Origin of the sequence: Burkholderia sp. HI4860 (assembly GCF_002223045.2) — a bacterium.
Lineage (GTDB): Bacteria > Pseudomonadota > Gammaproteobacteria > Burkholderiales > Burkholderiaceae > Burkholderia.
Map to the genome: position 1 here is coordinate 3267924 of NZ_NKFO02000003.1, position 56319 is coordinate 3324242.

Annotated in this window: 56 protein-coding genes (2 of these 56 running past the window's edge); 43 read left to right on the plus strand and 13 right to left on the minus strand. The window is 64.9% G+C overall.

The genetic code is table 11. The features are described from left to right. Positions 1 to 404, plus strand: the 3' portion of a protein-coding gene (gene def, locus CFB34_RS30555) for a peptide deformylase (protein WP_039342702.1). The gene continues 130 nt to the left of window position 1, outside the view; the window shows 404 of its 534 coding nt (coding positions 131-534); its start codon lies off the left edge, out of view; the stop codon is at positions 402 to 404. A gap of 89 nt (positions 405 to 493) precedes the next feature. Here def and CFB34_RS30560 read toward each other — a convergent pair whose 3' ends face one another. From CFB34_RS30560 to map, 3 genes are read right to left on the minus strand one after another with little or no spacing between them, the layout of a single operon-like run. Continuing rightward, entirely contained in the window at positions 494 to 2500 is a 2007-nt protein-coding gene (locus tag CFB34_RS30560) for a pseudouridine synthase (RefSeq protein ID WP_089440442.1), read from the minus strand. A 16-nt stretch (positions 2501 to 2516) separates the two neighbouring features. Next, a complete protein-coding gene (locus CFB34_RS30565; protein WP_089440441.1) occupies positions 2517 to 5093 on the minus strand; it encodes a [protein-PII] uridylyltransferase in 2577 nt (858 codons plus the stop codon). Between the two features lie 45 nt (positions 5094 to 5138). After that, positions 5139 to 5954 carry a type I methionyl aminopeptidase gene (gene map / locus CFB34_RS30570; RefSeq protein WP_012328760.1) on the minus strand — a complete coding sequence of 272 codons (816 nt, stop codon included), beginning with the start codon at positions 5952 to 5954 and terminating at the stop codon, positions 5139 to 5141. A gap of 378 nt (positions 5955 to 6332) precedes the next feature. Here map and rpsB point away from each other — a divergent pair, with 378 nt between their 5' ends. The 16 genes from rpsB to CFB34_RS30650 all read left to right on the plus strand — a co-directional run bounded on the left by rpsB (position 6333) and on the right by CFB34_RS30650 (position 21953). Further along, positions 6333 to 7073, plus strand: a complete 741-nt coding sequence (gene rpsB, locus CFB34_RS30575; protein ID WP_006752149.1) for a 30S ribosomal protein S2 — start codon at positions 6333 to 6335, stop codon at positions 7071 to 7073. A 162-nt stretch (positions 7074 to 7235) separates the two neighbouring features. Next, positions 7236 to 8117 (plus strand): translation elongation factor Ts, encoded by an 882-nt coding sequence (gene tsf, locus CFB34_RS30580; protein ID WP_089440440.1) that lies wholly within the window; start codon positions 7236 to 7238, stop codon positions 8115 to 8117. Between the two features lie 163 nt (positions 8118 to 8280). Further along, positions 8281 to 8994 carry a UMP kinase gene (pyrH, locus tag CFB34_RS30585; RefSeq protein ID WP_011352459.1) on the plus strand — a complete coding sequence of 238 codons (714 nt, stop codon included), beginning with the start codon at positions 8281 to 8283 and terminating at the stop codon, positions 8992 to 8994. 91 nt (positions 8995 to 9085) lie between these two features. Beyond that, positions 9086 to 9646, plus strand: a complete 561-nt coding sequence (gene frr, locus CFB34_RS30590; protein ID WP_039342717.1) for a ribosome recycling factor — start codon at positions 9086 to 9088, stop codon at positions 9644 to 9646. A gap of 49 nt (positions 9647 to 9695) precedes the next feature. Beyond that, complete coding sequence (gene uppS / locus CFB34_RS30595) at positions 9696 to 10478, plus strand: polyprenyl diphosphate synthase (RefSeq protein ID WP_006478494.1); 783 nt, start codon at positions 9696 to 9698, stop codon at positions 10476 to 10478. Beyond that, positions 10472 to 11293: a phosphatidate cytidylyltransferase gene (locus CFB34_RS30600; RefSeq protein ID WP_089440439.1), complete on the plus strand. Its 822-nt coding sequence runs from the start codon at positions 10472 to 10474 to the stop codon at positions 11291 to 11293. Before uppS ends, CFB34_RS30600 begins: the two co-directional genes overlap by 7 nt. 15 nt (positions 11294 to 11308) lie before the next feature. After that, positions 11309 to 12505 (plus strand): 1-deoxy-D-xylulose-5-phosphate reductoisomerase, encoded by a 1197-nt coding sequence (locus CFB34_RS30605; protein WP_089440438.1) that lies wholly within the window; start codon positions 11309 to 11311, stop codon positions 12503 to 12505. A gap of 11 nt (positions 12506 to 12516) precedes the next feature. Next, entirely contained in the window at positions 12517 to 13887 is a 1371-nt protein-coding gene (rseP, locus tag CFB34_RS30610) for an RIP metalloprotease RseP (protein ID WP_089440437.1), read from the plus strand. A gap of 61 nt (positions 13888 to 13948) precedes the next feature. Then, positions 13949 to 16258 (plus strand): outer membrane protein assembly factor BamA, encoded by a 2310-nt coding sequence (gene bamA, locus CFB34_RS30615; protein ID WP_089440436.1) that lies wholly within the window; start codon positions 13949 to 13951, stop codon positions 16256 to 16258. 64 nt (positions 16259 to 16322) lie between these two features. After that, positions 16323 to 16820, plus strand: a complete 498-nt coding sequence (locus tag CFB34_RS30620) for an OmpH family outer membrane protein (RefSeq protein WP_011352452.1) — start codon at positions 16323 to 16325, stop codon at positions 16818 to 16820. Between the two features lie 16 nt (positions 16821 to 16836). After that, a complete protein-coding gene (gene lpxD, locus CFB34_RS30625) occupies positions 16837 to 17916 on the plus strand; it encodes a UDP-3-O-(3-hydroxymyristoyl)glucosamine N-acyltransferase (protein ID WP_089440435.1) in 1080 nt (359 codons plus the stop codon). A gap of 129 nt (positions 17917 to 18045) precedes the next feature. Beyond that, complete coding sequence (gene fabZ / locus CFB34_RS30630) at positions 18046 to 18513, plus strand: 3-hydroxyacyl-ACP dehydratase FabZ (protein ID WP_011352450.1); 468 nt, start codon at positions 18046 to 18048, stop codon at positions 18511 to 18513. A gap of 58 nt (positions 18514 to 18571) precedes the next feature. Beyond that, positions 18572 to 19360, plus strand: a complete 789-nt coding sequence (gene lpxA / locus CFB34_RS30635; protein ID WP_089440434.1) for an acyl-ACP--UDP-N-acetylglucosamine O-acyltransferase — start codon at positions 18572 to 18574, stop codon at positions 19358 to 19360. A 3-nt stretch (positions 19361 to 19363) separates the two neighbouring features. Beyond that, a complete protein-coding gene (lpxB, locus tag CFB34_RS30640; protein ID WP_089440433.1) occupies positions 19364 to 20533 on the plus strand; it encodes a lipid-A-disaccharide synthase in 1170 nt (389 codons plus the stop codon). After that, entirely contained in the window at positions 20530 to 21174 is a 645-nt protein-coding gene (gene rnhB, locus CFB34_RS30645) for a ribonuclease HII (protein ID WP_089440432.1), read from the plus strand. The genes lpxB and rnhB overlap by 4 nt, the downstream gene beginning before the upstream one ends. Next, positions 21171 to 21953, plus strand: coding sequence for an RNA methyltransferase (locus tag CFB34_RS30650; RefSeq protein ID WP_089440431.1), 783 nt, complete (start codon positions 21171 to 21173; stop codon positions 21951 to 21953). Before rnhB ends, CFB34_RS30650 begins: the two co-directional genes overlap by 4 nt. A gap of 96 nt (positions 21954 to 22049) precedes the next feature. On the opposite strand, the gene CFB34_RS30655 is transcribed toward CFB34_RS30650, so the two are convergent. After that, positions 22050 to 22865 (minus strand): pyruvate, water dikinase regulatory protein, encoded by an 816-nt coding sequence (locus CFB34_RS30655; protein ID WP_011352445.1) that lies wholly within the window; start codon positions 22863 to 22865, stop codon positions 22050 to 22052. 376 nt (positions 22866 to 23241) lie between these two features. On the opposite strand from CFB34_RS30655, the gene ppsA reads away from it, so the two are divergent. From ppsA to CFB34_RS30670, 3 genes are all read left to right on the plus strand, one after another. Continuing rightward, entirely contained in the window at positions 23242 to 25641 is a 2400-nt protein-coding gene (gene ppsA / locus CFB34_RS30660) for a phosphoenolpyruvate synthase (protein ID WP_089440430.1), read from the plus strand. 252 nt (positions 25642 to 25893) lie between these two features. Next, positions 25894 to 26328, plus strand: a complete 435-nt coding sequence (locus CFB34_RS30665) for an NfeD family protein (protein ID WP_089440429.1) — start codon at positions 25894 to 25896, stop codon at positions 26326 to 26328. Between the two features lie 33 nt (positions 26329 to 26361). Beyond that, positions 26362 to 27297 carry an SPFH domain-containing protein gene (locus CFB34_RS30670; RefSeq protein WP_039342757.1) on the plus strand — a complete coding sequence of 312 codons (936 nt, stop codon included), beginning with the start codon at positions 26362 to 26364 and terminating at the stop codon, positions 27295 to 27297. Between the two features lie 240 nt (positions 27298 to 27537). On the opposite strand, the gene smpB is transcribed toward CFB34_RS30670, so the two are convergent. Next, positions 27538 to 27984 (minus strand): SsrA-binding protein SmpB, encoded by a 447-nt coding sequence (gene smpB, locus CFB34_RS30675; protein WP_089440428.1) that lies wholly within the window; start codon positions 27982 to 27984, stop codon positions 27538 to 27540. Between the two features lie 98 nt (positions 27985 to 28082). On the opposite strand from smpB, the gene CFB34_RS30680 reads away from it, so the two are divergent. Both CFB34_RS30680 and CFB34_RS30685 read left to right on the plus strand, forming a co-directional pair. Continuing rightward, a complete protein-coding gene (locus CFB34_RS30680) occupies positions 28083 to 28520 on the plus strand; it encodes a type II toxin-antitoxin system RatA family toxin (RefSeq protein WP_034188832.1) in 438 nt (145 codons plus the stop codon). 4 nt (positions 28521 to 28524) lie between these two features. Then, positions 28525 to 28848, plus strand: coding sequence for an RnfH family protein (locus tag CFB34_RS30685; RefSeq protein WP_089440427.1), 324 nt, complete (start codon positions 28525 to 28527; stop codon positions 28846 to 28848). A gap of 54 nt (positions 28849 to 28902) precedes the next feature. On the opposite strand, the gene CFB34_RS30690 is transcribed toward CFB34_RS30685, so the two are convergent. The 3 genes from CFB34_RS30690 to CFB34_RS30700 all read right to left on the minus strand — a co-directional run bounded on the left by CFB34_RS30690 (position 28903) and on the right by CFB34_RS30700 (position 31961). Next, entirely contained in the window at positions 28903 to 29886 is a 984-nt protein-coding gene (locus CFB34_RS30690; RefSeq protein WP_089440426.1) for a DMT family transporter, read from the minus strand. Positions 29887 to 30022: 136 nt separating this feature from the next. Continuing rightward, entirely contained in the window at positions 30023 to 30709 is a 687-nt protein-coding gene (locus CFB34_RS30695) for a glutamine cyclotransferase (protein ID WP_089440637.1), read from the minus strand. 31 nt (positions 30710 to 30740) lie between these two features. Next, on the minus strand, positions 30741 to 31961 hold the full coding sequence (locus tag CFB34_RS30700; protein ID WP_089440425.1) for a helix-turn-helix domain-containing protein: 1221 nt from the start codon (positions 31959 to 31961) through the stop codon (positions 30741 to 30743). Between the two features lie 114 nt (positions 31962 to 32075). On the opposite strand from CFB34_RS30700, the gene CFB34_RS30705 reads away from it, so the two are divergent. The 6 genes from CFB34_RS30705 to CFB34_RS30730 all read left to right on the plus strand — a co-directional run bounded on the left by CFB34_RS30705 (position 32076) and on the right by CFB34_RS30730 (position 39268). Next, the gene (locus CFB34_RS30705; RefSeq protein ID WP_089440424.1) at positions 32076 to 32840 is read left to right on the plus strand and encodes a DUF899 domain-containing protein; all 765 of its coding nucleotides are present in this window, start codon (positions 32076 to 32078) and stop codon (positions 32838 to 32840) included. Between the two features lie 28 nt (positions 32841 to 32868). Further along, the gene (locus tag CFB34_RS30710; RefSeq protein WP_089440636.1) at positions 32869 to 33675 is read left to right on the plus strand and encodes a DUF2182 domain-containing protein; all 807 of its coding nucleotides are present in this window, start codon (positions 32869 to 32871) and stop codon (positions 33673 to 33675) included. 277 nt (positions 33676 to 33952) lie between these two features. Next, positions 33953 to 35413 carry an IMP dehydrogenase gene (guaB, locus tag CFB34_RS30715; RefSeq protein ID WP_011352433.1) on the plus strand — a complete coding sequence of 487 codons (1461 nt, stop codon included), beginning with the start codon at positions 33953 to 33955 and terminating at the stop codon, positions 35411 to 35413. Between the two features lie 6 nt (positions 35414 to 35419). Then, positions 35420 to 36025 (plus strand): hypothetical protein, encoded by a 606-nt coding sequence (locus tag CFB34_RS30720; protein WP_089440423.1) that lies wholly within the window; start codon positions 35420 to 35422, stop codon positions 36023 to 36025. A 116-nt stretch (positions 36026 to 36141) separates the two neighbouring features. Beyond that, positions 36142 to 37761, plus strand: a complete 1620-nt coding sequence (guaA, locus tag CFB34_RS30725) for a glutamine-hydrolyzing GMP synthase (RefSeq protein WP_089425673.1) — start codon at positions 36142 to 36144, stop codon at positions 37759 to 37761. Between the two features lie 307 nt (positions 37762 to 38068). Continuing rightward, positions 38069 to 39268, plus strand: coding sequence for a site-specific integrase (locus CFB34_RS30730; protein ID WP_089440422.1), 1200 nt, complete (start codon positions 38069 to 38071; stop codon positions 39266 to 39268). A 34-nt stretch (positions 39269 to 39302) separates the two neighbouring features. Here CFB34_RS30730 and CFB34_RS30735 read toward each other — a convergent pair whose 3' ends face one another. Beyond that, positions 39303 to 40304 carry a helix-turn-helix domain-containing protein gene (locus tag CFB34_RS30735; RefSeq protein WP_089440421.1) on the minus strand — a complete coding sequence of 334 codons (1002 nt, stop codon included), beginning with the start codon at positions 40302 to 40304 and terminating at the stop codon, positions 39303 to 39305. Between the two features lie 81 nt (positions 40305 to 40385). Between CFB34_RS30735 and CFB34_RS30740 the strand changes: the two genes are divergently transcribed. The 12 genes from CFB34_RS30740 to CFB34_RS30795 all read left to right on the plus strand — a co-directional run bounded on the left by CFB34_RS30740 (position 40386) and on the right by CFB34_RS30795 (position 49962). Beyond that, a complete protein-coding gene (locus CFB34_RS30740) occupies positions 40386 to 41378 on the plus strand; it encodes a replication initiator protein A (RefSeq protein WP_089440420.1) in 993 nt (330 codons plus the stop codon). 840 nt (positions 41379 to 42218) lie between these two features. Continuing rightward, a complete protein-coding gene (locus tag CFB34_RS30745) occupies positions 42219 to 42515 on the plus strand; it encodes an AlpA family phage regulatory protein (protein ID WP_154208885.1) in 297 nt (98 codons plus the stop codon). After that, positions 42515 to 42751 carry a hypothetical protein gene (locus CFB34_RS30750; RefSeq protein ID WP_089440419.1) on the plus strand — a complete coding sequence of 79 codons (237 nt, stop codon included), beginning with the start codon at positions 42515 to 42517 and terminating at the stop codon, positions 42749 to 42751. The genes CFB34_RS30745 and CFB34_RS30750 overlap by 1 nt, the downstream gene beginning before the upstream one ends. A gap of 4 nt (positions 42752 to 42755) precedes the next feature. Further along, a complete protein-coding gene (locus tag CFB34_RS30755; protein WP_173004242.1) occupies positions 42756 to 43169 on the plus strand; it encodes a TraK family protein in 414 nt (137 codons plus the stop codon). Continuing rightward, entirely contained in the window at positions 43169 to 43894 is a 726-nt protein-coding gene (locus CFB34_RS30760) for an ArsA-related P-loop ATPase (protein WP_089440418.1), read from the plus strand. Before CFB34_RS30755 ends, CFB34_RS30760 begins: the two co-directional genes overlap by 1 nt. A 338-nt stretch (positions 43895 to 44232) precedes the next feature. Then, the gene (traJ, locus tag CFB34_RS30765) at positions 44233 to 44607 is read left to right on the plus strand and encodes a conjugal transfer transcriptional regulator TraJ (protein WP_017997823.1); all 375 of its coding nucleotides are present in this window, start codon (positions 44233 to 44235) and stop codon (positions 44605 to 44607) included. A gap of 34 nt (positions 44608 to 44641) precedes the next feature. Next, complete coding sequence (traI, locus tag CFB34_RS30770) at positions 44642 to 46456, plus strand: TraI/MobA(P) family conjugative relaxase (protein ID WP_017997822.1); 1815 nt, start codon at positions 44642 to 44644, stop codon at positions 46454 to 46456. Positions 46457 to 46669: 213 nt separating this feature from the next. Continuing rightward, on the plus strand, positions 46670 to 47455 hold the full coding sequence (trbJ, locus tag CFB34_RS30775) for a P-type conjugative transfer protein TrbJ (RefSeq protein ID WP_017997821.1): 786 nt from the start codon (positions 46670 to 46672) through the stop codon (positions 47453 to 47455). A gap of 16 nt (positions 47456 to 47471) precedes the next feature. Further along, on the plus strand, positions 47472 to 47747 hold the full coding sequence (gene trbK, locus CFB34_RS30780; RefSeq protein WP_050714673.1) for an entry exclusion lipoprotein TrbK: 276 nt from the start codon (positions 47472 to 47474) through the stop codon (positions 47745 to 47747). Further along, a complete protein-coding gene (trbL, locus tag CFB34_RS30785; protein WP_089440417.1) occupies positions 47744 to 49405 on the plus strand; it encodes a P-type conjugative transfer protein TrbL in 1662 nt (553 codons plus the stop codon). The genes trbK and trbL overlap by 4 nt, the downstream gene beginning before the upstream one ends. Before the next feature lie 2 nt (positions 49406 to 49407). Beyond that, on the plus strand, positions 49408 to 49665 hold the full coding sequence (locus CFB34_RS30790) for a hypothetical protein (protein WP_089440416.1): 258 nt from the start codon (positions 49408 to 49410) through the stop codon (positions 49663 to 49665). Positions 49666 to 49728: 63 nt separating this feature from the next. Continuing rightward, positions 49729 to 49962, plus strand: coding sequence for a type I toxin-antitoxin system ptaRNA1 family toxin (locus CFB34_RS30795; protein ID WP_089440415.1), 234 nt, complete (start codon positions 49729 to 49731; stop codon positions 49960 to 49962). A gap of 221 nt (positions 49963 to 50183) precedes the next feature. Here CFB34_RS30795 and CFB34_RS30800 read toward each other — a convergent pair whose 3' ends face one another. From CFB34_RS30800 to CFB34_RS30815, 4 genes are all read right to left on the minus strand, one after another. Further along, positions 50184 to 50531: a transcriptional regulator gene (locus CFB34_RS30800; protein ID WP_089440414.1), complete on the minus strand. Its 348-nt coding sequence runs from the start codon at positions 50529 to 50531 to the stop codon at positions 50184 to 50186. Positions 50532 to 50745: 214 nt separating this feature from the next. Then, positions 50746 to 51495, minus strand: coding sequence for an IS21-like element IS408 family helper ATPase IstB (gene istB / locus CFB34_RS30805; RefSeq protein WP_006397350.1), 750 nt, complete (start codon positions 51493 to 51495; stop codon positions 50746 to 50748). Between the two features lie 16 nt (positions 51496 to 51511). Continuing rightward, positions 51512 to 53068: an IS21-like element IS408 family transposase gene (istA, locus tag CFB34_RS30810; protein ID WP_011875599.1), complete on the minus strand. Its 1557-nt coding sequence runs from the start codon at positions 53066 to 53068 to the stop codon at positions 51512 to 51514. Between the two features lie 220 nt (positions 53069 to 53288). Then, entirely contained in the window at positions 53289 to 53585 is a 297-nt protein-coding gene (locus CFB34_RS30815) for an XRE family transcriptional regulator (protein ID WP_143329586.1), read from the minus strand. 471 nt (positions 53586 to 54056) lie between these two features. Between CFB34_RS30815 and phnC the strand changes: the two genes are divergently transcribed. The 3 genes in view from phnC to phnE are tightly spaced (at most 12 nt apart) and all read left to right on the plus strand, a layout consistent with a single transcriptional unit that may run on beyond the window. Next, positions 54057 to 54875, plus strand: a complete 819-nt coding sequence (phnC, locus tag CFB34_RS30820) for a phosphonate ABC transporter ATP-binding protein (protein WP_020200553.1) — start codon at positions 54057 to 54059, stop codon at positions 54873 to 54875. A 2-nt stretch (positions 54876 to 54877) separates the two neighbouring features. Beyond that, positions 54878 to 55738, plus strand: coding sequence for a phosphate/phosphite/phosphonate ABC transporter substrate-binding protein (phnD, locus tag CFB34_RS30825; RefSeq protein ID WP_038442281.1), 861 nt, complete (start codon positions 54878 to 54880; stop codon positions 55736 to 55738). Between the two features lie 12 nt (positions 55739 to 55750). Continuing rightward, positions 55751 to 56319 carry the 5' portion of a phosphonate ABC transporter, permease protein PhnE gene (gene phnE / locus CFB34_RS30830; protein WP_024569577.1) on the plus strand. Its footprint extends 229 nt past the window's final position, so only the first 569 of its 798 coding nucleotides appear in the window; its start codon is at positions 55751 to 55753; its stop codon lies off the right edge, out of view.

Consider the following 56319-nt stretch of genomic DNA (forward strand, 5'->3'; position numbering starts at 1 on the left):
GCGCCGGCCTGGCCGCGCCGCAGATCGGCATCGGGCTGCAGATCATCATCTTCGGCTTCGGCAACAACAACCGCTACCCGGACGCGCCGCCGGTGCCCGAGACCGTGCTGATCAACCCGAAGATCGAGTACCTGCCGCCGGACATGGAAGAGGGCTGGGAAGGCTGCCTGTCGGTGCCGGGCATGCGCGGCGTCGTCAGCCGCTACGCGAAGGTGCGCTACAGCGGCTTCGACCAGTACGGCGAGAAGATCGACCGCGTGGCCGACGGTTTTCACGCACGCGTCGTCCAGCACGAATACGATCACCTGATCGGCAAGCTGTATCCGATGCGGATCACCGACTTCACGCGCTTCGGCTTCACGGAAGTGCTGTTCCCGGGGCTCGATCCGGCTTCCGACGATTGATCGGCCGGCTTTGCCGGCTGCTCGCAGACAAGAAAAAGCCCGCTCGCGCGGGCTTTTTCATTGCGTGGCGCACGTGTAGGCGCCCGCGATCAGAACGTCTCGTCGGCCGACAGATAGCGCCATTGACCTTGCGGCAGCGCGCCGAGCATCACGCGGCCCATCCGGACGCGCTTCAGGCCGATCACGTCGAGGCCCACCAGCTCGCACATGCGACGGATCTGGCGCTTCTTGCCTTCGCGCAGCACGAAGCGCAACTGCTCGCCGTTCTGCCAGCTCACCATCGCGGGCTTCAGCGCGACGCCGTCGAGCTCGAGGCCGTGGCGCAGCTTCGCGAGCGATTCCGCGGGGAAGTGCTGGTCGATGTCGATGAGCCGCTCACCGAAGCGCACGCGCACGAGGTACTCCTTGTCGATGTCCGATTGCTCGCCGATCAGCTGCTTCGCGATCACGCCGTTCTGCGTCAGCACGAGCAGGCCGGTCGAATCGATGTCCAGGCGGCCGGCCGGTGCGAGGGCATGCAAGTGCTGCGGCGAGAAGCGCACCGGCGAATGGTCGCCGCTCCAGCGGTTCGCGCGCGTGATCAGCACGGCAGCGGGCTCGTAGCCGTCTTCCGCCTGGCCCGACACGTAGCCGACCGGCTTGTGCAGCAGGATCGTCACCTGCGCGGCCTGCGCGGCGCTTGCGCGTTCGTCGATCTCGATCTTCTGGTCGGCGCGGACCTTGGTGCCGAGCGTGTCGATGCGTTCGCCGTCGACGAGCACCCAACCCTTTTCGATCCATTCGTCGGCTTCGCGGCGCGAGCACATGCCGAGCTCGGACATCCGTTTCGACAGGCGCATCAGGCCCGATTCGTCACCGTAATCGACGTCGGCGGCGGCGCGCTTGACCGGTTGCGCGGTCTTGACGGCGCCGAAAGAGCGGCGCTCGCCGTCGCGTGCGGGGCGGGCCGGACGGTCGCCGAAGCTGCGCTTTGCGCCTTCGCCGGCAGGCTTGTCGCGATACGACGGGCGCTTGCCGTCGTCGGCGCCTGCGCGGCGCGGGCGGGCATCGTCATCACGGCGCGGCGGGCGATCGGACGACGTGCGACGGTCGCCGAAGCTGCGCTTTGCGCCTTCGCCGGCTGCCTTGTCGCGATAAGGCGCGCGTGTGTTCCCTTCACTGGAACCGGCTCGACGCGGCCGTGAGTCGTCATCACGGCGGGGCGGGCGATCGGACGACGTGCGGCGGTCGCCGAAGCTGCGCTTCGCGCCTTCGCTGGCTGCGTTGTCGCGATACGGTGCGCGCGCGTTGCCTTCACTGGAACCTGCGCGACGCGGACGTGCATCGTCATCGCGGCGGGGCAGGCGATCCGACGACGGGCGACGGTCACCGAAGCTGCGCTTCGCGCCTTCGCTGGCTGCGTTGTCGCGATACGGTGCGCGCGCGTTGCCTTCACTGGAACCTGCGCGACGCGGACGTGCATCGTCATCGCGGCGGGGCGGGCGATCCGACGACGGGCGACGATCGCCGAAGCTGCGCTTCGCGCCTTCACTGCCTGCGTTGTCGCGATACGGCGCGCGTGCGCCGCCTTCGCCACCCGCGCGACGCGGCCGTGCGTCGTCATCGCGGCGCGGGGGACGATCCGACGACGTGCGACGGTCGCCGAAGCTGCGTTTTGCACCTTCACCGCCTGCGCTGTCGCGATACGGCGCGCGTGCGCCGCCTTCGCCACCTGCACGACGCGGCCGCGCGTCGTCATCGCGGCGCGGCGGACGATCGGACGACGTGCGGCGGTCGCCGAAGCTGCGCTTCGCGCCTTCCCCGGCCGCGTTGTCGCGATAAGGGGCGCGCGTGCCGCGTTCCGCACCGCCGTCACGCGGCGCACGCTTGGCCGGTGCGCGATCGGCGCCCGGGCGCTCGGCGCCCGCGGCAGCGCGCGGCTTGAACGTACGTTCGCCGGCGCCGGCCGGGGACGCCTTCTTCGGGCCGGCCGGCTTGTCGCCGGCGGGAGGCGTGGCGGGACGCACCGCCTTGCGGGCGACGAGGCTGCCGGAGCGGACAGGGGCGCGGGTCGGCGACGCCGGCTTCGGATTCTTGACGGTTAATTTGGTGCGCATAAACGCTGGGATTCATTCAGACTGCGATCGCACGCAGCAATTCGGTTTCGAGCTGGATCTGCAGGCGGTTGTCGGACAGGCCGGCACCCGCGAGCAGGAAGATGTCCTCGACGCGTTCGCCGAGCGTATTGATCCGCGCCGCGTGGACGCCGATCCGATGCTCGGCGAGTACGCGCGCGATCGAATAGAGAAGGCCCGGCCGGTCGTTGGCCGACACGGACAGGATGTAGTACTGGCCGCGCTCGTCGGCCCGCAGGTCGACGCGCGGTGTGATCGGAAACGTCCGGGACAGCCTCGACAGGCGGCCCTTGGACGGCTCCGGCAGCGGTGCGGTCTCGGTGAGCCGCGACGCGAGTTGCTGCTCGACGAGATTCGCGATGTCGCGATACCGCACGTCACGTTCGGTCTGCGTGACGATGAAGTTGTCGAGCGCATAGCCGTGCCGCGTCGTGCTGACGCGTGCGTCGAGCACCGACAGCCCGTTGCGGTCGAAATACGCGCAGATGCCCGCGAACAGGTCGGGGCGATCCTTCACGTACACGAGCACCTGCAGTGCATCGCCGATCGGCGACGGCCGCGCGCGGACGATCGCGGTTTCGGCATTCACGTGCCGGTACAGCACGCGTGTCTGCCACGCGATGTCGGCCGCGTCGTGACGCAGGAAGAAGCCCACATCGAGCTGATCCCACAGCGCGCGATGCGCGTCGTCGGGCACGGTCTCGAGGCGCAGCAGCGCGAGCGCCTGCTCCTGCCGCGACTTCAGCTCCGAATGCGCGTCGGGGTTGGCTCCGCCGAGCACCGCGAGCGTGATGCGGTACAGATCCTCGAGCAGCTTGCCCTTCCACGTGTTCCATACCTTCGGGCTCGTGCCGCGGATATCGGCGACGGTCAGCAGGTACAGCGCGGTGAGGTACCGCTCGTTGCCGACGACTTCCGCGAAGCGCTTGATGACTTCCGGATCGCTCGTGTCCTGCTTCTGCGCGACCTGGCTCATCGTCAGGTGATGCTGGACGAGCCACACGATCAGCGCCGCATCGTCGCCGGCGATGCCGTGCTCGCGGCAGAAGCGCCGTGCGTCGGCCATCCCGAGCGTCGAGTGATCGCCGCCGCGGCCCTTCGCGATGTCGTGGAACAGCGCCGCGACATACAGCACCCACGGGCGCTCGAAGTTGCCGATCAGCTGGCTGCAGAACGGATATTCGTGCGCATGCTCGGCCACCGCGAAGCGGCGGATGTTGCGCAACACCATCAGGATGTGCTGGTCGACCGTGTACACGTGGTACAGGTCGTGCTGCATCTGGCCGACGATGCGGCGGAAGTTCAGCAGGTAGCGGCCGAGCACGCTCGTCTGGTTCATCAACCGGAACGCGTGCGTGATCCCTTCGGGTTGCTGAAGGATCCGCATGAACGTGTCGCGGTTCTGCGGATCGCGGCGCCACGTGTTGTTCATGATCTCGCGCGAGTTGTACAGCGCGCGCAACGTGCGGGCCGATAAGCCCTTCACGCCGCGGGTCGTCTCGTACAACAGGAACGCTTCGAGGATCGCGTCGGGGTGGCGTTCGAACACGCCGTCGTCGACGATCTCGAGCATGCCCTGCTTCTCGACGAAGCGGTCGGGCGACAGCACGCGCGTGATGCCGCTCGTCGCGGGGAACAGCTGCGCCTCGATGTTCTGGATCAGGATCGTCGCGAGCTGCGTGACGGCTTTCGCGGCCCAGTAGTAGCGGCGCATCAGCTGTTCGCTCGCGCGCTTGGCCTGCGTCGCCCGATAGCCGAAGCTTTCGGCGGCCTGCGTCTGCAGGTCGAACACGAGCATGTCCTGGCGGCGGCCGGCGATCACGTGCAGCCGCGCGCGCAGCGTTTTCAGGAAACCTTCGTTGCGACGCAGCTCGCGCGCCTCGCGATCGGTGATGAGGCCACGCGTGTCGAGTTCGCGCCAGCTGCTGCCGAAACCGGCCGCGCGCGCGATCCACAGGATCGTCTGCAGGTCGCGCAGCCCGCCGGGGCTTTCCTTCACGTTCGGCTCGAGGCTGTAAGGCGTGTCCTGGAACTTCGCGTGGCGCTGGCGCATCTCGAGCACCTTCGCGGTGAAGAACGCGCGGGCGTCGAGCGCCTCGTGGTAGCGCACCGTGAAGCGTTCGAACAGCGCGGTGCTGCCGACGATGCGGCGCGCTTCCAGCAGCGAGGTCTGCACCGTGACGTCCTGCGACGCCTCCTCGATGCACTGCGCGACCGTGCGCACGCTGCTGCCGATCTCGAGGCCGAGATCCCACGCCATGCCGATGAAGCGCTCGATGCGCGCGTCGAGGGCCGGATCGTGCGCATCGGGCAGCAGCACGAGGATGTCGACGTCGGAATAGGGCGCGAGCTCGCCGCGCCCGTAGCCGCCGACGGCGACGAGCGCGAGCGTCGCGGGCAGCCCGCAGTCGTCCCACACGCGCTTCAGCGCTTCGTCGGTGAGTTTCGACAGCGCGTGCATCAGCGACGCGACGTTCGCCGCGCGGCGAAAGCGCTCGAGCATCTCCGCTTTGGCGGCCTTGAATTCGGCGCGCCGCGACAGCGCTTCGGGCGAGGGGGCTGCGTGAGCGCTCATGGGCGGCCGTTCAGGTGCGGGTGGGGCGGGCTGGCGCGACGGCGCTCAGACGGCGGCGGCCGGCTGCGCGAACACCGGGCGCGCCGGCGTGCCGGCCGACACGGTCAGCACCTCGTAGCCGGTTTCGGTGACGAGCACCGTGTGCTCCCACTGCGCCGACAGGCTGCGGTCGCGCGTCTTGACCGTCCACTGGTCGGGCATCGTGCGAATGTCGCGCTTGCCGGCGTTGATCATCGGCTCGATCGTGAAGATCATCCCGGCCTTCAGTTCGATGCCGGTGCCCGGACGGCCATAGTGGACGACCTGCGGATCTTCGTGGAACACCGTGCCGATGCCGTGGCCGCAGTATTCGCGCACGACGCTGTAGCCCTGCGCTTCCGCGTGCTTCTGGATCGCGTAGCCGATGTCGCCGAGGTGCGCGCCCGGCTTGACCTGGTCGATGCCGAGCCACATGCATTCGTAGGTGGTCTGCACGAGGCGCTTTGCGAGAATCGAACCCTCGCCGACGATGAACATGCGGCTCGTGTCGCCGAAGTAGCCGTTCTTGATCACGGTGATGTCGATGTTCAGCGCATCGCCGTTCTTGATCACCTTCTCGCCGGGAATGCCGTGGCAGATCACGTCGTTGACCGAAATGCAGGTGGCCTTCGGGTACGGCGGGTAGCCGGGAGGCTGGTAGTTCAGCGGCGCCGGGATCGTGCCCTGTTCATTGAGCATGAACTCGTGGCAGAGGCGGTCGAGTTCGGCGGTCGTGACGCCCGCGACGACGTGCGGCGTGATGAAGTCGAGCACTTCGCTCGCGAGACGGCAGGCGACGCGCATCTCGGCGATATCGTGTTCGTTTTTGAGCGTAATAGCCATCGAGGTATGCCTGGAATGCGGTGAATTGACGGATTATCGCACCTTCTGGCAGGCGTCGCAGCCCCTGCCGGCGGTGCGGATGCGGGTTTTCGCGGATTGTCCGGCCGGCTGCCGCGCGGCAAGCGAAAGTGGTGAGCGACTTGAGAGCGGACAAATCGGCGTGCTATACTCTTTGGCTAAGTCGATATCCAATTGCCGAGCTTGCCCCAAGTTGGGGCGGCATGACGGATGGAAGGCTTACGGCACGGGCGTTTGCACGTGTCGAATCGCAAGCCGGCGCAACCAGGGTGCCGGCCGCGCGGCATTTGCGCTCTTCGGGGTGGGATCGCGCGGCGGTACGGCGGCCGGCTTAAGACCCAACCCTCGTGGAGAATTTACATGGCAGTTACGATGCGCCAAATGCTGGAAGCGGGTGTCCACTTCGGTCACCAGACGCGCTTCTGGAACCCGAAGATGGCTCCGTTCATTTTCGGTCACCGCAACAAGATTCACATCATCAACCTCGAAAAGACGCTGCCGATGTTCACGGACGCACAGAAGTACGTGCGCCAGCTGGCAGCGAACCGCGGCACGATCCTGTTCGTCGGCACGAAGCGTCAATCGCGTGACACGATCGCCCAGGAAGCGCAGCGCGCAGGCATGCCGTTCGTCAACGCACGCTGGCTCGGCGGCATGATGACCAACTTCAAGACGCTGAAGGTATCGATCAAGCGCCTGAAGGACATGGAAGCGGCAGTCGAGGCAGGCGAGCTCGAAAAGATGAGCAAGAAGGAAGCGCTGCTGTTCGAACGCGAAATCGCCAAGCTGCAAAAGTCGATCGGCGGCGTGAAGGACATGGGCGGCATTCCGGACGCGATCTTCGTCGTCGACGTCGGCTACCACAAGATTGCTGTCACCGAAGCGAACAAGCTGGGCGTGCCGGTCATCGCCGTGGTCGATACGAACCACTCGCCGGAAGGTGTGGATTACGTGATCCCGGGTAACGACGACTCGAGCAAGGCAGTCGCGCTGTACGCCGAAGGCGTGGCCGATGCGATCCTCGAAGGTCGTGCGAACGCGGTCAACGAAGTGGTCCAGGCCGCACGCGGCGACGACGAGTACGTCGAGGAAAACGCGTAACTGGCCCCGAGCCGGCGCAAAAAGGGGGCTCTCAACAGGCCCCCTTTTTTTAAGCTTGTGCGCCGGACCTGATTGCGCCGAATGGGTGCGGGTCCGGAAACGAATCTCGGCCGTTCGCGTCCAAGCGGGCGGCGTTGTGAATACAGACTCAAGGAGCGAATGATGGCGGCAATTACCGCAAGCATGGTGGCAGAACTGCGCGCAAAGACCGACGCACCGATGATGGAGTGCAAGAAGGCGCTGACGGAAGCCGACGGCGACCTGGCCAAGGCTGAAGAGCTGCTGCGCGTCAAGCTCGGCAACAAGGCGAGCAAGGCGGCATCGCGCGTGACGGCAGAAGGCGTCGTCGCATCGTTCGTCGGCGGCAACGCAGGCTCGCTGGTCGAACTGAACTGCGAAACCGACTTCGTCGCGAAGAACGACGACTTCCTCGCATTCTCGAAGACGGTTGCGGAACTCGTCGCGACGCAAAACCCGGCCGACGTGGCTGCGCTGTCGGCGCTGCCGCTCGACGGCTCGACGGTCGACGCAGTGCGTCTGGCGCTGGTCGGCAAGATCGGCGAGAACGTCTCGATCCGCCGTTTCGTCCGTTTCGAAACCGCGAACAAGATCGCAACGTACCTGCACGGCGCGCGTATCGGCGTGATCGTCGAGTACACGGGCGCGGACGAGCAGGTCGGCAAGGACGTCGCGATGCACATCGCGGCCATGAAGCCGGTCGCGCTGTCGTCGGCTGACGTGCCGGCGGAACTGATCGAGACGGAACGCCGCGTGGCCGAGCAGAAGGCTGCGGAATCGGGCAAGCCGGCTGAAATCGTCGCGAAGATGGTCGACGGCAGCGTCCAGAAGTACCTGAAGGAAGTGTCGCTGCTGAACCAGACGTTCGTGAAGAACGACAAGCAGTCGATCGAGCAGATGCTGAAGGCAGCCAATGCCGCAGTGCAGAAGTTCGCACTGTTCGTCGTCGGCGAAGGCATCGAGAAGCGCCAGGACGACTTCGCCGCCGAAGTGGCCGCGCAAGTCGCAGCAGCAAAGCAGCAGTAAGCCGTAAGCAGTCAGGCAGTATCCGCGGCGGGCGTCCGCTCCGCCGCGGTCGGCGCCGCCGCCGGCCGGCCGGGAAACCCGGTCCGACCGTCGGCGCTTGCCCGAATCAGTATTTCGCCCCTACAGTTCGTGGTTGTCATCCTCTCGTCGCTCGGAAGCCCCTATGTCCAATGCCTATAAACGCGTCCTCCTCAAACTCTCCGGCGAAGCGCTGATGGGCGACGATGCCTTCGGCATCAATCGCGCGACGATCGAACGGATGGTGGCCGATATCGCCGAAGTCGTGCGTCTCGGTACGCAGCTCGCGGTCGTGATCGGTGGCGGTAATATTTTCCGCGGTGTCGCGGGTGGCGCGGCCGGCATGGACCGCGCGACGGCAGACTACATGGGGATGCTCGCGACGATGATGAACGCGCTGGCGCTGCAGGACGCGATGCGCCACGCCGGCATCGAGGCGCGCGTGCAGTCCGCGCTGCGGATGGACCAGGTCGTCGAGCCGTACATCCGGCCCCGCGCGATCCGCCAGCTCGAGGAAGGCCGCGTCGTGATCTTCGCGGCCGGCACGGGCAACCCGTTTTTCACGACGGACACGGCCGCCGCGCTGCGCGGTTCGGAAGTGGGCGCCGAGGTCGTATTGAAGGCGACCAAGGTCGATGGCGTATATTCTGCCGATCCGAAGAAGGATCCGTCGGCCACGCGTTACACGACGATCACTTTCGACGAGGCGATCAGCCGCAACCTGCAGGTGATGGACGCGACGGCCTTTGCGCTGTGCCGCGACCAGAAGCTGCCGATTCGCGTGTTTTCGATCAACAAGCCGGGCGCGCTCAAGCGCATCGTGCTGGGCGAGGACGAAGGTACGCTCGTCCACGTGTAAACTCCCGCGGATGCGGGCCATCGGCCGCGGCGCATCCGCTGCGCCGGGCAGGGCCCGTGTTCTTTGAAGGTTAGAAGGTTCGGAGGTTGAAATGAGTGTCGCTGATACCAAGAAGGGCGTCGAGCAAAAGATGCAGCGCTCGATCGAAGCGTTCAAGAACGATCTGGCAAAGATCCGTACGGGCCGTGCACACACCGGTCTGCTCGATCACGTGCAGGTCGACTACTACGGCTCGATGGTGCCGATCTCGCAGGTCGCCAACCTGACGCTCGTCGATGCGCGCACGATCGGCGTGCAGCCGTGGGAAAAGAACATGGTCGCGAAGGTCGAGAAGGCCATTCGCGAAGCCGACCTGGGCCTGAACCCGGCCACCGCCGGCGACCTGATCCGCGTGCCGATGCCCGCGCTGACGGAAGAGCGCCGCCGCGAGCTGACCAAGGTCGTCAAGAGCGAAGGCGAAACGGCCAAGGTCGCGATCCGCAACCTGCGCCGCGACGCGAACGAAGCGCTCAAGAAGCTCGTGAAGGACAAGGAAATCTCGGAAGACGACGAGCGTCGTGCAAGCGACGACGTGCAGAAGCTGACCGACAAGCACGTTGCCGAAATCGACAAGCTCGTGCAGAGCAAGGAAGCCGAGATCATGACGGTCTGACGACCGTCCTCGCGCGCCGCCTTCTTCCCGCATTACTGTCTCAACGGCCATGACCTATACCAGCTCTACCGTTCGCGTGCCTGACGTCGGCGTCGTGCCGCGTCACATCGCGATCATCATGGACGGCAACGGCCGTTGGGCGACCGAACGCCGCTTGCCGCGCGTCGCGGGGCACACCCGCGGCGTCGATGCCGTGCGGGCGGTGGTCGAAGGCTGCGCGCGCGCCGGCGTCGAATACCTGACGCTGTTCGCGTTCAGTTCGGAGAACTGGCGCCGTCCGAACGACGAAGTGTCGTTCCTGATGCGCCTCTTCATCACCGCGCTCGAGCGCGAGGTCGGCAAGCTTCACGCGAACGGGATCCGCCTGCGTGTCGTCGGCGATCTCGACCGCTTCGAGCCGCGCATCCGCGAGCTGATTCGCCGCGCCGAAACCAAGACGGCGCGCAATACCCGTCTTACGCTCACCATCGCAGCCAACTACGGCGGCCGGTGGGACATCCTGCAGGCGACGAAGAAGCTCGTCGAGCAGGCCGTGCGCGAGGGTCGCGAGGTCGAAGTGACCGAGGACGCGTTCGCGCCGCACCTGGCGATGGCCTATGCGCCGGAGCCCGATCTCTTCATCCGTACCGGTGGCGAGCAGCGCGTCAGCAACTTCCTGCTGTGGCAACTCGCGTACGCCGAATTCTATTTCACCGACAAATACTGGCCGGATTTCGACGGCGCGGCACTGGCCGACGCCATGGCGTCGTATACGGAGCGCGAGCGCCGTTTCGGCCGCACGAGCGCACAGCTCGAACCGCAATCGCAGAACGCCGACTCCCTTTCATGCTGAAAACCCGTGTGATCACGGCGATCGTGATGCTGGCGGTCCTGCTGCCGGTGACGCTGTTCGCGCCGCTCACCGCGTTCGGCGCGCTGATCGGCGTCGTGCTCGTGTTTGCCGCGTGGGAATGGGCGCGCCTGCTCAAGCTCGGCGGCGCCGGCCCGGTCGTCTATGCAGTCGTCGCGGCGCTGGCGCTCGCGGCAACGGCGCCGCTCGGCGTCGATGCGGCTTCGTCCCGTCCCCTTTTCATGGCAGCCGGCGTGTTCTGGCTGCTGGTCGGCCCGTTCACGCTGCGGCGCAAGCCGGCGCTCGCGGGCGGCGTATGGCGGCCGTTCCTGCTCGCGGCCGGCCTCGTGGTCTTCGCGGCCTGCTGGCATGCGCTCGTCGCGGCGCGTGCGCAGGGCGTACCGTTCGTGCTGTCGCTGCTTCTGGTCGTCTGGCTCGCCGATATCGGCGCATACTTCGCGGGCAAGGCGTTCGGAAAGCGTAAACTGGCCATCACGATCAGCCCCGGCAAGAGCTGGGAGGGCGCGATCGGTGGCTGGCTCGCCGTGATGGTCGTCGCCGGCGTCGCGATGGTCGCGCATGCATTCGAGCCGACCCTGTTTTCCGCGTTCGCCGTGCGCTACGGGATGCCCGGCGCATGGGCCGCACTGACGCTGCTGGTCGCATACAGCGTGATCGGCGACCTGTTCGAATCGTTGCTGAAGCGGCAGGCGGGCGTGAAGGATTCGAGCGGACTGCTGCCAGGCCATGGCGGCGTGCTCGACCGTGTCGACGCGCTGCTGCCGGTGCTGCCGCTCGCGATGCTGCTGCTTGGTTAAACCACTCATTCTGTTATGCAAAAACGCCTGACATTGCTCGGTTCCACGGGCTCCATCGGAGACAGCACGCTCGACGTGGTCGCGCGCCATCCCGAGCGCTTCTCGGTCTATGCGCTGACCGCACACCGCAACGGCGACAAGCTGGTCGAGCAATGCCTGCGCTTCGCGCCCGAGGTGGCGGTGGTCGGCGATGCCGAGACGGCCGCGCAGGTCGACGCGAAGCTGCGCGCGGCGGGCAGCAAGACGACCGTGCTGCACGGGCCGCAGGCGCTCGTCGACGTGTCGAAGAGCGACGGCTGCGACACGGTGGTCGCGGCGATCGTCGGTGCGGCCGGCATGGCGCCAAGCCTCGCGGCCGCGCGCGCCGGCAAGCGCATCCTGCTCGCGAACAAGGAAGCGCTGGTGATGTCGGGCGCGATCTTCATGGACGCCGTGCGCGACCATGGCGCGATCCTGCTGCCGGTCGACAGCGAACACAACGCGATCTTCCAGTGCATGCCGCGCGACGCGGCCGAGCACGGCGGGATCTCGAAGATCATCCTGACCGCGTCGGGCGGCCCGTTCCGCACGCGCGAACCGGCCACGCTCGTCGATGTGACGCCGGACGAGGCGTGCAAGCACCCGAACTGGGTGATGGGCCGCAAGATCTCGGTCGATTCCGCGACGATGATGAACAAGGGCCTCGAGGTGATCGAGGCGCACTGGATCTTCGGGCTGCCGGGCGAGCGCATCGACGTGCTGATCCACCCGCAGAGCGTGATCCATTCGCTCGTGTCGTATCGCGACGGCTCGGTGCTCGCGCAGCTCGGCAATCCCGACATGCGCACGCCGATCGCGCATGCGCTCGCGTTCCCCGAGCGTGTCGATGCGGGCGTCGAACAGCTCGATCTCGCGCAAATTGCCCAGCTGTCGTTCGAGAAACCCGATTACGCGCGCTTCCCGTGTCTCGCGCTTGCGCTGAAGGCGCTCGAGGAGGGCGGCATCGCGAGCGCCGCATTGAACGCGGCGAACGAAGTCGCGGTCGAAGCGTTTCTCGAGCGTCGCATCGGCTTCATGGCGATTGCTGCGACGGTCGACGCCGTGCTCAACGCGCTGCCGAACCGTACGCCCGACGGGCTCGAGGATGTCCTGGCGGCGGATGCCGAGGCACGCCGCCTCGCCGCCGAGATCATTGCGAAAGCGCCTGCGCCACGCGTGGAGCGCACTGTCTGAATGGGGTGCTCATGAACGTGCTGGTCGAACTGATCGCGTTTGCGGTGGCGATCGGGGTGCTGGTCGTCGTGCATGAGTACGGACACTATCGCGTCGCGCGCTGGTGCGGCGTGAAGGTGCTGCGTTTCTCGATCGGCTTCGGCCAGCCCGTCGCGCGCTGGGTCAGCCGCAGGACGGGCACCGAGTGGACGCTGTCGGCGCTGCCGCTCGGCGGCTACGTGAAGATGCTCGACGAGCGCGATCCCGGCCCCGGCATCGCGCCCGAGGAGCTCGGCCAGGCGTTCAATCGGCAGTCCGTCTACAAGCGCATCGCGATCGTTGCAGCCGGGCCGATTGCCAACTTCCTGTTGGCAATCGTGCTGTTTTCCGTCGTATTCGCCACCGGCGTAACCGAACCGGCCGCGATCGTCGCACCGCCGGCCACCGGCACGGTGGCGGCGCGCGCGGGCTTCGACGGCAGCGAGCAGATCGTGTCGATCCGCAACGCGCAGGGCGGCGAGGCCGAGCCGGTGCGGTCGTGGTCGGACCTGCGCTGGAAGCTGCTGGCCGCTGCGTTCGATCACCGCGAGATCGTGCTCGGCGCACGCGACGGCAACACGACGTTCGATTTCCGCGTCGACCTCCGACATGTTCCCGACAGTCAGCTCGACGACGATTTCATGGCCCATCTGGGCTTCGAGACCGGCGGCGGCACGCTGTCGGTCGCATCGGTGCAGCCCGGCAGCGCGGCGGAGCAGGCGGGCCTGAAGGCCGGCGACAAGCTGGTCGCGCTCGACGGCAAGCCGATCGGCGGCGCGTCGCGCTTCATCGATTTCGTGAAACACCATGCGGGCAAGCCGCTCGAGCTGCAGATCGAGCGCGACGGCGCCGCGCAGACGGTGTCGATCGTGCCGCAGATGCAGCGCGACGACGAATCGGGGCAGCAGGTCGGCCGGATCGGCGCGGCGCTGTCGATGCATGCGCCGTCGGTCGACGTGCGATATGGGCCGATCGAAAGCCTGCAGCTCGGCGCACACCGGACGTGGGACATCTCCGTGTATTCGCTGAAGATGTTCGGGCGCATGATCACGGGCAACGCGTCGCTGAAGAACCTGTCCGGCCCGGTGACGATCGCGGACTACGCGGGCAAGAGCGCGCGGCTCGGTCCGTCGGCGTTCCTGTCGTTCCTCGCCCTTGTCAGCATTAGCCTTGGCGTCCTGAACTTGTTGCCGATTCCCGTTTTGGACGGGGGGCATCTGTTATATTATGCGGTTGAAGCCGCGACCGGGAAAGCCGTCTCGGAGCGCTGGCAGCTGATTCTGCAAAGAGCCGGGTTGATCTGCATCGTCGCATTGTCGGCGATCGCGCTGTTCAACGATCTGGCTCGGTTAATCCATTTCTGAAGCGTCAGGCGGCGGCCGCTGGGCAGCCGCCTGATTTGATGCAGCTAAATATTGGGGATGCATGTTGTTCAAACCTCATCGCTTTGTACCTAAGACAGTTGCAGCGGCCGCGCTCGCCGCGCACGGCCTCGCGGCCCATGCAGCGGCACCGTTCGTGGTGCAAGACATCAAGATCGAGGGGCTGCAGCGCGTCGAAGCGGGTTCGGTGTTCGCCTACCTGCCGATCAAGCAGGGCGATACCTTCACGGACGACAAGGCATCCGAAGCAATCCGCGCGCTGTACGCGACGGGCTTCTTCAACGACGTACGCATCGCCACGCAGGGCAACGTCGTGATCGTGCAGGTACAGGAGCGTCCGGCCATCGCGTCGATCGACTTCACCGGCACGAAGGAATTCGACAAGGACAACCTGACGAAGGCGCTGCGCGCAGTCGGCCTCGCCGACGGCCGTTACTACGACAAGGCGCTCGTCGACAAGGCGGAGCAGGAACTCAAGCGCCAGTACCTCACGCGCGGCTTCTACGCGGCCGAGGTCAAGACGACGATCACGCCGGTCGACGCGAACCGCGTGTCGATCCTGTTCGCGGTGGCCGAAGGCCCGAGCGCGAAGATCCGCCAGATCAACTTCATCGGCAACAAGGCATTCAGCACCAGCACGCTGCGCGACGAAATGCAGCTGTCGACGCCGAACTGGTTCTCCTGGTACACGAAGAACGACCTGTACTCGAAGGAAAAGCTCACCGGCGACCTCGAGGCGGTGCGCTCGTACTACCTGAACCGCGGCTATCTCGAGTTCAACATCGATTCGACCCAGGTGTCGATCTCGCCCGACAAGAAGGACATGTACCTGACGGTCACGCTGCACGAAGGCGAGCCGTACACGGTATCGGGCATCAAGCTGTCGGGCAACCTGCTCGATCGCGAAGCCGAACTCAACAAGCTGATCAAGATCAAGCCGGGCGATCGCTTCTCGGCCGAAAAACTGCAACAGACCACCAAGTCGATCGTCGACAAGCTCGGCGAGTACGGCTACGCATTCGCGACCGTCAACGCGCAGCCGGACATCGATCAGGCGAACCACAAGGTGAACCTGAACCTCGTCGTCGATCCGAGCCGCCGCGTGTATGTGCGCCGCATCAACGTCGTCGGCAACACGCGCACACGCGACGAAGTGGTGCGCCGCGAAATGCGCCAGCTCGAAAGCTCGTGGTTCGATTCGAACCGCCTCGCGCTGTCGAAGGATCGCGTGAACCGTCTCGGCTACTTCACCAACGTCGACGTGACGACGCTGCCGGTCGAAGGCACGAACGACCAGGTCGACGTGAACGTGAAGGTCGACGAAAAGCCGACCGGCGCGATCACGCTGGGCGCCGGCTTCTCGTCGACGGACAAGGTCGTGCTGTCGGCGGGCGTGTCGCAGGACAACGTGTTCGGTTCGGGTACCAGCCTGTCGGTGAACGTCAACACCGCGAAGAGCTACCGTACGCTGACCGTCACGCAGGTCGACCCGTACTTCACGGTCGACGGCATCAAGCGGATCACGGACGTCTACTATCGCACGTACCAGCCGCTCTACTATTCGACGAGCTCGAGCTTCCGGATCATCAGCGCGGGCGGCAACCTGAAGTTCGGCATTCCGTTCTCGGAAGTCGACACCGTCTACTTCGGCGCGGGCTTCGAGCAGAACCGCCTCGACGTCGATTCGAACACGCCGCAGAGCTACCAGGATTACGTGAACCAGTTCGGCCGCGTGTCCAACACGGTGCCGCTGACGGTCGCGTGGTCGCGCGACGCGCGTGACAGCGCGCTGATTCCGAGCCGCGGCTACTTCACGCAGGCGAACATGGAGTACGGCGTGCCGGTCGGCAAGATCCAGTACTACAAGGCCGACCTGCAGGCCCAGTACTACTATTCGTTCTCGCGCGGCTTCATCCTGGGCCTGAACCTGCAAGGCGGCTACGGTAACGGTATCGGCAACCCGTACCCGATCTTCAAGAACTACTACGCGGGCGGTATCGGCTCCGTGCGTGGCTACGAGCCGAGCTCGCTGGGCCCGCGCGACACGAAGACCAACGACCCGATCGGCGGTTCGAAGATGGTCGTCGGCAACATCGAGCTGACGTTCCCGCTGCCGGGCACGGGCTACGACCGCACGCTGCGCGTGTTCACGTTCCTCGACGGCGGTAACGTGTGGGGCAACGCGCCGGGCGGCACGAGTACGGGCGCCAACGGCCTGCGTTACGGCTACGGTGTGGGTCTCGCGTGGATCTCGCCGATCGGCCCGCTGAAGCTGAGCCTCGGGTTCCCGCTGCAGAAGCACGAAGGCGACCAGTACCAGAAATTCCAGTTCCAGATCGGGACGGCGTTCTGATCGAACGCATGACAACAGCAACGAGAGGGTAATTTTGCTAACCGGTAAGTTTTCGAAACGAGTGATGTGCGCGCTGACCGTTGCGCTGGCCTTGGGCGCGGCAACGGTGCACGCACAGGACGTCGCCCGCATCGCGGCGGTCAATTCGGATCGGATCCTGCGCGAGTCGGTGCCCGCGAAGGCGGCGCAGACGAAGCTCGAAGCCGAGTTCGCGAAGCGCGACAAGGATCTGCAGGATCTGGCGGCGCGCCTGAAGTCGATGTCCGATTCGCTGGACAAGAACGGCGCGTCGCTGTCGGCGGCCGACCGCGCGCAGAAGCAGCGTGATCTCGCCCAGCTCGACACCGACTTCCAGCGCAAGCAGCGCGAGTTCCGCGAAGACCTGAACCAGCGCCGCAACGAGGAGCTGGCGGCCGTGCTCGAGCGGGCGAACAAGGTCATCAAGCAGATCGCCGAGCAGCAGAATTACGACCTGATCGTGCAGGAAGCCGTGTACGTCAGCCCGCGCATCGACATCACCGACAAGGTGCTCAAGGCGCTCGCGTCCGGCTCGACGAACTGAACGGAGCAGACGACGAATGGCATTGACGCTTGAGGAACTCGTAAAGCGGTTCGGCGGCGAGATCGCCGGCGACGCACAGTGCAAGGTGGGCGGGCTCGCACCGCTCGACCAGGCAGGCCCGCAGCAACTCGCGTTCCTCGCGAATCCGAAGTACCTGTCGCAGGTCGAGTCGACCCGCGCCGGCGCGGTGCTGATCGCGCCGAAGGATCTGGAAAAGCTGGGCGCGGCCGCAAGCGGTCGCAACTTCATCGTGACGCCGAATCCGTACGCGTACTTCGCGCGCGTCGCGCAGATGTTCATCGACCTGGCCACGCCGCAGCGCGCCGCCGGCGTGCATCCGAGCGCGACGATCGATCCGGCCGCGCAGGTCGCCGCGACTGCGGTGATCGGCCCGCATGTGACGGTCGAGGCCGGTGCGGTGATCGAAGATGGCGTGCAGCTCGATGCGAACGTGTTCATCGGCCGCGGCACGACGATCGGCGCGGGCTCGCACCTGTATCCGAACGCGTCGGTGTACCACGGCTGCAAGGTCGGCCCGCGCGCGATCATTCATGCGGGCGCCGTGATCGGCTCCGACGGCTTCGGCTTCGCGCCGGATTTCGTCGGCGACGGCGATGCGCGCACCGGCAGCTGGGTCAAGATCCCGCAGGTCGGGGGTGTCACGATCGGCCCGGACGTCGAGATCGGCGCGAACACGACGATCGATCGCGGCGCGATGGCGGACACCGTCATCGAGGAATGCGTGAAGATCGACAACCAGGTGCAGATCGGCCACAACTGCCGGATCGGCGCCTACACGGTGATCGCCGGCAGCGCCGGGATCGCGGGCAGCACGACGATCGGCCGCCACTGCATGATCGGCGGCGCGGCCGGGATCGCCGGCCACGTGACGCTCGGCGACTATGTCATCATCACCGCGAAGTCGGGCGTATCGAAGTCGCTGCCGAAGGCCGGCATCTATACCAGCGCGTTCCCGGCCGTCGACCACGGCGAGTGGAACAAGAGCGCCGCGCTCGTGCGCAACCTCGACAAGCTGCGCGAGCGCATCAAGGCGCTCGAAGCCGCGCTCGCCGCCCAGGGCGGCACGGACGCCTGAGCGCATCATGCGAGACCTCGAACCGGGCACGGCCAGCGCAACCGGCCCGGTTTGCCAGACTGGGCCGCACGCCGGCCCGCTTCAGCCTTTGCATCACCACCGCGCAGCCTCTGCGTGAGACGAACCATCATGAGCACTGAAAAAATCAATCTCGACATCCACAAGATCCTCACGCTGCTGCCGCATCGCTACCCGATTCTGCTCGTCGATCGCGTGCTCGAACTCGAACCGCACAAGGGCATCAAAGCGCTGAAGAACGTGTCGATCAACGAGCCGTACTTCCAGGGGCATTTCCCGAAGCGGCCGGTGATGCCGGGCGTGCTGATCCTCGAAGCGCTCGCGCAGGCCGCGGCGCTGCTGACCTTCTCGGAAGAGCAGCCGAAGGATCCGGAGAACACGCTGTACTACTTCGTCGGGATCGACGGCGCGCGCTTCAAGCGTCCGGTCGAGCCGGGCGACCAACTGATTCTGAACGTGACGTTCGAACGCTACATCCGCGGCATCTGGAAGTTCAAGGCGGTGGCGGAAGTGGACGGCAAGGTGGCGGCGGAAGCCGAACTGATGTGCACGGTCAAGACGACCGACGTGGCGCCCTGAGCGACGCGGCACGGACAGGCAACGCAACGCGACACATCACATCGAGAGGCAACGGCGCATGACCAGGATTCATCCCACCGCGATTGTCGAACCGGGCGCGCAGATCGACGAATCGGTCGAGATCGGCCCGTACGCGATCGTTGGTCCGCACGTCACGATCGGCGCGCGTACGACGATCGGCTCGCACAGCGTGATCGAAGGCCATACGACGCTCGGCGAGGACAACCGCATCGGCCATTACGCGTCGGTCGGTGGTCGTCCGCAGGACATGAAGTACAAGGACGAGCCGACGAAGCTCGTGATCGGCAGCCGCAACACAATCCGCGAATTCACGACGATCCACACGGGCACCGTGCAGGACGGCGGCGTGACGACGCTCGGTGACGACAACTGGATCATGGCCTATGTGCACATCGGTCACGACTGCACCGTCGGCAACCACGTGATCCTGTCGAGCAACGCCCAGATGGCCGGCCACGTCGAAATCGGCGACTGGGCGATCGTCGGCGGGATGTCGGGCGTCCACCAGTTCGTGCGCATCGGCGCGCACTCGATGCTGGGCGGCGCATCGGCGCTCGTGCAGGACATTCCGCCGTTCGTGATCGCGGCAGGCAACAAGGCCGAGCCGCACGGGATCAACGTCGAAGGGCTGCGCCGGCGCGGTTTCTCGCCCGACGCGATCTCCGCGCTGCGCAGCGCGTACCGCCTGCTGTACAAGAACGGCCTGTCGCTCGAGGAGGCGAAAGTGCAGTTGCGCGAACTGGCGGCGGCGGGCGGCGAGGGCGACGCACCCGTGAAGGCGCTCGTCGAGTTCATCGACGCGTCGCAACGCGGCATCATCCGCTAAGCGATGCCGCTTCCGACCACTCAGCTCCGGCTCGCGATGGTGGCCGGCGAACCGTCGGGCGACCTGCTCGGCGCGTCGCTGCTCGGCGGGCTGCGCGAGCGGCTGCCCGAATCGGCCCAGTACTACGGGATCGGCGGGCCGCGCATGATCGCGCAGGGCTTCGACTCGCACTGGCAGATGGACAAGCTGACCGTGCGCGGCTATGTCGAGGCGCTGGGCCAGATTCCCGAGATCCTGCGGATTCGCGGCGAGCTGAAGCGCCAGTTGCTCGCCGAGCGGCCGGACGCGTTCATCGGCGTCGATGCGCCCGATTTCAACTTCAGCGTCGAACAGGCGGCGCGCGACGCGGGCATCCCGTCGATCCACTTCGTATGCCCGTCGATCTGGGCGTGGCGCGGCGGCCGGATCAAGAAGATCGCGAAGTCCGTCGATCACATGCTGTGCCTGTTCCCGTTCGAACCGGCGATTCTCGACAAGGCAGGCGTTGCGTCGACCTACGTCGGCCATCCGCTCGCCGACGAGATTCCGCTCGAGCCGGACACGCACGGCGCGCGCATCGCGCTCGGACTGCCGGCCGACGGCCCGGTGATCGCCGTGTTGCCGGGCAGCCGGCGCTCGGAAATCGCACTGATCGGCCCGACCTTCTTCGCGGCGATGGCGCTGATGCAGCAGCGCGAGCCCGGCGTACGGTTCGTGATGCCGGCGGCCACGCCCGCGCTGCGTGCGCTGCTGCAGCCGCTCGTCGACGCGCATCCGCAGCTCGCGCTGACGATCACCGACGGCCGCTCGCAGGTCGCGATGACGGCTGCCGACGCGATCCTCGTGAAGAGCGGCACGGTCACGCTGGAAGCCGCGCTGCTGAAGAAGCCGATGGTGATCTCGTACAAGGTGCCCTGGCTGACCGGGCAGATCATGCGCCGGCAGGGTTACCTGCCGTACGTCGGCTTGCCGAACATCCTGGCGGGGCGTTTCGTCGTGCCCGAGCTGCTGCAGCATTTCGCGACGCCCGAGGCGCTCGCCGATGCGACGCTCACGCAGCTGCGCGACGATGCGAACCGCCGTACGCTGACCGAAGTCTTTACCGAAATGCATCTTTCGCTGCGGCAGAACACGGCCGCGAAGGCGGCCGAAGCGGTTGTGCGCGTGCTCGAACAACGCAAGGGGCGCGCATGACCGCAGTACGTGCACCACGCCGCCGCGCGTCGAGCGACGTGCAGGGCGGTTTCGATTTCAGCCGTCCCGACGAGATCGTCTGCGGTGTCGACGAAGCGGGCCGCGGCCCGCTCGCGGGGCCGGTGGTGGCCGCCGCGGTGATCCTCGATCCGGCGCAGCCGATCGTCGGGCTCGACGATTCGAAGGCGTTGTCCGCGAAGAAGCGCGATGCGCTGTACGAGCTGATCGTCGCGCGCTCGCTGTCGTATTGCGTCGCGTCGGCGAGCGTCGACGAGATCGACACGCTGAACATCCTGCACGCGACGATGCTCGCGATGAAGCGGGCGGTTGAAGGCCTGTCGGTCCTGCCGACGCTCGCGCAGATCGACGGCAACCGCTGCCCGACGCTGACCGTGCGCGCCGAGGCGATCGTCAGCGGCGACGCGCTCGTGCCGAGCATCTCGGCCGCGTCGATCCTCGCGAAGGTCACCCGTGACCGCATGCTCGTCGACCTGCACGAACGCTTCCCGGTGTACGGCTTCAACGTGCATGCGGGCTACGGCACCGTGAAACACCTTGCCGCGCTGCGCGAGCACGGCCCGTGCGAAGCGCATCGGCGCTCGTTCGCGCCGGTTCGTGCGGCACTCGACCTGATTCGATGAAAAGCATCACTTCCCGCGACAACCCGCTGTACAAGCGCCTGAAGGCGCTCGCGGGTTCGACGTCCCATCAGCGCCGCGGCGGCCAGGCGCTGCTCGAAGGATTCCATCTCGCGAGCGCATACCTCGATACGGGCGCGACGCCCGAGCTGTGCGTCACGACCGAAGGCGCACTCGGCCACGCGGAGGCCCAGGCGATCGTCGCACGCATCGATGCGCAACGGATCGTCACGCTGCCCGATGCGCTGTTCGGGCAGTTGTCGAACGTCGTCAACGGCGTCGGCTTCCTGCTGCTCGTCGACCGGCCGGCGCAGCCGCTGCCGGCGCGCGTGACGCAGTCGTCGGTCGTGCTCGATGGCGTGCAGGACGCCGGCAACGTCGGTTCGATCCTGCGCAGCGCGGCGGCCGCAGGCGTGCGTCACGTGTTCTGTGCACCGGGCACCGCGTATGCGTGGTCGTCGAAGGTGCTGCGATCGGGCATGGGCGCGCATTTCCTGCTGTCGATCCACGAGGACGTCGAAGCCGGCGCGCTCGCCGAGCGCCTCGCCGTGCCGGTGGCGCTGACCGACTCGCACGGCGCGCAGGTAGTCTATGACTGCGACCTGTCGGGGCCGGTTGCCTGGGTGTTCGGCAACGAGGGGGCCGGCGTGTCGGCGTTCTGGCGCGACGCGGCCACGCATCGCGTGACGATCCCGCAACCGGGCGGGATGGAGTCGCTGAACGTCGCGGCCGCGGCTGCGGTCTGCCTGTTCGAGCAGGTGCGTCAACAGCGGCGTGCGTGACGCCACACGCGTGATCGCTCAACACCATGAAAAAGGCCGCGTTCGACGCGGCCTTTTCGTTTCCAGTGGCGACCAGGCGGCCGCCAGCGCTCCGGCTTAGTACGACTGCCGGTCGAGGCGGATTTCCTGCAGGATCGTCGTCGCGATTTCCTCGATCGACTTGTGCGTCGACGACAGCCACTTGATCCCCTCGCGGCGCATCATCGCTTCGGCTTCGTTGATCTCGTAGCGGCAGTTCTCGGGCGCCGCGTATTTGCTGCCCGGCCGGCGCTCGTTACGGATCTCGGACAGGCGCTGCGGGTCGATCGACAGCCCGAACAGCTTCTCGCTGTACGCGGCGAGCGCCGACGGCAGCTTGCCGCGCTCGAAATCTTCCGGAATCAGCGGATAGTTGGCCGCCTTCACGCCGTACTGCATCGCGAGATACAGGCTCGTCGGCGTCTTGCCGCTGCGCGACACGCCGACGAGGATCACGTCGGCTTCCGACAGGTTGCGGTTCGACTGGCCGTCGTCGTGCGCGAGCGAGAAGTTGATCGCCTCGATCCGGGTCTTGTATTCCTCGGTGTCCGCATTCTGGTGGCCGCGGCCCATCGCGTGGCTCGACTTGAGCTCCAGTTCCTGCTCGAGCGGTTCGACGAAGCGCTGGAACATGTCGAGTACGAGTGCGTTCGAGCGCTTGACGATGTCGTTCGACTCGCTGTCGACGAGCGTCGTGAACACGATCGCGCGGCGGCCGTCGTGCACGGCGGCCTCGTTGATCTTCTCGACGGTCGCATAGGCCTTGTCGAGCGAGTCGACGAACGGCACGCGCACGAGACGGAATTTCTGGTCGAACTGGGAGAGGATCGAATGCGCGAAGGTTTCGGCAGTGATCCCGGTGCCGTCGGAGACGATGAATACGGTAGGCAGCATGAATCTGGGCGTCGAGCGTGAAGGGCGGTTGCGCGGGCGGCTGGAGGTTCGCCTCCAGACGCAGTGACAAGGTCGCGCCACATCCGGCAGCCGGCACGGTAGAATAGCGGCAACCTGTTGGATAAGCAATTGCGGGGGCAGGGCGCGAACGGCGCCCCAGGCTTCGCCGATCGATTCCAAAATTCCCGGCAAGTTTGGCGATTTGTCTGAAAATATCGCTCTTCTGCCGGGATTTTTGCAAATCGGGTCGGAAGATCATCCGCCGCTGCGATTGTTTCTCCAACAGGTTGCGCAAGACGCGCCGCGCCTTTTTGCAAGCGCTCGCGTCCAAGCCCACTTGCGCAATCGAGCATTTTTTTCACACTTAGGGGCTTGTATGACTAACGCAGCAAACGTCGCAAAGGACCAGGCGTATGTAATTCCGTTCGAGCAGTTGCGGATGACCGATGTGGAGATCGTCGGCGGCAAGAATGCGTCGCTGGGCGAAATGATCAGCCAGCTTTCCGAGGCAGGCGTTCGCGTACCCACCGGTTTCGCCACGACCGCGCTCGCGTTCCGCGATTTCCTCAAGCACAACGACCTTACCGACCGCATCGCCAAGCGTCTCGAGTCGCTCGACATCGACGACGTGAAGGCGCTCGCCGAAGCAGGCGCCGAAATCCGCAAGTGGATCGTCGAGGCGCCGATGCAGGCACGTCTCGAGCAGGAAATCCGTGAGCAGTTCGAAGCCCTGAAGAACAGCTCGCCGGGCGAGCTGTCGTTCGCCGTGCGTTCGTCCGCGACCGCGGAAGACCTGCCCGACGCTTCGTTCGCCGGCCAGCAGGAGTCGTACCTGAACGTCGTCGGCATCGACGACGTGCTCGACCGCATGAAGCACGTGTTCGCGTCGCTGTACAACGACCGCGCGATCTCGTATCGCGTGCACAAGGGCTTCACGCACGCGGAAGTCGCGCTGTCGGCCGGCGTGCAGCGCATGGTCCGCTCGGACGTTGGCGCGGCAGGCGTGATGTTCACGATCGACACCGAATCGGGCTTCAAGGACGCCGTGTTCATCACGTCGAGCTACGGCCTGGGCGAAACCGTCGTGCAGGGCGCGGTGAACCCGGACGAGTTCTATGTGTTCAAGACGACGCTCGCACAGGACAAGTACCCGATCATCCGCCGCTCGATCGGCTCGAAGCTGATCAAGATGGAATTCACGCAGCCGGGCGAGCCGGGTCGCGTGAAGACGGTCGACGTGCCGCACGAGCAGCGCAACCGCTACTCGATCACCGACGAAGACGTGATCGAGCTGGCGAAGTACGCGGTCATCATCGAAAAGCACTACCAGCGTCCGATGGACATCGAGTGGGGCAAGGACGGCCGCGACGGCAAGATCTTCATCCTGCAGGCACGCCCGGAAACCGTGAAGAGCCAGGCGAGCGGCAAAGCCGAGCAGCGCTTCAAGCTGAAGGGGCAGTCGCAGGTGCTGGCAACGGGCCGCGCGATCGGCCAGAAGATCGGTGCGGGCCCCGTGCGCGTGATCCAGGATCCGTCGGAAATGGAACGCGTGCAGCCGGGCGACGTGCTGGTGGCCGACATGACCGACCCGAACTGGGAGCCGGTGATGAAGCGTGCAGCCGCGATCGTCACGAACCGTGGCGGCCGGACCTGCCACGCGGCGATCATCGCGCGTGAACTCGGCGTGCCGGCAGTCGTCGGCTGCGGCGACGCGACCGACATCCTGAAGGACGGCGCGCTCGTCACCGTGTCGTGCGCGGAAGGCGACGAGGGCAAGATCTACGACGGCCTGCTCGAGACGGAAGTCACGGAAGTGCAGCGCGGCGAACTGCCGGAAATCCCGGTCAAGATCATGATGAACGTCGGCAACCCGCAGCTCGCGTTCGACTTCTCGCAACTGCCGAACGGCGGCGTGGGTCTCGCGCGTCTCGAGTTCATCATCAACAACAACATCGGCGTTCACCCGAAGGCGATCCTCGAGTACCCGAACATCGACCAGGACCTGAAGAAGGCCGTCGAGAGCGTCGCGCGCGGTCACGCATCGCCGCGTCAGTTCTACGTCGACAAGCTGACGGAAGGTGTCGCGACGATCGCGGCGGCGTTCTATCCGAAGCCCGTGATCGTGCGTCTGTCCGACTTCAAGTCGAACGAGTACAAGAAGCTGATCGGCGGTTCGCGTTACGAGCCGGACGAGGAAAACCCGATGCTGGGCTTCCGCGGCGCGTCGCGTTACATCGCCGAAGACTTCGCGCAGGCGTTCGAGATGGAGTGCCGTGCACTGAAGCGCGTGCGCGACGAGATGGGCCTGACCAACGTCGAGATCATGGTGCCGTTCGTGCGTACCGTGAAGCAGGCGGAGCGCGTCGTCGGCCTGCTCGAGAAGTTCGGCCTGAAGCGTGGCGAAAATGGCCTGCGCCTTGTGATGATGTGCGAAGTCCCGACCAACGCGATCCTCGCCGAAGACTTCCTGCAGTTCTTCGACGGCTTCTCGATCGGCTCGAACGACCTCACGCAGCTCACGCTCGGCCTCGACCGCGATTCGGGCATGGAACTGCTGGCTGTCGACTTCGACGAACGCGACCCGGCCGTCAAGTTCCTGCTGAAGCGCGCGATCGATACCTGCCGCAAGATGGGCAAGTACGTCGGCATCTGCGGCCAGGGCCCGTCCGATCACCCGGACTTCGCGCAATGGCTGACGGACGAAGGCATCGTATCGATCTCGCTGAACCCCGACACGATCATCGATACGTGGCAGGCACTCGCCAACCGGAAGTAACGGTCGGTAACGTGCCATCGACGAAGGAGCGGCGCTGCCGCTCCTTCAGTGAAGGCAAATTGCAAGGTTCATGCTATAAACACCCCGGTAGCCACCGGGGTGTTTTTGTTTGTCGGTACGAACCGGGCTGCCCGAGCCTGTCGACCGCACGGCCGGGAGCCACGAACAAATCGATCCGGAACAGCGCTTCAGCGCGTATTCTGGTTCCATGCCACGCAAGTAAGCGCGGGAGATGTTTTTCGGGAGACCACAATGATGTCGGGGCATCTGTTCTGGTGGGTCGCGGTGGGCGTGCTGGTCGTGGCCGAGTTGCTGACGGGCACGTTCTACCTGCTGATGATCGCGCTCGGCTTTCTCGCGGGCGGGCTGCTGCAGCTGGCCGGTTTCGCGCCGCACGTGCAGTTCGGTGCGGCGGCCGTGGTCGCGATCGTCGCGATGGTCGTGTTGCGGCGTTCGGGGCTCGGCCGCAAGCAGAAGCGCGACACGTCGACGAATCCCGACGTCAATCTCGATATCGGGGCGACCGTCACGGTCGACGCGTGGCGTGATCGCCGCGCGCGCGTGCAGTATCGCGGCGCCGACTGGGACGTCGAGCTCGAGAACGGCGAGCGCGACGATGCGCACGTGTACCAGGTGAGTGCCGTGCGCGGCAATTGTCTCGTGGTCGTGGCGAAACCCGCGGGCTGATCGTCCGCCGATACAACAAGGAGGGAATATTTCATGGATTCGCTGATCATCTGGGTTGTCCTGCTCGTCATCGCGATCGTGATCGTGTCGAAGACGGTGAAGATCGTGCCGCAGCAGCATGCGTGGGTGCTCGAACGCTTCGGGCGCTATCATGCGACGCTGTCGCCCGGCCTGAACATCGTGCTGCCGTTCGTCGATCGCATCGCATACCGGCACGTGCTGAAGGAAATCCCGCTCGACGTGCCGAGCCAGGTCTGTATCACGCGCGACAACACGCAGCTGCAGGTCGACGGCGTGCTGTATTTCCAGGTGACCGATCCGATGAAGGCGTCGTACGGGTCGAGCAACTTCGTGCTCGCGATCACGCAGCTCGCGCAAACGACGTTGCGCTCGGTGGTCGGCAAGCTCGAACTCGACAAGACGTTCGAGGAGCGCGACTTCATCAACCACAACATCGTGTCGGCGCTCGATCAGGCCGCGGCGAACTGGGGGGTGAAGGTCCTGCGCTACGAGATCAAGGACCTGACGCCGCCGAAGGAAATCCTGCACGCGATGCAGGCGCAGATCACCGCGGAACGTGAAAAGCGTGCGCTGATCGCCGCATCCGAAGGCCGCAAGCAGGAGCAGATCAACCTCGCGTCGGGCGCGCGCGAGGCGGCGATCCAGAAATCCGAAGGCGAGCGGCAGGCTGCGATCAACCAGGCGCAGGGCGAGGCCGCCGCGATCCTGGCGGTGGCCGAGGCGAACGCGCAGGCGATCCAGAAGATCGCGAACGCGATGCAATCGCAGGGCGGGATGGACGCGGTGAACCTGAAGGTAGCCGAGCAGTATGTCAGCGCATTCTCGAATCTCGCGAAGCAGGGCAACACGCTGATCGTGCCGGCGAACCTGTCGGATCTCGGCACGGCGATCTCGTCGGCGCTGACGATCGTCAAGAGCGCGGGGGCCGCGTCGGGCGGGAAGGCCTGAGTCCGGATTGGCGCGGTGCGCCGGCGGCCGCCGCATGTGATCGGTGTGCGGCGAATCGTCGCGCGGCCGGAGGCGGGTGATGCCCGTGCGGTGCCGTCGTCGGCACCTTTCTTCGGCCGAAACCGGCGGCGTGGCGTGCCTGGGATCGCTCTTGTCCCTGGCGTGCCCGATTCACCAGATACCCAAGCAACACGGCCCGCTTCGAGCGGGCCGTGTCGTATGTGATGCGTGTCGCGCGGGTCAGGTGCCGGCGCGCATGATGCGTGCCTTTTCGCGTTCCCAGTCGCGCTTCTTCTCGGTTTCGCGCTTGTCGTGCAGCTTCTTGCCCTTCGCGAGCGCGATGTCGCACTTCACGCGACCGCCCTTGTAGTGGAAGTTCAACGGCACGAGCGTGTAGCCGCGCTGCTCGACCTTGCCGATCAGTTTCTTGATTTCCTCGCGGTGCAGCAGCAGCTTGCGCGTGCGAACCGGGTCGGGCGTGATGTGGGTCGAAGCCTCGGGCAGCGGGCTGATATGGGTACCGATCAGGAAGATCTCGGCGTGCTTGATCACGACGTAACCTTCCTTGATCTGGCCGCGCCCGGCGCGCAGCGCCTTGACTTCCCAGCCCTCGAGCACGAGCCCCGCCTCGTAGCGTTCCTCGATGTGATAATCGAAGTGCGCTTTCCTGTTGTCGATGATGCTCATGAAAGGATCGGGCCAACTCGTTTAAAATCACGATTTTAGCAAAGCGGGGCGGGAATCGCCCGGCTTGCGTTCTCACTTTGAGCGATGCCGCGCGATTTATGGCAGATGTCCAGAAAACCGTATTGATCCGTCATTCGGCGGAACAGATGTTCGACCTCGTCACCGACGTGGCCGACTACCCCAATTTCCTGCCCTGGTGCGGCGGTGTCGAGATTCGCCGTCAGGACGAGAGCGGGATGGAAGCGCGCATCGACATCAACTTCAAGGGCATCAAGCAGCATTTCGCGACGCGCAACACGCAGCAGCGCCCGACGCGGATCGACATGGAGTTCACGGACGGCCCGTTCAAGAAGTTCACGGGCTCGTGGCGCTTCACGGCCCTGCGCGCCGATGCCTGCAAGATCGAATTCGCGCTGCACTACGAGTTCTCGAGCATCCTGCTCGAGAAGATCATCGGGCCCGTGTTCAGCCATATCGCGAACACGTTCGTCGATTCGTTCGTGAAGCGCGCCGACCAGCGCTACGGGAAGGGGTGACGCGATGCTGTCGATCGAAGTCTGCTACGCGCTGCCGGATCGCCAGACGCTGATTCCGCTGTCGCTGCCCGACGGGGCGACCGTTCGTTCGGCGATCGATGCGAGCGGCGTGCTCGCGCTGCACCCGGAAATCGATCTCGCGAACGCGAAGACGGGCGTGTACGGCAAGCTGGCGCCGCTCGACGCACCGCTCGCCGACCACGACCGCGTCGAGATCTACCGCCCGTTGATCGTCGATCCGAAGCTCGCGCGCCAGCGGCGCGTCGACAAGTCGCGCCGCGCCGGCTCCATCGAGGGCCGCAAGTGGATGCACAAGGACGCGCGCTGACGCGGGTCGGTTCGCGGCTTCAGGCCCGATTCGTTTGATCGAACGCCGCGGCGCTCAGTGGGCCGCGGCGTTCGCGTTTGCGGGAGCGCTTCCCGACGTATCGCTGCCGGCGGGCGTGTCGCCGTGCTGCCGCACCGATCCGTAGACACCCGCGAGCAGCAGCATCAGCGCGGCGATCTCGAGTGCATGCGGCATCCGCTGGTCGTACACGAACGCGTAAAGCATCGCGAACACGGTTTCGAACACGATCAGCTGGCCCGACAGCGTGAGCGGCAGCCGCTTCGACGCGGCATTCCACAGCCCGTTGCCGAGCCACGATGCGCCGATCGCGAGCACCAGGTTCAGCAGCCAGAACAGCTGCCAGCGCGACGCCGGCACCGACGCCTGCACGGTGCCGGCCGGCAGCGCGACGATCGCGATCCAGACGAGCCCGCCGATCAGGCCCGTCACGACACCCCACAGCACCGACCACTCGTTGCCGCCGAAATGATGATGGCGCTGCAGATAGCGTGCGTTCGCGACCGCATACCAGGTCCAGCTCGCGAGCGCGCCGGCCGCGCAGGCGATGCCCGCGAGCTTCTGGCCGAGCGTCGTCGCATGCGCGGCCTCGGACGTGAACAGGTCGACGTTGATGCAGACGATGCCCGCGATCACCAGCGCAAGCGGGGCGGCGAGCCGCCGCAGCGGCACGGCGCCGTGGTCGCCGAGGCCCGCGAGCGTGACCGTGACGGGCAGCACGCCGACGATCAGCGAACTGGGCGCGATGCCGATCAGGTGCACGGCGCCGGACAGCAGCATGTAGTACGCGACGTTGCCGACGACGGCGAGCCTGACCAGCGCGACGAGATCCTCGCGGGTCAGCCGCGCGAGCAGCGAGCGGGCGGCTGGCAGCGCGGCCGCCAGCGACACGAGGCCGTACATCGCGTAGCGACCGGCGCTCAGCAGCAGCGGCGAGAAGTCGGTCAGCAGCCGAGGAACGAGAAACACCATGCCCCACAGGGCACCTGCCAAAACACCATAGACCACACCGCGTCGCATCGACCGCTCCGAACACATGACTGACGAGCGCGCAGCTTAGCGATGCGGCCGCCACGTCGTCTTGTTCATTCCTGCACTCGGCGCACGGCGGAGCGCGGGCGTGCCGCGCCCGGGAGCGATCACGGCAGGCTGCTGATCATTCGTCAGCCGAATCGGACGAGGCGCCCGCTTTGTTGCCCGACGCCCCGGCCCGCGCGGGCCGACGTACGGCGCGCAACGTGCCGCTGTTGCCGCCGCCGCAGTAGAAGCGGTCGTGGCCGTCGGATTCGAGCCCCGATACGCCGACGCCTGCCGGCATGTCGATCTGCTCGAGCACCTGGCCGGTGCGCGGATCGATGTGCCGCAGGTCGGCCTGGTCGGCTTCCCAGGTGCCGTGCCACAGCTCGCCGTCGACCCACGTCACGCCGGTGACGAAGCGGTTCGATTCGATCGTGCGCAGCACGGCGCCCGTTTGCGGATCCACCTGGTGAATCTTGCGTTCGCGGTACTGGCCGACCCACTGCGCGCCTTCGGCCCAGGCCAGCCCGGAATCGCCGCCGTTGCCGGGCGCGGGGATCGTCGCGAGCACGCGGCCGGATTCGGGATCGATCTTCTCGATGCGGTCCTCGACGATCTGGTACAGGTGGCGGCCGTCGAACGCCGTGCCCGCATGCGCGGCGACGTCGAGCGAGCGGACGGTCGTGCCGCGTTCCGGGTCGAGCGCATTCAGCTTGTCGCCGGACGCGTACCACACGTACTGCCCGTCGTACGTGACGCCGTGTACGCCGTCGACGCCCGGAAACGGGCCGTATTCGCGAAGGATGTCTGCTCGGGAGCGTTTCATGTTCGTCACCTCGTCGTTCGATGCGGTCATCCTAATCGCCCGGCAGCGGGGCGGGGAGTAACAAGGTCGTCGCGAAACCGGGCAATGGCGGCGTCATCCAGCGGCGCGCGCGGCCGCGGCCGAGCGCCTGGACCTTGTCGGCTTCGGCGAGTGCGTCGAGCGCGCGCTGCACGGTGCGCTGGCTCGCGCCGAGGGCCAGCGCCAGCGCGGAGCTCGACCACGCTTCGCCATCGGCGAGGAGCGCGAGCACGGCCGCGTGGCGATCGTCGACCGGGCGCGCCAGCACGACGGTCTCGCGTATGCCGAGCGGTTCGAGCGCGAAGCCGCGCGGCGTGGCGACGACGTTCGCGAGCGGCCGCAGCACCGCGCGCAGCCGGCCGATCTCGACGCGCAGGCGTGCGCGATGCGATTCGTCCGCATGTTTCGCGCGGAACGCGACGGCGACGAGCGCGTTGCGCGACACGTCGGCCGGCCAGGCCTCGCCGAGCGCGCGGGCGAGCACGAACAGCACCGGCCGCCGCGCGAGCGACACGCTCGTGCGCGCATCGCGCACCGTGTGACGGCACGCATCGACGACGAGCGCGTTCGACGCGAATAGCGTCTCGACTTCGTCGAGTTGCACGAGCCGCGATGTACCGCGCGCGATGAGGCGCGCGGCCGGTGCGTCGAGCACGCGTGCCGCGGTGTCGACCTCGGCCGTCAGCGCGGCGATGCCGGCGTCGCGGGCGGCTGCGCGCGCACGGGCAAGCGCGGCGCGGGCCGCGTGCGTGCGAATGCGGCGCATCGCGATGCCGGCCGCGATCAGCTCATGGGCGGCGCGCGATGCAGCGGGCAACGGCGCGGGATCGAGATTCGCGAGCATCCGCTCCGCATCGTCGAGCTGGCCGATCAGCAGCAGCCGGCGCACGCCGAGATAGCGCGCATGCGCGGCGTTGGCGCGGTCGCCGTGCGCGTCGAGCGTCGCGCATGCGGCATCGAGCGCGCGCGTCGGCCAGCGCAGGTCGCGCGACGCGAGCGCGATCTCCGCTTCCGCGACGACGCAGCGCGCACGCGCCACGGCCTCCCTGGCGCCGAACGCACGCGCGGCGCCGCGCACGAGCGCGCGAGCCCGTTCGAAATCGCCGAGCTGCGCCATGGCGATCCCGCGCAGCGCGAGCGCCGGCGCATCGTCGCGCAGCGCGACGCGGTTCAGCGCGCCGAGCGCGTCACCGGCCGCGAGCGCGCGCGCGGCCGCGGTGATCAGCGAATCCATCCGAATCCCGACACACTTGTCACTCCCTCCGGTCCGATGCCCGCCCCTAATCTAGCACCACGCACACGGCACCGGACGCCGTGCCCGGATACCCATCAGAAGGAGGAACCCGCCATGACGACCCATCTCACCGGAACCCGCGACGAATGGCTGGCCGAACGCCGCGCGCTGCTCGACGCGGAAAAGGCGCTGACGCGGCAAAGCGACGAACTCGCGCGGCGGCGCCAGGCACTGCCCTGGGTGCGCGTCGACAAGACCTACCGGTTCGATACCGAAGACGGGCAGGCAACGCTCGACGACCTGTTTCTCGACCGCTCGCAATTGCTCGTCTATCACTTCATGTTCGGCCCCGACTACCAGGCCGGCTGCCCGTCGTGTTCGTCGATTGCCGACGGTTTCGATGGGTTTGCCGTCCACCTGGCGAACCACGACGTGACGCTCGCCGCCGTGTCGCGTGCGCCGCTCGCGAAGCTGCTCGCGTACCGCCAGCGCATGGGGTGGCACTTTCCGTGGGCGTCGTCGGTCGGCAGCGATTTCAACTTCGACTTCAACGTGTCGTTCACCGAAACGCAGCAGCGCGCGGGTGACGTCGAGTACAACTATGCGCGCGCCAGCCACGCGATGGACATGGATCCGCCGCCGCCACCCGTCGTGCAGTTCGCGGCGACGTGCGGCACCGACGCGCTCACGTATTCGCTCGACCGGCCGGGGATGAGCGCGTTCGTGCGCGAGGACGGCGCGGTTTATCACACGTATTCCACCTATGCGCGCGGCCTCGACGGGCTGTGGGGGATGTACCAGTGGCTCGATCGCGCGCCGCGCGGGCGCAACGAAACCGGCCCGTGGTGGCGCCGTCATGACGAGTACGCCCGTGGCTGAGCGCGCCGGCGACGGGTGGGGGCGGGCGATGACTCGGCCAGCGGCCGGCGCTGCGGGCCCCGATCCGCGGGCCTTCGCGGTGGCGCTCGCGGCCGTGTTCGCGGTTGCCGTTGTTGCGACCGTGGCGCAGCACGCGTCGATGGCCGCGATGGGCGGCGCACCGGTGTCCGGCGGCTGGATGACGCAGGCGGTATGGCAGCGGCCGTGCGGATGGGGCGCCGGCCGCACGTTCGCGGCGTTCGCCGGCATGTGGGGCGCGATGACCGTGACGATGATGCTGCCCGTGCTGGCGCCGGTGCTGTGGCGATATCGGCAGGGCGCCGGTCCGTTGGCGGCGGCGCGTTCGTCCTGGCTCGTCGCGGTGGTGGGCGCCGGGTATTTCGCCGTTTGGATGGCAGTCGGCGCGCTCGTGTTTCCGGCCGGCGCCGTGCTGACGAGCGCAGCCGCACGGCTGCCGGTGCTCGGCCGCGCGATGCCGTTCGTGGCCGGCGCGGTCGTATTGGCCGCAGGCGTCCTGCAATTCTGCGGGTGGAAGACGCGCCGGCTGACGTGCTGCCGGCGTGCGGCGACCGGCGTGCATCCGCCGCACGCGGGGGGCGGTGCGGCATGGCGGCACGGGGTGCGAGCCGCCATCCGATGCGGGGCGTGTTGCGGGAACCTGATGGCGGTCGCGCTGGCCACCGGCATGATGGATCTGCGCGTGATGGCGGTCGTGACGGTTGCGATCGCCGCCGAGCGCCTCGCGCCGGCTGGTGGGCGGGTAGCGCGGCTCGTCGGCTGCGTTGCGGTCGGCGGCGGCGTGGTGATGATCGTCCGCGCGGCCGGGCTGCCGTGAGGCGGGACGGCGGGCCCGTTCGGCCCGTTGCCGGGCCGCGCTTTACCGCCGCCGCTACCGCTGCGTGGCCCGTCCGCAACAGGCGGATGGGCCGTTTCGCGGCCGGCTGCGCGAATGGCTCGATGCGGCGGTGAAACGAAAGGCGATCGAAAACGAACCGAACGGCGATCCGAACGATTCGGCCCCCGAACGGCCGAAACCGGCTAAGCCGTTGTTCGTGTTGTGAAAATTCACGGCGCTTCGCGTATAATTCGCTTTTGCGCCCATAGGATTTGCCATGCGTCTGATCCAAAAAGCACTCACTTTCGATGACGTGCTCCTCGTTCCCGCCTTCTCCGACGTTCTCCCGCGCGACACCAGCCTCAAGACCAAGCTGACCCGCAACATCTCCCTGAACATGCCGCTCGTGTCCGCCGCGATGGACACGGTCACCGAAGGTCGCCTTGCGATCGCGATGGCCCAGCAGGGTGGCGTCGGTATCGTCCACAAGAACCTCACGCCGGCCGAACAGGCCCGCGAGGTCGCGAAGGTCAAGCGTTTCGAATCGGGCGTCGTCCGCGATCCGATCACGGTCCCGCCGCAAATGAAGGTGCGCGACGTGATCGCGCTGTCGCGCCAGCATGGCATCTCGGGCTTCCCGGTCGTCGAAGGCCCGCAGCTCGTCGGCATCGTCACGAACCGCGACCTGCGTTTCGAAACCCGCCTCGATGAGCCGGTCAAGTCGATCATGACGCCGCGCGAGCGCCTCGTCACGGTCAAGGAAGGCACGCCGCTCGCCGAAGCGAAGGCGCTGATGCACAGCCACCGCCTCGAGCGCGTGCTGGTCGTCAACGACGCGTTCGAACTGCGCGGCCTGATGACCGTCAAGGACATCACGAAGCAGACCGAGCACCCGGACGCGTGCAAGGACGAACACGGCAAGCTGCGCGCAGGCGCGGCGGTCGGCGTCGGTCCCGACAACGAAGAGCGTGTCGAGCTGCTGGTGCAGGCCGGCGTCGACGTGATCGTCGTCGATACCGCGCACGGCCACAGCAAGGGCGTGCTCGAGCGCGTTCGCTGGGTCAAGCAGAACTTCCCGCACGTCGAAGTGATCGGCGGCAACATCGCGACGGCCGCCGCCGCGAAGGCGCTCGTCGAATACGGCGCGGATGCGGTCAAGGTCGGTATCGGCCCGGGCTCGATCTGCACGACGCGGATCGTCGCCGGTGTCGGCGTGCCGCAGATCAGCGCGATCGCGAACGTCGCGGAAGCGCTGAAGGGCACGGGCGTGCCGTGCATCGCCGACGGCGGCGTGCGCTTCTCGGGCGACGTGTCGAAGGCCCTCGCGGCCGGCGCGAACGCGGTGATGATGGGCAGCATGTTCGCGGGCACCGAAGAGGCGCCGGGCGACGTGTTCCTGTACCAGGGCCGCCAGTACAAGTCGTATCGCGGCATGGGTTCGGTCGGTGCGATGAAGGACGGCGCGGCAGACCGCTACTTCCAGGACAACTCGGCGAACATCGACAAGCTCGTGCCGGAAGGCATCGAAGGCCGTGTCGCGTACAAGGGCTCGGTCAACGCGATCCTGTTCCAGCTGGTCGGCGGCGTGCGCGCGAGCATGGGCTACTGCGGCTGCAAGACGATCGACGAGCTGCACGACAAGGCCGAATTCGTCCAGATCACCGCGGCGGGCATGCGCGAGTCGCACGTGCACGACGTGCAGATCACGAAGGAAGCGCCGAACTACCACGTGGACTAATTGCCGATGAAACCGCTGCTGCGAGCCGTGCTGATCATCGATGCCGTACTGCTGCTGGCGTTCGGCGTGCTGTTCGTGCTGACGCCCTGGCAGTCGCTCTTCAACGCGCTGCAGCTTGCGAACGTCCAGCCGGCGATGCTCGGCCAGGCGTTCGGCATCGCGTTGCTCGGGCTCGCGTGGCTCGCGTTTCATGCAGCGTTCAACGGGGATCTCACGGCGCCGGTCGCGCGATCGGTCGGCCATGTGTATTGGCTGACCGGCGCGCTGACGATCGTCTGGTCGATCGGCACCGGCAGCGGTCCCGCGCTCGCGGCCGCCGGCCGCGTGCTGTCGGCGGTGGCCGGTGTCGCGCTGATCGTGCTCGGCCTCGGCGGCGTGCGGCTCGCATCGGCCGTGCGCCAGCGCGAAAAAGCGCAGGCGCTCGAGGCACGCGCGCCGGCGCAGCGTCCGGCCGAGCCGGCGATGGCGCCCGCGTCGTCGCCCACACCGCAGCGTGTCGAGCCCGTCGTCAGCCGCCCCGCAGCGTCCGCTGCATCGTCGTCACCGGCCGCATCCCGCCCATCGTCGTCCGGCACCGTCGCACTCGACGAGCGCCCCCCGATGCAGGATTGACCGGCCATGCGTCGAGCGTGCTGCCTTCCGCCCGACGCCGCTGTCCATGCTATTGACGCAGCGCATGATGAAAATGATGCGCTGCTTTTCTTATTCTCTTCATCCCGTCCGCAGCCATGCACGACAAAATCCTGATTCTCGACTTCGGTTCGCAAGTCACCCAACTGATTGCGCGACGCGTGCGCGAAGCGCACGTCTACTGCGAAATCCATCCGAACGATGTGTCCGACGACTTCGTGCGCGAGTTCGCGCCGAAGGCGGTGATCCTGTCGGGCAGCCATGCGAGCACGTACGAAGACCATCAGCTGCGCGCGCCGCAGGCCGTGTGGGATCTCGGCGTGCCCGTGCTTGGCATCTGCTACGGCATGCAGACGATGGCCGTGCAGCTCGGCGGCAAGGTCGAGTGGAGCGACCACCGCGAATTCGGTTACGCGGAAATGCGCGCACACGGCCATACGCGCCTGCTCGACGGCATCGAGGACTTCAAGACGGACGAAGGCCACGGGATGCTGAAGGTCTGGATGAGCCACGGCGACAAGGTTGCCGAGCTGCCGCCGGGCTTCGCGCTGATGGCGTCGACGCCGAGCTGCCCGATCGCCGGCATGGCCGACGAGGCGCGCGGCTACTACGCGGTGCAGTTCCATCCGGAAGTCACGCACACGGTGAAGGGCCGCCAGATCATCGAACGCTTCGTGCTGCAGATCGCCGGTGCGAAGCCCGACTGGATCATGAGCAACCACATCGAGGAGGCCGTCGCGAAGATCCGCGAGCAGGTCGGTGACGAGGAAGTGATTCTCGGCCTGTCGGGCGGTGTCGATTCGAGCGTCGCCGCTGCGCTGATCCATCGCGCGATCGGTGACCAGCTCACCTGCGTGTTCGTCGACCACGGCCTGCTGCGCCTGAACGAAGGCAAGATGGTGCTCGACATGTTCGAGGGCCGCCTGCATGCGAAGGTCGTGCACGTCGACGCGTCCGAACAGTTCCTCGGCCACCTGGCCGGCGTGACCGATCCGGAAGCGAAGCGCAAGATCATCGGTCGCGAGTTCGTCGAGGTATTCCAGGCCGAGGCGAAGAAGCTGTCGAAGGCGAAGTGGCTCGCGCAGGGCACGATCTACCCGGACGTGGTGGAATCGGGCGGCACGAAGACGAAGAAGGCGACGACGATCAAGAGCCACCACAACGTCGGCGGCCTGCCGGAAACGCTCGGCCTGAAGCTGCTCGAACCGCTGCGCGACCTGTTCAAGGACGAAGTGCGCGAGCTGGGCGTTGCGCTCGGCCTGCCGCCGGAAATGGTGTATCGCCATCCGTTCCCGGGCCCGGGCCTCGGCGTGCGGATTCTCGGCGAAGTGAAGCGCGAGTTCGCGGACCTGCTGCGCCGCGCGGACGCGATCTTCATCGAGGAACTGCGCAACACGACCGCGACCGCGCAGGATGCGGCCGCCGGCCTGTGCGGCGAAGCCGATGTCGGCAAGAGTTGGTACGACCTGACGAGCCAGGCGTTCGCGGTGTTCCTGCCGGTCAAGTCGGTGGGCGTGATGGGCGATGGCCGCACGTACGACTACGTGACGTCGTTGCGCGCGGTGCAGACGACCGACTTCATGACCGCACACTGGGCGCACCTGCCGTACGCGCTGCTCGGCCGCGCGTCGAACCGGATCATCAACGAGGTGCGCGGGATCAACCGGGTCGTGTACGACATCTCGGGCAAGCCGCCGGCGACGATCGAGTGGGAGTGATTTGGCGTCTGGCAGCGGCAAGCAATGGCAGGCAAGAAACCACTTATAAGTCATTGATGTAAATGGATTTTTTTGTTTTCTGTCTGGCAACGGCTGGAAGATTTTGGCATCGCCAAGCACGAATTTTTCATGGTATGGTGCATGGCACTGGCTGAGCCGATGCCATGATCCTGCTTCGATACCATGTCGTCGCTTCACGAGCTGTCATGGTATGGAAATCCGATAGATCGTTGATCTATAAGGAAAAATAGGCGGGATTCCGAGAGTTTGTAAGCATGGTATCGGCGGCCTGAAAAGAAGGGTGCCCATGCTTACTGATACCAAGTTGCGCAATCTCAAGCCGCAGGACAAGCTCTACAAGGTGAACGACCGTGACGGCCTCTATGTGGCCGTCACCCCGGCCGGGGCGATCTCGTTTCGCTACAACTACGCCATCAACGGCAGGCAGGAGACCATCACCTTCGGCCGCTACGGCGTCGGCGGCATCACCCTGTCGGAAGCCCGCGAGCAGTTGGGCGAGGCCAAGAAGCTGATCGCGGTCGGGAAGTCGCCGGCCAAGGAGAAGGCGCGGGACAAGGCCCGCATCAAGGATGCCGAGACCTTCGACGCCTGGGCCGAAAAGTGGCTGCGCGGCTACCAGATGGCCGACTCCACCCGCGACATGCGCCGGGCGGTCTACGAGCGCGAGCTGAAACCCAAGTTCGCCAATCAGAAGCTGGTCGAAATCACCCACGAGGACTTGCGGGCGCTGACCGATGCCATCGTGGAGCGCGGTGCGCCGGCCACGGCCGTGCATGCCCGCGAGGTGGTGCTCCAGGTCTACCGCTGGGCCATCGAGCGCGGCCAGAAGGTCGAGAACCCCGCCGAGCTGGTGCGCCCCACCAGCATCGCCAAGTTCGAGCCGCGCGACCGCGCGCTGACGCCCGACGAAATCGGGCTGATGTACCAGTACATGGAGCGCATCGGCACGACGCCATCCATCCGGGCGGCGGCCAAGCTGCTGTTGCTGACGATGGTGCGCAAAAGCGAGCTGACAAACGCGACGTGGAGCGAGATCAATTTCAGCGAGGCGCTTTGGACGATCCCGAAGGAGCGGATGAAGCGGCGCAATCCGCACCTGGTCTTTCTGTCCAGGCAGGCGCTGGATATCTTCATTGCCCTGAAGACCTTCGCCGGCGGATCGGACTATGTGCTGCCGTCGCGGTACGACTCGGACACGTCGATGAGCAGCGCCACGCTCAACCAGGTGCTGACGCTGACGTACCGTTTGGCGCAGAAGGAAGGAAAGACCCTTGGCAAGTTCGGGCCGCACGACCTGAGACGCACGGCGAGCACGCTGCTGCACGAGGCGGGCTATAACACCGACTGGATCGAGAAGTGCCTGGCGCACGAACAGCGTGGTGTCAGGGCCGTCTACAACAAGGCTGAATACCGCGAGCAACGCACCGCCATGCTGCAAGACTGGGCGGACATGATCGACGGCTGGACAGCCAGGAAGGCGTTTTAGCCGCTAAAAAGCAGCCCGCCGAGGTCGATGGCCGTCACTGTGCTTCGTCGAGATGGAAGTCTTTCGAGATCGTTGCCAGGGCCTTGTAAACGGCCTGGCGACTGATCCCGAGGGCGTCTGCGACTTGTTTTTTACTCTGTCCCGAGGCGATCATCATGACGATCGCCTTCTTTCGGTCGGTCAGCCTCTTGTCGGCCATCAGGCGCGCCTGGTTTCTCAACTCGGCCTTGTCGACGGGCTGCAAGGATTTTTGGGCCACATGGCCTTGGATGTAGCGGTCAACAGCCCGATCCCCTGAGGCCGCACGCAGCTTCTCCGGTTTGGCGCTTTGCTTGCTCAGCCGCAGTAGCTCCTGATCGAAGTGATCCGCCGAACGCATGGCGCGTCGATAGGCTGGATTCTGGGTGCCATCCGGGAGCATTGGCCGATGCTCGGCACAGTAGCGGTGGCTCAAGCGTAGTTTCTCTTGATCCCCCCGAGGCCAATTTCCATGTTCGATGAACGAGGCTAATTCCGTCAACGCTCCGCAGAACCTACAAAAACCTTGACGACGCTGCGCGTTCCCGAAAGGGAGCAAAGGGAGCTGGTGTTCGCCTGGTATCTTGGATCGTGTCGGTCTTTTGCAGGCGCAGTCCCAAATCAGTTCGATTAAGGATTCGATGGTTGCGATAAAGCGCTGATCTCTGGCAGTCCAGTTGTTCTCCGTTTTGATGAAGTTACGCAGCAACCACCGCTGCAATCGAACCATCTCATCAAGCCCCACTTGACGAATGATGGTGCTGAGTCCTGCCCGTGCGCTGGCTCCGGGCACGAAGCCCGAGTAGCGCGCCGGAAGAGTCGCCATGTACGCCGCCACGGCGGGATCGATGCGTTCCTCTACCAGTCGGACGATGGGGTACTGGCGCGAGGACGCGGAGTAGGGTTTCCAGCGCTCTCGGAACTCCTTGATCGCTTGAGAAACGATGGGCGCGCATCCATCCCAGATATGGATGTAGTACCGCCCTAGGCGTTCTCTTGTTTGATCTTCCGTTTCCATGTCAACCAAAGTGTACAACTAAATCGCTGACAGTCAATTGGTGTGACGGCTAGCCTTGTGGTGATCAATTGAAGACCATGAATGCCGGACTCGCTTTTCTCATCACCGGGGCCGCTCCGCTCGCCCCGTGACGAGAAGGACGAGCGCACAGCCGCTGAGCCCACAACACACCTTGCGCCTGACCGTGGCAGGCAGGGCGATTTCTTCACGCTCGGCATCCCCGATGCCGCGCCGAAAGATGACCTCGCCAGCATGGAACATCCGTTGTTCGCATTGAAGGCTGGCGACACTCGCGTGCGTACCTACGAGCGCAACGGCAACACCGTGACGGTGAAGCCCGGCCCGGACGGTTGCGCAACGATCCACGACAAGGATTTGTGGCTCTACTGCGCCGGCCAGCTCGTCGAGGCGAAGAACCGCGGGGCAAGAATCTCGCGCACGGTGCGCCTCACCATGTACGACTTCCTCACGGCCACCAACCGCGACACCAGTGGCCGCGCCTACGAGCGGGCGGGCGAGATGCTTGGGCGGCTCACCGGCACGCGGGTCGAAACCAACATCGAGACAGGCGGGCGGCGCACTCGTGCGTTCTGGGGCCTGGTGGAATCGGCCAAGATCATCGAGAAGTCACCCAACGACGGTCGCATGGTGTCGCTGGAAGTGACCTTACCGGAATGGCTGTTCCGAGCCATCGACGCCGGCGAATTCCTCACGCTCTCGCGCAACTATTACCGACTGCGCAAACCGCTTGACCGGCGCATCTACGAGCTGGCGCGAAAGCACTGCGGTCGTCAACCAAGCTGGCGCGTGTCGCTGGCCGTCCTACACCAGAAGAGCGGTAGCACCGATGCGCTGCGGAATTTCCGTGCGGCAATGCGCTCGCTGGCCGAATCTGGCGTACTGCCCGACTTTCTCATGGCGTTCGACGGCGGCCGAGACATGGTGACGTTCTACGCCAATGGCCCCAAGGGCCGCATCGCCGAGGCCAAGGACATGCTGGCTGGGAGGCCGCATGCTTCGCTGCTGGCCCACGAGAAGGCCCATACCCGGAAGACCGGGAAGCGATCCGGCTAACACGTGCTTCCACGCAGGGCACGTACTTTTACCTGCACTTGACTTCGGGCTTCCAGGGGTGATCTCTGTGGATTGGCACGTGCGTTCACCTGCGCCATCTGTGGATGGGAGCGTGCCTTTACCTGCACTCGTATCGTGCTTTCACCTGCACCCAACTTCGTGCTTTTACCTGCACGCCCACCCCACAAGGCATTGTCGCGCAAGGGTTTTTGAAACCTGTAACGCGCGCGCGCCTTTAACTGTCTTTTTAACTTAAAGATCTTTAACGTCGGCGGGGCTGTGGACAACTTGACAGTTCGTGCGCTGGCGGCTTCGCCGGGGCACCCCTGCGGGGTTCCCCCACCGCTATGCGGTGGCTCCTCCTCCGACAAATCGTGCCGGCCTCAGGCCGGTGAGCTGAGAGTGGCGCGGCACACGCCGCGCCGAACGCGCCAGAAACGCTTAGGACGAAAAAAACGGCAAGGCGAGGCCGAGAGGGCGCTCCTGCTCCTGAAAACGCTCCTGTGGGCTTCCTGGACGCTGCCAGGCCGGCCAACGGCAGCGCCACGAACAGATTGCCGCGCTGTCGGAACGGTCGCAGGTTGAACGCCAAGAAAAGGGGCGGCGAGTTCAGGCTGACCAGGCCAGACAAACTGGCCAGCATCGCTACTTCCGACGATGGCGGCCGCCAGATGGATTTGGTTCGTTGTAGCGTGTTGTATGTTGTATAGCGCTACAACATACAACGCAAAAGCAGCAGAATTTTGATGTCAACCTAATTGGATAATTAAGTTGCTGAAGATTTAGGATTGTCCGGGCAACATCAGGCACTCGTTCGCAAGTGACTGAATACGCCAGAAGATGCACGCAACAGAAAAACCACGCCAGCCCATTGCCGAGGTGGTGAAGGGCAAGACCCTCATCAATCGCAAGAAGCTGCTGGCGATGATCCCGCTGTCAGACCGCACCATCTACAACATGGAGTTGCGGGGAGAGTTTCCACATCGCATCACCCTCACCAGCCGCAATGTGGCTTGGGACTTGGCCGAGGTCGAGCAGTGGATCGAAGCGCGCAAGTTGTCGGGCGAACTGGCCCGCCGCCCCGGCCCTCTGGCCGTGGGCGAGGATTCCCCTTCGTTGGGTCGTGGGGAGGACTGATGAAGCGGATAACGATTCAAGTCAGCGAAGCCACGGCGGCAAGCCTGCACGAACTCGCCAAGAGGTGCACCGCTGCGAACGCCCGTTTTGACGGCTACACCAGCCATGGCCCCCTCACTGTCGCGTCGCTTCTGGCGATGCTGGCCGAGGATGCCGGCATGGTCATCACCCGTCCTGGAAGCTGGGAGGGCGCGAACATGGCGCAGGTCTTCAGCTCGCACGGCTACGAGGTGTGACGCGATGGCCGATGGATCAAAGGCAGGCGGCGAGGTGACGAAGAGCTTTCGGGAAGAGCTGGCCGCCTGGGTTGCGCAGCGCGACCAAGCCGCAAGGCCCAAGCGCAGGGAGGCCCTGGCGGCCTTTCTGGCCGTGCGTGCCGATGTGATCGAAGCGACCGCCGCCGGCTACGCGCTCAAGACCATCTGGGAACACCTGCACGAAGCTGGGCGCGTGTCATTCCGCTACGAGACCTTTCTCAAGCACGTTCGCCGACACATCACGAATCCGTCGGCCGAGCAGAGCAAGCCGGTGCCGGTGAAGCGAAGCAATGAGCGCCCGAACAAGCCGATCCACGAGCCGAGAAAACCAGTCGAGCCCGTTGGAATTCGCAGTTTTCACTACAACCCCAGAATGGAAGATAAGGACTTGATCTAATGACCAAAATTCACATGGTTCTTCAAGGCAAGGGTGGTGTCGGTAAATCGATGATTGCCGCGACTCTTGCTCAGTACAAAGCGAGCAAGGGCGCAAAGCCGCTTTGCATCGACACCGATCCGGTCAATTCGACCTTTGAGGGGTACAAAGCCCTGAACGTGCGTCGACTCGACATCATGGATGGCGACGAGATCAATACACGCACCTTCGACGCCTTGGTCGAAATGATCGCGTTGGCGGACGGCGAGGTCATCGTCGACAACGGGGCCAGCTCGTTCGTGCCGCTGTCCAGCTACCTCATCGGGAATCAGGTTCCAGCGATGCTCCAGGACATGGGCCACGAACTCGTGGTGCATACGGTCGTCACCGGCGGCCAGGCATTCAAGGACACGCTGATGGGACTTGCCCAGCTCGCGGCGCAGTTTCCGGCGGAATGCACGTTCGTCGTCTGGCTCAATCCCTATTGGGGGCCGATTGAAAGCGAAGGCAAGGGCTTCGAGAAGATGAAGGCGTACACGGACAACAAGGCTCGCGTGTCGGCCATCATCCAGATTCCGACACTCAAGGCGGAAACCTACGGGCGCGACTTCTCGGAAATGCTCCAGGAGCGCCGCACCTTCGATGAGGCTCTGGCTGATCCGGCGCTCACGATCATGACGCGGCAACGCCTCAAGATCGTGAAGACCCAAATCTTCCAGCAGCTCGACAACGCGGCGGTGCTCTGATGATCGCATTGCATCGCTGTCAGCGTGCAGTCGATGCGCTGCTGATACGCAACCCTAGCGCTGTCGCCGCGCTGTTCTTGGCCCTTTCCGGCCATTACCGCACTCTCGGCGCGCTGTTCCACGTCGACAGCGCATCAACAGCACATGCACAGCGACAGATTCGAGGTGCTTTCCGTGGAGTAATCAACGCCGTGATGCGGGCAGGATGTGTGAAGTAGGCCCACCGCGCAAGCGCAGTGTTCCTCTTCACTTTCCCTTATTCGCGCCTACGGCGCTCAACGGGCATCCTGCTCTGCGAGGCATCCGGCGACCGCCGGCAACGACATGAGGACGCCAAGATGGAGGTCAACGAGAACAAGGTGACGAGGAAGGGCAGCCCGCCCATCAAGGTCTATTGCCTGCCCGAAGAGCGGGCCGAGATCGAGGCGAACGCCAAGAGGGCGGGCGTCAGCGTGGCGCGCTATCTGCGCGACGTGGGCCAGGGCTACCAGATCAAGGGTGTCATGGACTACCGGCACGTGCGCGAGCTGGTGCGCGTCAACGGCGACCTTGGCCGTCTTGGCGGTTTGCTCAAGCTCTGGCTGACGGATGACGCGCGCACGGCCAAGTTCGGCGAGGCCACCATCCTGGCGTTGCTGGGCCGGATCGAATCCACACAGGACGAAATGAGCCGCCTCATGAAATCCGTGGTGCAGCCGAGGGCGGGGGCATGATTTTTTTAGCCGCTAAAACGCTGGCGGGCCGGCCATGATCGCCAAACACGTGCCGATGCGCTCGCTGGGCAAGTCCGACTTCGCCGGCCTAGTGAACTACGTCACCGACGCGCAGAGCAAGGATCACCGGCTGGGCCAGGTGCAGATCACGAACTGCGATGCCGTGTCCGTGCAGGACGCCATCACCGAGGTTCTGGCGACCCAGCACACGAACACGCGGGCCAAGGGCGACAAGACCTATCACCTGATCGTCAGCTTCCGGGCCGGCGAGCAGCCCGGCGCCGACACGCTGCGCGCGATTGAGGAACGCATTTGCGTCGGGCTGGGCTATAGCGAGCATCAGCGCGTCAGTGCCGTCCACAACGACACCGATAACCTGCATATCCACATCGCCATCAACAAGATTCACCCGACGCGGCACACGATGCACGAGCCGTACTACTCGCACCGGGCGCTGGCGGAACTCTGCATGACCTTGGAGCGCGACTACGGCCTGGAGCGCGACAACCACGAGCCGCGCCGGCGCGGTGCGGAGGGGCGGGCCGCCGACATGGAGCGGCATTCCGGCCAAGAAAGCCTGTCCGGCTGGATCAAACGTGAATGCTTGGCCGAGATCAAGAGCGCGGCGAGTTGGGCCGAACTGCACCAGGTCATGCGTGAGAACGGCCTGACGTTGCGCGCCCGAGGCAATGGCTTGGTCATCGAAGCCGGCGACGGCACCACGATCAAGGCCAGCACCGTCGCCCGTGACCTGTCCAAGTCGGCGCTGGAGAAGCGTTTCGGGGTCTTCGAGGCTTCGCCCGAGCATCAGGCCGCGCCGACGCGGCGCGGCTATCAGAAGGGCCAGCCGATGCGCTTGCGTGGTGGGCTGGACACGACTGAGCTTTACGCCCGGTACAAGGACGCACAGCAGGGCCTCACGGCGACCAGGGCCGGCGCACTGGCCGAGGCGAAGCGCCAGAAAGACAAGGCCGTGGAGAACGCCAAGAAGGCGGCGGCGATGAGGCGGGCGGCGATCAAGCACCTGACCGATGGCCGGCTGACCAAGCGACTGCTGTACGGCCAGGCCAGCGCGGCACTGCGCGCCGATCTGGCGGCGATCCACGAGCGCCACAACCAGGAACGGGCAGCTATCTATCTGGCGCACAGCCGGCGCACGTGGGCCGACTGGCTCAAGCAGCAGGCAATCGCCGGCGACGGCCAGGCCATCGATGCCTTGCGCGCCCGTGAGGCAGCTCAGGGCCTCAAGGGGGACACCCTTCAGGGTGAGGGTGTGGTGAAGGCCGGTCGTGCCTTGGTGATCGACAACATCACGAAGAAGGGCACCATCATCTACCGCGCCGGCAGCTCAGCCGTGCGTGATGACGGCGAGCGCTTGGCCGTGTCCAGTGAGGCCGACCGCGCCGGCGTGTTAGCCGCCTTGCGCATGGCGATGGAGCGTTACGGCGAACGCATCACCGTCAGCGGTAGCGTGGCGTTCAAGGCCACCGCGATCCGGGCGGCCGTGGATGCGCGGCTGCCCATCGTCTTCACCGATCCGATCCTGGAGCGTCGGCGGCTGGTCGAGGCCGCGAAGGCTCAGGCCAGAGTCCGTCCCGGCGCGCCACCTGTCGGCCGGCAACCACCGCCGCATCGTCGGCATGGCCTGCGCACGCTGGGCCAGCTCGGCGGTCTGTACATCGAGGGCGGAGCCCAGCGGCCGGCGCAAGCGCCGAGGCCAGCGCCGATGCCAGCCAAGGTACGACCATCAGCACCGTCCGAACTAGCGCAGCGCGAGGCGCGGCTGCGGGCGCAGATGGAGGCCAAGAGGGCCAAACGCCAAGAGAACGGCAAGGGGCGTGGTCGATGACGAGCGCTTTCACTACCTGGGAGGTGCAGTGCGAGCTTCACCCCCGTACACCGATGTTCAACAGAAATGGCCGGGCGCTACGGTGTCGCTCAGGTCGGGGTACCGGGACAGCGATACGGCGTGCTGTCTCTGTGATGGCCCAACGCCGCCAGTTGCCGACCAGGCAGCCGGCAGGCGCAGTGCAGCCGCTCATCACATTCCAGGAACTCGACCATGAAACACGTCCGTTTTTTAGCGGCTAAAACCGCGCTTGCCGCCTCCCTCCTTGGCGTCATCGTGACCACGCCGGCCTCGGCCGGCATCCCCGTCATCGACGGCGGCAACCTGGTGCAGAACGTCATGACGGCCATCGAGTCGGTGGCGCAGACGCTCAAGCAGATCGAGCAGTACCAGACCCAGTTGCAGCAGTACGAGAACATGCTGCAAAACACGATGGCCCCGGCGGCCTACATCTGGGATCAGGCGCAGTCCACCATCAACGGGTTGATGAATGCCGTCAACACGCTGGACTACTACAGGAACCAGCTCGGCAGTCTCGACACCTACCTGGGCAAGTTCCAGGACGTGAGCTATTACCGCAGCTCGCCGTGCTTCTCGGCTGCCGGGTGCTCGGATGCCGAGCGCGCCGCGATGGAGCAAAACCGCCGCCTGGCGAGCGAGAGCCAGAAGAAGGCGAACGACGCGCTTTTCAAGGGTCTGGAGCAACAGCAGCGCAACCTGACCGCCGATGCTCGCCAGCTCGAACGGCTCCAGTCCGCCGCGCAGGGTGCGAACGGCCAGATGCAGGCCATCGGCTTCGCCAATCAGCTCGCCGCCAACCAGGCAAACCAGCTTCTGCAAATCCGCGGCCTGCTGATCGCGCAGCAGAACGCCGCGACCGCCAGGATGCAGGCCCAGGCTGATCTTGAGGCCCGGCAGCAGGCGGCGCACGCGACAGCGACGGAATCCAGGATCGGCAAAACAGCCAGCCCGAGAAATTGGCTTGAGCTGATCCGCTGATCGGGGGGCAGACACCATGCAAAAAACGCTGCTGATTGCCGCCCTCATGGCGGCCTTGCTGGCTGGCTGCGAGAAGCAGCCACCCGCGCCGGTCATGCCCGAAGTGAGCGACGCCAACTGTCAGCTTCCCAGGATCATGGAGATCAAGGACAAGGCGACGCGAGAAGCCTTTGCCGGGAAGTGCGCACGCCGCTCGCTCACCGGCGGCGGCATTGCACCGACCAAAGACCCGAAGAACTGGCTGGAGCTGATCGACCAGACGACCCCGAAGGGGCAGGAGGCAAAACCATGAAAGTACTGCACAAGGCGGCGCTGATCGGCGTCGCCCTCGCGCTCTACTCCACCGCCGCATCGGCCCAGCTCACCAACCAGGGGATGCTTGACCAGGTAGTGACGGACTTCGCCTCAGCGGCGAGTTCCTGGCAGGTCGCCGTGATGAATGCGGCCATGTTCTTGTTCTGGACGCTGGGCACAATCTCGCTGGTCATCACGTTCGGCTTCATGGCGCTGCGCAAGGCCGACATTGGCGAGTTCTTCGCCGAGTTCATCAGGTTCATCCTGTTCTTCGGCTTCTTCCTCTGGCTGCTGCGCTACGGCCCGACCTTTGCCGGCTCGATCATTCGATCACTGCGCCAGCTCGGGGAACAGGCTTCTGGCGTGTCCTCGGTGACACCCTCGGGCATCGTGGATGTGGGGTTCCTGATCTTGAAACAGGCCCTTGCCAACCTGTCGGCCTTCTCGCCTGTCGATAGCGTCATTGGTGTGGCCTTGAGCCTCGGCATCCTGATCCTGCTGACCATCGTTGCCGTGAATATGTTGCTGCTGCTCGTGTCGAGCTGGATTTTGATGTACGCGGGCATCTTTTTCCTGGGGTTCGGTGGCTCGCGTTGGACGTCCGACATGGCGATCAACTACTACAAGACCGTGCTGGGTGTTGCCGTGCAGATCATGACGATGGTGCTCCTGGTCGGCATCGGGAATGATCTGCTTACCAGCTTCTACGCCAGGATGAACACCGGCACGCTGAACTTTGAAGAGCTGGGCGTTATGCTGGTTTTCTGCGTGGCGCTGCTCATGCTGGTCAATCGTGTGCCCCCTCTGGTCGCCGGCATCATCACCGGCTCGGGTATCGGCGGCGCGGGTGGCATCGGCAACTTCGGCGCAGGTGCTGCCATTGGTGCGGCTATGGGCGCGGCGAGCATGGCCGCCGGTGCGGCAAGCGTGGCTGGCGCGGCCGTGATGGGTGGTGCGGCCTCGGCCGCCGGCGGCATGTCGGCGATCAAGGCAGCGTTCGAGAAAGCAGGGTCTAGCGCAGGCGGTGAATCGGGCGGAATGCCCATGCTCGGCGGTGGCTCCGACTCCGGTAGCGATGCAGGCTCGTTTGCGCAAGCTGCTGGCTTTGGTGGCGGGTCAAGCTCAGGTGCGGGCACCACTACACCACTTGCACAGGCCGCCGGTTTCGGCAGCAGCTCGGGCAGCGGTGCCAGCGGCTCAGGTGGAAGCAATGGGCAGCAGCCCGGTAAATCGGGTGGAGGTTCCAGCTCGAAGGGTGGCGACGAAGCCGGCAGCAAGAAAGCCCAGCAAGGCGGCCAGCAGGCCGCACCAGGCAGCACCGGCCCCGGCTTGCTGGCCTCGGCCGCATCGGCGCTTGGCACGGCGGGCCGCGTGACAGCCGACGCCGGCGCGAACCTGATGCAAGGCGTCGGAGAGGTTGCGAAGGCCAAGGCCGTCAGCATCCGCGACGCCGCCGCCGAGCGCATCGCCGACACCACCGGCGGGAAGATCGCGGCGGCGATCAGGGCGAGCGCGGAGAGCGACCAGGCCGGCGCTGTCGAGGCGGTGCCGACATTCGGTGGCAACAACCTGGCAGGGGCCGATTCGGCCGCTGCCGATCCTGATGATGAAGTGGCCGCGTTCGCCAACCGCGAGCACGGTAAACCGGAGGCGTGACTATGAAACGTAGTGGCTTTTTCGACTGCCTGGCGCTCGACCAGGTGCAGCGGCTGGCAGTGGAGTTTGAGCAGCCTGGCGATCAATCAACCGAGCTTGATGCAGCGGCGGAAGTCTCGGCCTTTGTTGGTCGCTCTGCTCCTTCTGCCATCGAGGCCACCAGGCCGGCGGCTAGGTCATCGAGCAACAGCTACAGCGGCAGCAACAGGAATACGCCGCTAGCAGTAGCTGCCGGCTTCTACAGCAGCGGCCAGCGGTAAAGCGCGCCGGCCGGCGTGGGGCCGGCCGACACTTCCACAACCCACCTACTACAGAGGTGAATCATGGCAACCTTGAATCCTACCAATGCAATCGCAACCCAGGCAGTTCATCATGCGGCCGCGCAGCTCGCGGCCCTGGACTGGATCGACCAGGACGCGGCGCGGCAGCTCTCACCGATGGCCGAGGCCGTCGCCAATATGTTCATGGTGCTGTACTACCAGGCCGAGACGGGCCGAGCCACGCGGGACGATTTCCGCCAGGCCCTGGATGCAGTGCGGCAGTCACTCACCGCGTAGGCTCGCGCACCAGGAACGACAAGGGCGGCCGTTGGCCGCCCTTGTCGTTTTCGGGCCTGCATCGCCGGAAGCGACGATGCGCGCCAGCGTGCTCGAGCATCGCCAGATCGAGCGATGACGGCCGCCCTGCATCTTTCCCTTGGCGTGGATCTCGCCTCGTCATTTCCGGCGATGAGATCCACCTGCAGCACCGCCAGAAATAGCGATGCTGGCCAGCTTCGCTATTTGATGCCGTGCATGGCCCGCGCACGTGCCGCAACTTCGCGGGCGTGCTCGATATAGGCCGGGTCGGCAGTAGCTTCAGCGTCGACCAGGAACGCGGCTATGGCTTCGGCGGTTTGCAAGTCCTCGGGCAGCAGCTCACGGCCAACGGCCGGGGCATCCATCCATTCGCGCTGCTCCGGCGGCAATGGATACTGGCCGGATGCTTCGGCTTCGGCCAGCAGCTCATCGAGCGTGTAGCGCACCCGGTCGGCCGAGACTGCGCGGGCCGAGTCGGCTTTCAGCGCGTCATGGGCCGGGCCGGCCTTCTCATGCAGCCAGGTTTCCAGGTTCTTCGGGTCAATCATCGGCCGGCCTCATCGAGCAGCGCCGCCAAGCGTTCCAGGTCATCGACCGAATGCGCACAGAAGTGGCCGGTCAGCAGCTCGCCCAGCTCGGCCAGCGTCAATCCAAGAGCCGCCGCTGCGGATTTCGGCGATGGTGATCAATCGTTTCGGCGAACGTGATCAGTCTGGAAGGTGGTGTTGCGCGGTCAATGGATTATAGCGACGGTGATCACGATCAGGCGTCAGCGGACTCGGATTTCGTTTTCTTTCTCATCGAATCGCCCTTGACCGGAAGCTTGTGGGCCTGATGCACGAGCCGATCGAGAATCGCATCGGCGAGCGTGGGGTCCTGCAGCCACGCGTGCCAGTGTTCGAGCGGCAACTGGCTGGTGATCACAGTCGAGCGCGTACCGACACGATCATCAAGTACCTCAAGCAGATCATTGCGCGCCGCCTGGTCGAGATCCTGCAAGCCCCAATCGTCGAGGATCAGCACATCAATCTTCGCGAGTTGCGCAAGCCGACGTGTGAAGCTGCCGTCGCCGTGCGCGATTTTCAGCTCTTCGAACAGCCGCGCGACGCGCACATAGAACACGGAGAAGCCCTGCCGGCACGCCTGCTGGCCGAACGCGCAAGCGAGCCACGTCTTGCCCGCGCCGGTGGGGCCGGTCAGGATCAGGTTCTGAGCATTGCGCACCCAGTCGCAGCCGGCGAGCGTGGCGACGATGCGCTGGTCCAGCCCACGGGTTTGCCGGTATTCAATGTCTTCGACGCAGGCCTGTGGGTTCTTGAGCTTCGCGGCGCGCAGCAAACGTTCGAGTCGTCGCGTATCACGCCAGGCCAGCTCGCGATCTACGAGCATGCCCACGCGTTCCTCGAATGACAGGCTGGTGCTTGCCGTGAGCGTTGACTGCTCCTCGAACGCGCGAGCCATGCCGTCCAGTTTGAGCGCCTTTAGCTGGGTAAGGGTGTGCTGCATCAACATCGTGACCTCCTTCGGGTCAGTGGTAGTAGTCGGGGCCGCGCACGTTCTCGTGCTCGGGCGAGCGCCATTCGGCGGGCGTGGTCGGGAGCGAGGGCTGCAGGTCAAGTCCCGCTTCCAGGATTGACAGCACGGAGCGACGCGTGGGCGAGCCGATCTTCAATGCACGCTGGCATGCGGCCTCGAGGCGGTGTTTGCCGTACTTGCGCGCGAGCGAGAGAAGACCGAGACAGGCGCGATAGCCCATCTCGGGGTGAGGTTTGTTGGTCAGCAGATGCCGCACGACAGCCTCGGCGCCGGGGCCGACGGATGCGCCCCAGTTGAGCAGGCGCCCAGGCGTCCATTCCATGTGCGCGCGATGCGCAGCCGGCATGTGTTCGGCGATGGTCGTGTGTTTGCCTTTGAGGCGCGAGCGAGCGTGCGCAGCGACACGCTTGCCGCCATGCAGGATCTCTACGCCGTGGCGTGTGATACGCGCCCAGACCTCCTGCCGTGCGAGGCTATGCGGGACGCTGTAATAGTGGCCGCCGACATCGACGTGGTAATCGATGTTCACACGGCACTTCTGGAAGGTGGCGATCTCGTAGCGACGCACGGGCAACGGGCGCAGGACGGGTTGGTCCAGCCGTTCGAACCATTCACGCCGGTTGCCTTCGAGCCGCTTGAACGGGCGCTGGTTTAGGTCGGCGATCAGTTCTGCAATCGCCTTGTTGAGTTCAGCCAGACTGTAGAAGCGATAGTGGCGCAGTCGGGCCAGCACCCAGCGCTCGACGATCTGCACGCCGACTTCGACCTTGGCCTTGTCCTGCGGTTTGCGCGGACGCGCCGGCAGCATCGCGGTGCCGTAGTGGTTCACGAAGTCCTGCGTGGTCGTGCCGAGTCCGGGTTCGTAACGGTCGGGTCGCGCGATCAGCGCCTTCGGGTTGTCGGGCACGAGCAGCTCGGGCACGCCGCCAATGAACTCTAGCGCATCGCACAGGCTGCCGATCCAGTCCGCCATCGTCTCGGTGCGCGTCGCGCACGCGAACGTGTAGTTGGATGCGCCGAGCACGGCAACGAACACGTGCGCCTCGAACTCGACGCCGCCATCGCTCGCCAGGACCGGCACGGTGGGACCCGCGAAGTCCGCGAACAGCTTCTCGCCGGCGCGGTGCTGCTGACGCATCGAGCGCTTGATCGACTTCGCCCAGTCCTTGTACTTCTGGCAGAACTGCGTGTAGCGGTACGTCCGCTGGCCGGGGTTCGCTTCAGCGTATTCTTCCCACAGCAGTTGCAGCGTCACGCCCTTGCGGCGCAGCTCGCGATGCAATGCCGTGTAGTCGGGCTCGATGCGTCGCGTCGTCGTCGCCGCGGCATTGGTTGCCGCAGGCCTCAGGCGCGCGTCCAGTTCGTCGTCGGACATTGCTTCGGCTGCCGCCCAATCGAGTCCCGCCTGGCTGGCTTGGGCCGCGAACTTCGAGACGGCACCGACGCTGATGCCGATAGCCCGGCTGATCTGCCGATGCGTCAGGCCACACGCCCACTTTAGTCGCAGGACTTCCTTCAATTTGCGCATGCTCATCCGAGGTGTCGGCATCGGCACTTCTCCCGCAAAAAAGGGAGCAGGCTAACGCCGTCGGTGAATACATGCGCAACGCCACCGCCAGACTCAAACCCGGATTACGTTCCGGTTACGTGATCACCCGTTTCGGTCCCGTGATCGCTCATTCCGGCATCGTGATCACGCGTTTCGGAAACCTGTGATCAGCGATCACGATCAACCGAAACGGGTGATCACGATCATTCGGAATCCATGATCACGATCCGCCGAAATGCGTGATCACGTTCGCCGGAATACGCACCGCCGCCGCTTGGTCGTTCGACAACGGCCGCGCCGCGATGGCCTGGCTGATCTTGGTTACGAGCGTGGCCTTGACCTGCATTTCGTCGGCGTCGGGGCGGCCCAGTTCGGCATAGACGTTCGTGCTGCCTTCATCAATTTCCGGCGTGTCATCGGCGTTCAGGTCGGCGAACAGGGCTTCGACGGAATCGAACCGCTTCAAGCCGCCCCGCTGGGCTTCTTCAATTGCTTCCTCGGTTTCCTTCTTGCCCATCGCATACCTCACGCTGATTGTCTTGCCCGGCTCATTGAAGCTGTCATATTGAGCTAGGCGCATATAGATTGCACTTTATTAAATGAGCCTGCCTGTCGTTTTCAGAAGACGGCTGCACTGAACGTCAGAAGCCGACTGCACTATAGCAGCGGAGGGGTTGGATCCATCAGGCAACGACGGGCTGCTGCCGGCCAAGAGCGACCAACTGATGTGAGAACCCGAGCGGCAGTTTGAGGCTGAGAGCTGCCCCTCGTGCTGCGCGCTTGGATCGGCGGCTATCGACCGATAGCAGGCGTCTATATTTGGCATAGATAGCACAACTTATTTCCCTCACAGGCACCCGCGACCATGTCTCAAAAATGACATCAACGAGTCATCATGGTGTCATATCACGACATTACCATCGCTGCAATTCAGATTCGTAATCAGGTCATCATTTTTGATTACGAATTCAAATCTGCCGGAGGTGTCATGATCGAACTACAGAATGTCTCAGTCAGTTATGGTGATGCGATTGCACTGTATCCCACCACTCTCAAACTCCATCAGGGACAGTTCACCGTATTGCTCGGATCTTCCGGCGCTGGAAAATCCACGCTACTTCGCTGTATTAATTCGCTGCATGCGTCGCAGCGCGGCACCACCATTGTCGCCGGCTTAGGAAATTTGGCGAACTCGCGTGCATTGCGCATGCATCGCCGACAGACTGGCATGGTGTTTCAACAGCATCAATTGATTGGCCGACTGACGGCTTTGCAAAACGTTTCGATGGGCCGAATGGGCTACCACACGGCATTACGCAGTCTATTCCCCCTCCCGGCGAAGGATCAATCCATATGCCTGCAAAGTCTGGACCGAGTCGGCTTATTGCACAAAGCCTTAAGCCGTGTCGACGCATTGAGCGGCGGCCAGCAGCAACGCATCGGTATTGCCCGGGCTCTGGCTCAGCAACCTAAACTGGTGTTGGCTGATGAACCGGTAGCCAGCCTCGATCCTGCTACTGCAGAGCGAGTGCTAAGTCTGCTGCACCGCATTTGTAAAGAGGACGGGATTTCGGCGGTCGTCAGCCTGCATCAGGTAGACCTCGCTCAACGTTATGCCGACCGTATTATTGGCCTGTCCCATGGCCGAGTCATTTTTGATGCCGCACCGCAGACTTTGGATCAAGCCAGTTACGACACGCTGTATGAACAAGTACCCCGTTCTTCTTTGAGCGTTCCACAAGACGCTCGAGAGGAACGGCTTATCGATACTTCATTTCCCATGCAACTTGCTACCGTAAAGGATTGATTATGAAAAAACTCGCATCCGCATTAATGTCTGTCTTGCTTGCCGCCGTCTGCAGCATTGGCCATGCATCATCCAATCCCGATCCAGAAACGCTCAAAGTTGCGCTACTGCCGGACGAAAACGCATCGACCGTAATTAAAAACAACAAGCCGCTCGAAATCTATCTGGAAAAAGAGCTGGGAAAGAAAATTGAGCTGGTGGTTACCACTGATTACTCGTCAATGATCGAAGCCATGCGTCACGGCCGTATCGACATGGCATATTTTGGCCCCTTGTCGTATGTGCTGGCTAAGCAAAAGAGCGACATCGAGCCATTCGCAGCGATGAAGCAAAAGGGTAGCACTACCTACCAGTCCGTATTGATCGCCAATACTGGCGCCGGCATCGCCAAAATCAGTGATATCGTCAACAAGAATGTCGCTTACGGTGATGTGGCATCCACCTCCAGCCATTTGATTCCGAAGTCGATATTGGCGGAAAACGGTTTGAAAGCCGGCGAAAACTATCGCGAACACTTTGTCGGTGCGCATGACGCGGTGGCCATGGCCGTGCAAAACGGTCACGCGCAGGCTGGCGGCTTGAGTAAGCCGATTTTTGAATCCCTGGTTCAGCGCGGACTGGTCGATCCCAACAAAGTAAAAGTTCTTGCCGAATCGAAGCCATATCCGCAATACCCGTGGACCATGCGCAGCAATCTGAAGCCGGAACTGAAGGAAAAGATCCGTGCAGCCTTCTTGAATCTCAAAGATCCGGAAGTCCTGAAACCTTTCAAAGCCGATGGTTTCGGCCCGATCAGCGACAAAGACTATGACGTGGTGCGCAGCCTTGGCACACTGCTCAAGCTCGATCTGTCGAAGTTCTAAGTGAGCGACAGCATGCAAGCTGATTTTGGTTTGATTCTGGCCGAGCGCCAGCGCGTATGGAACCGCACGATACTGCAGTTTGCCGTTGTGCTGGCGATTGTGATCGGTTGCTGGTATTACGTCGGCCTATTTGATGCCGAGCGATTGAAGGATGGCATGCCAAGCCTGGTAAAAATTGCCGGCGAGATGTTCCCACCGAACTTCTCGCAGGCTGGCACCTGGGTCAAACCGGTACTGGATACCTTGGCCATGAGTATCGCCGGCACGGCAATCGCGGTATTGCTATCCATTCCCTTAGGAGTGCTCGCCGCGCGGAATACTAGCCCTCATCCACTCGTGTATCAAGCCACACGCGGCATGTTAAACGCTTTGCGATCGATACCCGAACTGATCATGGGCATCCTGTTCGTGGCAGCCGTTGGCTTCGGCGCATTGCCGGGTGTTTTAGCCCTAGGCTTACATTCGGTTGGCATGATCGCCAAATTTTTTTCGGAATCGATCGAACATGCCGATCCGGCACCGGTAGAAGCCGCGCATGCAGCGGGCTGCACGCCATTGCAGGTGATTTTTCATGGGATCTT

Coding starts and splice junctions, on each gene's coding strand:
- CFB34_RS30560 (WP_089440442.1), bottom strand. CDS start 2,500: ATGCGCACCAAATTAACCGTCAAGAATCCGAAGCCGGCGTCGCCGACC.
- CFB34_RS30565 (WP_089440441.1), bottom strand. CDS start 5,093: ATGAGCGCTCACGCAGCCCCCTCGCCCGAAGCGCTGTCGCGGCGCGCC.
- map (WP_012328760.1), bottom strand. CDS start 5,954: ATGGCTATTACGCTCAAAAACGAACACGATATCGCCGAGATGCGCGTC.
- rpsB (WP_006752149.1), top strand. CDS start 6,333: ATGGCAGTTACGATGCGCCAAATGCTGGAAGCGGGTGTCCACTTCGGT.
- tsf (WP_089440440.1), top strand. CDS start 7,236: ATGGCGGCAATTACCGCAAGCATGGTGGCAGAACTGCGCGCAAAGACC.
- pyrH (WP_011352459.1), top strand. CDS start 8,281: ATGTCCAATGCCTATAAACGCGTCCTCCTCAAACTCTCCGGCGAAGCG.
- frr (WP_039342717.1), top strand. CDS start 9,086: ATGAGTGTCGCTGATACCAAGAAGGGCGTCGAGCAAAAGATGCAGCGC.
- uppS (WP_006478494.1), top strand. CDS start 9,696: ATGACCTATACCAGCTCTACCGTTCGCGTGCCTGACGTCGGCGTCGTG.
- CFB34_RS30600 (WP_089440439.1), top strand. CDS start 10,472: ATGCTGAAAACCCGTGTGATCACGGCGATCGTGATGCTGGCGGTCCTG.
- CFB34_RS30605 (WP_089440438.1), top strand. CDS start 11,309: ATGCAAAAACGCCTGACATTGCTCGGTTCCACGGGCTCCATCGGAGAC.
- rseP (WP_089440437.1), top strand. CDS start 12,517: ATGAACGTGCTGGTCGAACTGATCGCGTTTGCGGTGGCGATCGGGGTG.
- bamA (WP_089440436.1), top strand. CDS start 13,949: ATGTTGTTCAAACCTCATCGCTTTGTACCTAAGACAGTTGCAGCGGCC.
- CFB34_RS30620 (WP_011352452.1), top strand. CDS start 16,323: ATGTGCGCGCTGACCGTTGCGCTGGCCTTGGGCGCGGCAACGGTGCAC.
- lpxD (WP_089440435.1), top strand. CDS start 16,837: ATGGCATTGACGCTTGAGGAACTCGTAAAGCGGTTCGGCGGCGAGATC.
- fabZ (WP_011352450.1), top strand. CDS start 18,046: ATGAGCACTGAAAAAATCAATCTCGACATCCACAAGATCCTCACGCTG.
- lpxA (WP_089440434.1), top strand. CDS start 18,572: ATGACCAGGATTCATCCCACCGCGATTGTCGAACCGGGCGCGCAGATC.
- lpxB (WP_089440433.1), top strand. CDS start 19,364: ATGCCGCTTCCGACCACTCAGCTCCGGCTCGCGATGGTGGCCGGCGAA.
- rnhB (WP_089440432.1), top strand. CDS start 20,530: ATGACCGCAGTACGTGCACCACGCCGCCGCGCGTCGAGCGACGTGCAG.
- CFB34_RS30650 (WP_089440431.1), top strand. CDS start 21,171: ATGAAAAGCATCACTTCCCGCGACAACCCGCTGTACAAGCGCCTGAAG.
- CFB34_RS30655 (WP_011352445.1), bottom strand. CDS start 22,865: ATGCTGCCTACCGTATTCATCGTCTCCGACGGCACCGGGATCACTGCC.
- ppsA (WP_089440430.1), top strand. CDS start 23,242: ATGACTAACGCAGCAAACGTCGCAAAGGACCAGGCGTATGTAATTCCG.
- CFB34_RS30665 (WP_089440429.1), top strand. CDS start 25,894: ATGATGTCGGGGCATCTGTTCTGGTGGGTCGCGGTGGGCGTGCTGGTC.
- CFB34_RS30670 (WP_039342757.1), top strand. CDS start 26,362: ATGGATTCGCTGATCATCTGGGTTGTCCTGCTCGTCATCGCGATCGTG.
- smpB (WP_089440428.1), bottom strand. CDS start 27,984: ATGAGCATCATCGACAACAGGAAAGCGCACTTCGATTATCACATCGAG.
- CFB34_RS30680 (WP_034188832.1), top strand. CDS start 28,083: ATGGCAGATGTCCAGAAAACCGTATTGATCCGTCATTCGGCGGAACAG.
- CFB34_RS30685 (WP_089440427.1), top strand. CDS start 28,525: ATGCTGTCGATCGAAGTCTGCTACGCGCTGCCGGATCGCCAGACGCTG.
- CFB34_RS30690 (WP_089440426.1), bottom strand. CDS start 29,886: ATGCGACGCGGTGTGGTCTATGGTGTTTTGGCAGGTGCCCTGTGGGGC.
- CFB34_RS30695 (WP_089440637.1), bottom strand. CDS start 30,709: ATGAAACGCTCCCGAGCAGACATCCTTCGCGAATACGGCCCGTTTCCG.
- CFB34_RS30700 (WP_089440425.1), bottom strand. CDS start 31,961: ATGGATTCGCTGATCACCGCGGCCGCGCGCGCGCTCGCGGCCGGTGAC.
- CFB34_RS30705 (WP_089440424.1), top strand. CDS start 32,076: ATGACGACCCATCTCACCGGAACCCGCGACGAATGGCTGGCCGAACGC.
- CFB34_RS30710 (WP_089440636.1), top strand. CDS start 32,869: ATGACTCGGCCAGCGGCCGGCGCTGCGGGCCCCGATCCGCGGGCCTTC.
- guaB (WP_011352433.1), top strand. CDS start 33,953: ATGCGTCTGATCCAAAAAGCACTCACTTTCGATGACGTGCTCCTCGTT.
- CFB34_RS30720 (WP_089440423.1), top strand. CDS start 35,420: ATGAAACCGCTGCTGCGAGCCGTGCTGATCATCGATGCCGTACTGCTG.
- guaA (WP_089425673.1), top strand. CDS start 36,142: ATGCACGACAAAATCCTGATTCTCGACTTCGGTTCGCAAGTCACCCAA.
- CFB34_RS30730 (WP_089440422.1), top strand. CDS start 38,069: ATGCTTACTGATACCAAGTTGCGCAATCTCAAGCCGCAGGACAAGCTC.
- CFB34_RS30735 (WP_089440421.1), bottom strand. CDS start 40,304: ATGGAAACGGAAGATCAAACAAGAGAACGCCTAGGGCGGTACTACATC.
- CFB34_RS30740 (WP_089440420.1), top strand. CDS start 40,386: ATGCCGGACTCGCTTTTCTCATCACCGGGGCCGCTCCGCTCGCCCCGT.
- CFB34_RS30745 (WP_154208885.1), top strand. CDS start 42,219: ATGCACGCAACAGAAAAACCACGCCAGCCCATTGCCGAGGTGGTGAAG.
- CFB34_RS30750 (WP_089440419.1), top strand. CDS start 42,515: ATGAAGCGGATAACGATTCAAGTCAGCGAAGCCACGGCGGCAAGCCTG.
- CFB34_RS30755 (WP_173004242.1), top strand. CDS start 42,756: ATGGCCGATGGATCAAAGGCAGGCGGCGAGGTGACGAAGAGCTTTCGG.
- CFB34_RS30760 (WP_089440418.1), top strand. CDS start 43,169: ATGACCAAAATTCACATGGTTCTTCAAGGCAAGGGTGGTGTCGGTAAA.
- traJ (WP_017997823.1), top strand. CDS start 44,233: ATGGAGGTCAACGAGAACAAGGTGACGAGGAAGGGCAGCCCGCCCATC.
- traI (WP_017997822.1), top strand. CDS start 44,642: ATGATCGCCAAACACGTGCCGATGCGCTCGCTGGGCAAGTCCGACTTC.
- trbJ (WP_017997821.1), top strand. CDS start 46,670: ATGAAACACGTCCGTTTTTTAGCGGCTAAAACCGCGCTTGCCGCCTCC.
- trbK (WP_050714673.1), top strand. CDS start 47,472: ATGCAAAAAACGCTGCTGATTGCCGCCCTCATGGCGGCCTTGCTGGCT.
- trbL (WP_089440417.1), top strand. CDS start 47,744: ATGAAAGTACTGCACAAGGCGGCGCTGATCGGCGTCGCCCTCGCGCTC.
- CFB34_RS30790 (WP_089440416.1), top strand. CDS start 49,408: ATGAAACGTAGTGGCTTTTTCGACTGCCTGGCGCTCGACCAGGTGCAG.
- CFB34_RS30795 (WP_089440415.1), top strand. CDS start 49,729: ATGGCAACCTTGAATCCTACCAATGCAATCGCAACCCAGGCAGTTCAT.
- CFB34_RS30800 (WP_089440414.1), bottom strand. CDS start 50,531: ATGATTGACCCGAAGAACCTGGAAACCTGGCTGCATGAGAAGGCCGGC.
- istB (WP_006397350.1), bottom strand. CDS start 51,495: ATGTTGATGCAGCACACCCTTACCCAGCTAAAGGCGCTCAAACTGGAC.
- istA (WP_011875599.1), bottom strand. CDS start 53,068: ATGCCGACACCTCGGATGAGCATGCGCAAATTGAAGGAAGTCCTGCGA.
- CFB34_RS30815 (WP_143329586.1), bottom strand. CDS start 53,585: ATGGGCAAGAAGGAAACCGAGGAAGCAATTGAAGAAGCCCAGCGGGGC.
- phnC (WP_020200553.1), top strand. CDS start 54,057: ATGATCGAACTACAGAATGTCTCAGTCAGTTATGGTGATGCGATTGCA.
- phnD (WP_038442281.1), top strand. CDS start 54,878: ATGAAAAAACTCGCATCCGCATTAATGTCTGTCTTGCTTGCCGCCGTC.